A 55362-nucleotide genomic window follows, 5' to 3' on the forward strand; every position below is an offset into this window, starting at 1 on the left:
GCTGTCGTATGAAGAGCGGCATCGTCGAGTGCACGCTTTCATGCTACGGCTCTTTGCCGACTGGCGTGGCGATGTCGGCCACGAATGGCCGGCATTTGCCTATAGCGAACCCGTCTACGAAGGCATTCTGGAAAGGTGGCGTGAACCGGATGCCGATGTCCTGACGCCATGGCTGATAGCTGCCTGTGACCGGCATACGCACGAATCACAGCGCGACAGCGAAAGCAAGTTTTACGACTGTTCGGCGTTTCCACGCACGCCGCTCGAAATCCTTCTCCTGTTCCGGTTGCGCGAACTGGTCGGCTTGCAGAATCCCGACCTCTGTCACCCGTTAATGGAGTCGCCTTTTGATGCGTTGCCTGAGGCACAACCACCGTACGCTCCGGATGATCTGGTTCGCGGAACGCTTACCCGAGTGCGAGAAGATTGGACCGATTTTGACCGGTTCGTCTCCCTGGAAGCGCTAGGGGCGAGCTAGCTCACGCCGTCCAGAAAGCAAAAAGCCCGGTCACGAGGACCGGGCTAAGTGCTTGAATCGATTGGTGCCCCCTGTCTGATTCGAACAGACCACCTCATGATTACAAGTCAAGTGCTCTACCAAATGAGCTAAGGGGGCGAAAGCAGGGCGTCATTATATGACAAGCTTGGCCATTCGACTATACGTGGACTTGATTGGGCGTTTTTATGCTCGCGAGTTCCACGGCGCGACGGGCCCCGGCGATTCGTCACGTATCCATCCCAGCCGCACCCGGACGGACCCACATGGCGTGATGAAAAATGTTGTTCGGATCGTAGCGGTGCTTGACGTCCTGCAGGAACCCGTACAGTCCGCGGTCGCCCGCAGAACACGCCGCCAACGAACACCGCAGCCCGCACGCTGGACACAGGGGGTACTATTCGGGCATCAATCGGCGCCGCCGACGGTCGCACTGGCCACCCGCCGCCCATGACGCGATGTTTCGCCGCGTTATCCCGAGAAAACACTTCCTGGTTCACCATGCCTTTGCCTGCCACTCCCACAGTCCCCGCCACCATTACCTGGCCCGAAGCCGACGGCCCGCGCTCTGCCCTCTGGCGCTCGGAGGCGGCAGTGCCGCCGCCCAAACGGGTCGTCGTGGCCGATGACCGCACCACCGCGGACACCGCCTACCGCCTTGCCTGCGAAGGGACGGCGCTGCTGTGGCAAGGCGATTTCCAGAACGCCCGCCAACTGTTGCAAGCGGTGACGCGCCGCGTCGAACGCAAGCCGCGCAAGCCGGCCGAGACGTTGCTCGACGCCTTCAATTTCCACCGTCAGGCGCAGTCGCAGCGCGCCCGCACGCTGGGCATGCTGCTGATCCCGCTCGACGCCACTTACGCGATCCCCCTGCGCCGCGCGCCGGAAGTGCAGCAGGCCTGTGCGGAGACCTACGGGCCGCCGACCGACGAACCGTCCGTGGTGTCGTTGCGCGAACTGCTCGGTCTGATCGGCGCGCACGAATGGCGCAAGAAGGGCGTGGAGATTCCCGAGCTCGGCGAGCGCATTCATCCGCACTACGGCGTGTTCTCGCCGGTGCGCGGCGAGTATGTCGACCTCGTGGCGCGCACGCCGCTGCCGTCGCTGAACAAAGCGTTCGATATCGGCACCGGCACGGGCGTGCTCGCCGCCCTGCTGGCCAAACGCGGCGTGAAGAAGATCGTCGCCACCGATCAGGACCCGCGTGCGCTGGCCTGCGCGCGCGAGAATCTGACGCGCCTCGGCTATGCCCAGCAGGTCGAGGTGATCGAGGCGGATCTGTTCCCCGAGGGCCGCGCGCCGCTCGTGATCTGCAACCCGCCGTGGGTGCCGGCGCGGCCCGCGTCGCCGATCGAATACGCCGTCTACGATATGGAAAGCCGCATGCTGCTCGGCTTCCTGAACGGGCTGGCGGAACATCTGTCGCCCGGGGGCGAGGGCTGGCTGATTCTCTCGGACTTCGCCGAGCATCTCGGCCTGCGCAGCCGTGAGTTTCTGCTCGCGGCGATCGAAAAGGCGGGGCTCGTTGTGGTCGGCCGGGAAGATATCCGGCCGCGGCATCCGAAGTCGTCGGACGAGACCGATCCGTTGCATGCCGCACGCGTGGCGGAAGTGACGTCGCTGTGGCGCTTGAAGGCGCGCTAGGACGCCAAGCGTCCGCCGGTTTTTCGACGGCGGGCGCGAACCCGGCGCGTGAACCCGACGCGCGAACACCGCGTCAGCCCTGGCGGCCTCAGCTTCCTGCGCCTGCCAGATAAGCCAGCGCGCCGCGCCCCGCCACGAGCCCGCTCGCGAAGCACGCGGTGAGCAGGTAACCCCCGGTCGGGGCCTCCCAGTCGAGCATTTCGCCGGCGCAGAACACGCCCGGCACCTGCCCGATCATCAACTGCGAATCCAGCGCCTCAAAGGGAATGCCGCCCGCGCTGCTGATGGCTTCTTCAATCGGGCGCGGACGCACGAGCTTCAACGGCAACGCCTTGATCGTCTGGGCGAGGCGCGTCGCATCGGTGAAGGCCTCCTTCGAGAGCGCCTCGTGCAGCAATCCGAGCTTGACCCCGGCGAGGCCAAGGCGGCTTTGCAGATGACTCGACATCGAACGCGAGCCGCGCGGCCGGGTGACTTCGTCCAGCACGCGTTGCGCGGTGTGTCCGGGCAGGAGATCGAGCGTGATCGTCACCTCGGCATCGGCCCGTAACCGCTCGCGGATCGGCGCCGACAGCGCGTACACCAGACTGCCCTCGATGCCCGTTTCGGTGACGATGAACTCGCCTTGCCGATGCTGCACGCCGCCATCGACGTCGGTCAGCGTGATGGCTACGGGCTTCACCGGCTGTCCCGCGTAGCGCTCGCGGAAGTAGTCGCTCCAGTTGGCGTCGAAGCCGCAGTTGGCCGGACGTAGCGGCTCGACCGGCACGTCGCGTTCGCTCATCAGCGGAACCCACGCCGCATCCGAGCCAAGGCGCGGCCAGCTTGCGCCGCCGAGCGCGAACACCACGGCGTCGGCACTCACCTGCTGCTCGCCCGATGGCGTCATGAAGCGCAGCGTGGGACGCGCGCCGGCCACGGTATCCGCGACATCGTCGCTGCTCCATCCCACCCACTTGTGCCGCATGTGAAAGCGCACGCCGGCCTCTTTCAGACGATGCAGCCAGGCGCGCAGCATCGGCGCCGCTTTCATGTCGGTGGGAAACACGCGGCCCGAACTGCCCACAAAAGTTTCGACGCCGAGCTCCTGCAGCCATGTGCGCAGCGCGTCCGGGCCGAACGCCGCGAGTAGCGGGGCGATCTGCGGCTGCCTCGCGCCGTAGCGCCCGAGGAACGGCTCGAGCGGCTCCGAGTGTGTGATGTTCATGCCGCCTTTGCCCGCCATCAGGAATTTGCGCCCGACCGACGGCATCGCGTCGTATACGTCGACGCGCACGCCGCCGAGCGCCAGGGCCTCGGCGGCCATCAGCCCGGCGGGGCCGCCGCCGACTACGGCGACACAAACGGATTCAGGCAAGGTGGGCATGCTGTGCATTCGGGTGAGGGGCGAGGCGGTGGGCACGAAGGTGTGAAAAAGGCGGGGTGCGCGGCCAGCTTGCCACGGCTGGCGACGCAAAGCCCGCTATTTTCACACTGCGTGCTGCCCGGGGGCAAACGCGGCACGCGGCCGCACGACTGCCCCGCGAGGACCAACTCAAGTCATGCCCGGCATTGGACGCTATCCTGCGACCTACCTGCAACGTGCCTGGTTCTTCAACCCGCACAACGAATCAAACCGGCGAGTGCATCGTCTCCGGCTCGTTGCGTCCGTCCGGCCTGGTCGGCAAGGGCTCGATCTTGCCCACAATCACGAGATAGCTGAACGCCCCCAGAAAGCAGAATCCGCCCGCGACGATCAGCGGAATCGTGAACGAGCCCTTGGTCAGCGCGACCATCACGCCGGTGAAGGTGGTGATGACGATGCCTGCCAGGTTCGACGCGAAGTTCTGGATCCCGCTGATCGACGCGACGTGGTGCGGAGTGGGGGCGACGTCGGCGGGCAGCGACCAGATGCTCGCCGCGGCGAACGCGAGGCTGCCGTAAGCGATGCCGAAGCACGCGAGCATCAGGTACACGTCCGACGTAAAGGCCGACAGGGTAATCACCGACGACATCAGCATCCCGCCCACCATGCAGGTCTTGCGCGATGCGGTGAGGCTCCAGCCGCGCCGGTACAGCGCATCGGAGACGAACCCGCCGAGCCAGCCGCCGGGAATCGAGATCAACGCCGGAATCATCCCGAGCGTGCCGAGCGATTTGAGCGAGAAGCCGCGCGTCTGCACCAGATAGCTCGGAAACCAGGTGATGAAGAAGTAGATCACGAAGTTCAGGCAGAAGAAGCCGAGCATCATGCCCCACAGCGTGCGGTGGCGAAACAGCGACACCCAGCTCGCGTGCGGCTCGCCGGCGGGTGCCTGGCGTGGCGGCACGATATCGTCGGGGCCGGTCATGTCGCCGTGGGCGGGGCTGCGGTAGATCGCCAGCCAGCCGACAATCCACACCGCGCCGAGCAGGCCGGTGACAATGAACGACGCCTTCCACCCCGCGCTGCTGATGATCAACGCAACGACCGGAATCGACAGCGCCGAGCCGACCCGCGAGCCGCTATCGAAGATGCTGGTGGCGATGGCCCGCTGCGCCGGCTTGAACCACTGCGCGACCAGTTTCGCGCACGACGGATAGGCGCCGGCCTCGCCGATGCCGAGCATCAGACGGCAGCCGAACATCGCGCCGACGCTCGTCGTGACGGCCGTGGCGGCCGTGAACAGCGACCACCAGCCCACCGCCAGCGGCAGTGCAATGCGGGCGCCGACCCGGTCGATAAACCAGCCGAACGGCATCTGCATGAACGCATAAGTCCAGAAAAAGCCGCTCAGGATGAGGCCCATTTCTGCCGGTCCGATACCGAGCGCCTTTTCGATCTGCGGTGCGGCGACCGCGAGATTGGCCCGGTCGACGTAGTTGACGGCAATGGCCAGAAAGCACAGAAAAATCACGACCCAACGCATTTTTCTCATGACAACGTCTCCTCCGTGGGCGGCATCCGGGGTGGGGATGGCGCGGTCCGCTTCGATGCCGGGCGGGTGGGGGTGGATCGGACCTGTGCGTCGCGCTCTAGCGGCGAGACTGTTTTGTGTGCGTACTGATATCGGCCTGACCCGTTGCCGATAATAGGAGGGCGCCGCTCACCTGGTCAAGCCGGTTTGCGGATACACCAGAGGGAAGTGTCTGCGGGGAAATGCGGCTCAAATGCCACTCAAATGCCGCTCACGGCCGCAGCGCTGCTGCGCATACGGCCGTATAGGGCGGGGCGGTTCACCGGTTCATCGCCTCAGGACGGTCCGAACCTCAGCCCGGATACTCTTCGTCGACCTTGAGTCCGGCGAGCTTGAAAATCACCCGCAGCGTTTGCGGCTTGATATCGCGCCGCGACGCGAGCGTGGTCATCACGAAATCGAGCACTTTCGCGTATTTGAGCATCGTCAGACAGGTTTCGAGGTCGACGCTGCCGTCGCGCATCAACTCGGCGAGGCGCAGCATCTCCACGGAGATGTCACGCGCCATTTCCAGTTCGAGCTGCTGTTTTTCTGTCCACGCAGGTGTTGCCATCAGCTTGGTCAACAGTTCCTGGAATTTCTGTTCGGCGTTGCCGTTGGGTATCGTATCCATTGCCGCCTCAATTATTCTGAGCGCGCTTCCGGTTGAGATCGCGGCGCACTGCAGGTTACGTAACGTTCGCACCCGTGTTCCGGGTCCGACCTCCCCACACGCATGCGGTTCGCCTGAACAGGCCGGCGGCCGGCTGCGTGTCTTTGTTCTTCATGCGGCCTGCCGAGGGGCTTCGGGCCGCATGCTTCGCTTGCTGCGCGTCTCGCGTCGTGTTTTGCCTACGTTCCGCACCCTTTTCAGAGCAGGAAGTGTTCCAGGAAAAACGCGCTTCGCGCATCGTTGGCGGCAATCAATCGGTGGGTGTGCCGCGCTTTGGGTAAACTGGCAGCAACTTTTCTCTTTTTCCGTCGCCTGTCGCACGTTCGCCGTGCAATCGATGGCGGTCCGTACGATGTCCAGCAAAACTCACGAAATTCGCCCCAACCAATCCGTCGAACTGCTCAAGGAACTGCATATCCTGACGCGCGACGGCAAAATGAATCAGGACAGCCGCCGCAAGCTGAAGCAGGTCTATCACCTGTTCCAGTTCATCGAGCCGCTGCTGAAAGATCTGAAAGAAACCCAGGGCGACCTGACCCTCGTCGATCACGGCGCGGGCAAGTCATACCTTGGTTTTATCCTGTATGACCTGTTTTTCAAGGAGCAACAGGATAATTCGCACATCTACGGCATCGAGACGCGCGAAGAACTGGTGACGAGTTCCGAGGCGCTGGCGGCCCGGCTCGGCTTCAAGGGGATGTCGTTTCTGAATCTGTCGGTGGCGGAGTCGATTGGCTCGGAGCGCCTGCCGGCCACGATCGATATCGTCACGGCGCTGCACGCATGCAATACCGCGACGGACGACGCGATTCGCTTCGCCTTGCAGAAACACGCGAAGTACATCGTGGTGGTGCCCTGCTGTCAGGCCGAAGTCGCCGGCGTGCTGCGTCAGAACAAGGGCAAGTCGCTCGGCAACGCGCTGACGGAAATCTGGCGCCATCCCCTGCACACGCGGGAATTCGGCAGCCAGATCACCAACGTGCTGCGCTGTCTGCAGCTCGAGGCGCATGGCTATCAGGTGAGCGTGACCGAACTGGTGGGCTGGGAGCATTCGATGAAGAACGAACTCATCATTGCCCAGTACAAGGACTTGCCGCGCCGCCGCCCGTCGGAGCGGCTCAATGAGGTGATGGAGACGCTCGGGCTGGCGGAGCTGCGCGAGCGGTTTTTCGTCGAGGCTTGAGGCGGCCTGACGAAGACTGAGGACGGTTGGGGGGGCCTTAGGGGGCCTGACGAAGCCTCAGGAGGCCTGAAGATATTCGAGGCGGCAAGGCGAGGTGAGGTGGACCCTGTTCGCCGCCTGGAACGCGGCCGCTTACTCGTCGGCGGGCTCGTTCATCCACTTTTCCCAGCCGGCCAGTCCCAACCGCCTCAGCGTTTCCTGATTGCGTTCGTAGATGTCCGCGGCGTCGGGAAACGCCTCTACCGCGCGCTCGATGCTCGCCTCCCGCAGCAGGTGCAGGATCGGATACGGGGCCCGGTTCGTGTAGTTCTCGATATCGTCCGCCTCGCTGCCTTCGAACTGGTATTGCGGATGAAAACTCGCGATCTGCAGTTCGCCTTCGAGGCGCAATTGCCTGAGCATCCGCTCCGCAAAAAACAGACAGTCGTTGTATTCGATGAAGTCGGCGAGTGCGTGCGGGAGAATCAGCAGCGTGGTATCCACTTCGGCTGGATCGGCCTGCGCGAGCGCTTGCAACTCGGCTTCGAGATCCATCAGGACGCCTTCCAGATCGGTTGCTTCGCTGATCGCGTAGTGGATCTGGTTCTTCACGTGCACGGCCTTGGCGAACGGACACAGGTTCAGGCCGATGACCGCGCGGGTCAGCCAGTGGCGAGTCGCGGCAAGGATGGTGGCGGGGGAGTCGGTGGACGGCGGCATGGTGGGGCAACGTGCTTGAAAACGCCATTTTACCGGCGCCGCTCATTGCAACCCGCCGCCCCGGGTTGACGAGCTAGTTCGCGCCCGCTGTCTTCGAACAGGCCGCGGCGATCAACTGCGCCGCCACGCGCGGCGCGGCCAGAATCGGCCCGCAGCCCGGTCCATAGGTCTGGCTCGCGGCATACACGCCTTCGATCAGCAGCCCGAGCCCGTTGGCCAGCGCCACGGGGTCGTCGGCGCCGGCTTCGGTGGCCAGCGCGGTGATGCGCGCCATCAGACGCGCCTTGTTGCCGGCGACAAAGCGCCGTGCGGCATGGGAGGCGTCCGGAAATTCGACGGCGACGTTCACAAACGGGCACCCGCGATAGCCTTCGTTCGACGCCCGCACGGCCAGGTCGTCGAAGTACTGCACAAGCTGTCTGGCCGGCTCGCCCGGATGCTTCGCGACGCTCGCTTCGACATAGCCGAAAAACTGCGTGTCCTTGCGCTCCAGGTAAGCGAGCACCAGGTCGTCCTTCGACGAAAACTGGCGGTACAGGCTCATCTTGTTGACGCCGGCCCGCTCGACCACCGCATCGACACCCACCGCCCGCACCCCTTCCTCATAAAACAGCTCGCCCGCGGCCTGCAGCAGATGCTCCTGCGCCTGCGGCCCGGCGGTCTGGGTGCGGGCACGGCGGGTTGCCCTGGCCGGCGTAGCGGTTTCACGCTCTGACATGGTGGTCGCACACTGGGTTGTTGATGCCTTGACATGTTACCGAGCGGTAACTAAGATCGCAACACCATTGTGACTGATCTGTCACAAGTCCTTTACGAAAGCAGTAACAATAGGCGAGGCAGCGGCGTCAGGAAGACGGCGCGCCAACTGGAGATCCGATGAACTGGGCAGCGAGAATGATTGGTGGGCGCTTCCACTACGGTTGGCTGACCGTGGCGGTGGTGTTTCTGGTGTTGCTGGCCGCGGCGGGCACGCGCGCGACGCCCAGCGTGATGATGGTGCCGCTCGAGCATCAGTTCGGCTGGAGCCGGGCGACGATCTCGCTTGCGATTTCGGTGAATATCGCGCTGTACGGCTTGATGGGACCGTTCGCGGCGGCGGCGATGCAGCGCTTCGGCGTACGCCCGACGGTGCTGATCGCGCTCGCGACGATGGCGGCCGGCGTGGCGCTGTCGTCGCTGATGACGCATCCGTGGCAGATGATCCTGATCTGGGGCGTGATGGTCGGCGGTTCGACGGGTGTCGCGGCGCTGTCGCTGTCGGCGACGGTCGTGAACCGCTGGTTCACCACGCATCGCGGGTTGGTAATGGGTATCCTCACAGCCAGTTCGGCGACCGGTCAGCTGGTGTTCCTGCCCCTGCTCGCGGCGATTGCCGAGCATCACGGCTGGCGTCCGGTGGTCTGGGTGGTCGCCGGCGCGGCGGCGATCGTGTTGCCGCTGGTCGCGTTCCTGCTGCCCGAGCGCCCCGCCGACCTGACGCTGCGCCCGTTCGGCGAACCGGCCGACGCGCCGCTCAACACCCAGGTCACGAAACAGAACCCGCTGGCAATCGCCTTCGGCACGCTGGGAATGGCTAGCAAGACGCGCGATTTCTGGCTGCTGTTTTTCAGCTTCTTCATTTGCGGCGCGAGCACGAACGGCTATGTCGGCACGCATCTGATCGCGATGTGCAGCGACCACGGCTTGACCGAAGTGCAGGGCGCGTCGCTGCTGGCCGCCATGGGCATCTTCGATCTGTTCGGCACGACGCTGTCGGGTTGGCTGTCGGACCGCTTCAACAGCCGCGTGCTGCTGTTCTGGTACTACGGTCTGCGCGGCCTCTCGCTCATGTATCTGCCGCACGCGTTCGGCATCGACTTCTTCGGCCTGCCGATCTTCGCGGTGTTCTACGGTCTCGACTGGATCGCCACCGTCCCGCCTACCGTGCGTCTTGCGACCGATGTCTACGGCAAGGAAGCGGCGCCGGTCGTGTTCGGCTGGGTGGTGGCGGGACACCAGCTCGGCGCGGCCTTCGCGGCGCTCGGCGCCGGCATGCTGCGCGCGAGCCTCGGTACTTACACGGTGGCGTCGATGATCTCGGGCGGTCTGTGCCTCGTCGCATCGGTGATCGTGCTGCGTATCAACCGCGGCGAGCGTCCGGTTGTACCGCAGCCGGTGTAGGACGCGTGTAGGGCGCTAGGGGGCCGCCGGGCATTGGCGGCTCGGCTCGCGCCCTACGCAGCGCTCGAATGCGCTTTATCAGTCCGTTCTGAAGCACGCGTCGGAAAGGCCGGTTATGCTATGTGGCCCCGGGCAGCCGCCCGTCGATCATGAATTTCGACTGAGAGAAACGCATGGCCAACAAACCCGCCCCAACCGCAGTTCCCATTCATGAACTGATTGCAGGCCGCTGGAGCCCGCGCGCGTATTCGAGCGAGCCGGTCAGCCGCGAGCATCTGCATGCGGTTCTTGAAGCGGCCCGCTGGGCGCCTTCGTCGTACAACTCGCAGCCGTGGCGTTTCGTCGTGTTCGATCGCAGCACCGACGAAGTCTCGTTCAAGCGCGCCTTCGCCACCCTGGTGCCGTTCAACCAGGGCTGGAATGCACCGGCGCCGGTGCTGATCGCCGTCACCACGCACACGCTGACCAGCAAAGGTGAAGTGAACCGCTGTGCCGCCTACGATGCAGGTGCGGCGGCGATGTCGCTGGTGCTGCAAGCCCACGCGCTGGGCCTCGCGGCCCACCAGATGAGCGGCTTCGACGTCCCGGCATTCCGCAAGGCGTTTGCGATCCCCGACGATGTCGAAGTGATCGCGATGATTTCGCTTGGCCATTTCGGCGAAGTCGAGAAGCTCGACCCGGTGCTGCGCGAGCGCGAGAAGTCGGTGCGAACGCGCTTCCCGCTGGGCGAGATCGCTTATAACGGCGTGTGGAAGAAGGCATTCTGAGAGGTTGGCCGGCATGGCCCCGCTAAGCCGGTTTTAACGGCGTAGCCGGTCAGATGAGAAACGCGTGGTCCATCGGGCCGCGCGTTTTTTTATTTACTCGTCATCCGCCAGCGCGGATAACGGAGTGGCGACGCTCTCGAGCGATTTGCGCTCCGCATCGACGCCCCAGATCGCGGCTACCACCGCCGCGCCAACCATCAGCGCCGAGCCGACCAGATAGCCCGTAAAGACCGCGCTGCGCTGATGCGTATCGATCAGTCGTCCGAAGAATGCCGGCCCGGCAATGCCGCCGAGCGCGGTGCCGAACGCGTAGAACACCGCAATCGCCAGGGCGCGGATCTCTAGGGGGAACGATTCGCTCACCGTCAGATAGGCGGAACTGGCCGCTGCCGACGCGAAGAAGAAAATCACCATCCACGCGATGGTTTGCGTGGTGACGGTGAGCAGATTCTGTTCGAACAGGTAGCCGCTGATGGTGAGCAAAATGCCGGACAGCGCGTACGTGGTCGCGATCATCGCGCGGCGGCCGATCACGTCGAAGAGGCGTCCCAATACCAGCGGTCCGAGAAAATTGCCGAGTGCGAACGGCAGCAAATACCAGCCAATATGATCGCCCGGCACATGATAAAAATCCGTCAGCACCAGCGCGTAGGTGAAGAAGATCGCGTTGTAGAAGAACGCCTGCGCGGTCATCATCGACAGACCGACCAGCGCGCGACGCCGATGCAGCGTGAAGATCGCGTGGAGCACTTCGCCGGGCGGCGTGTGGTCGCGCGTGCGCAAGCGCAGACGGTGGAGGGGCTCATCCGCTAACCGATTCCCCGCCCGGCGAAAGCGCGTTTCGATCTGCTCGACGATCGTCGTGGCTTCGCGCGCCTCGTTGTGCGTGAGCAGCCAGCGCGGGCTTTCGGGCACCCAGGCGCGCATTGGCAGGATGGCGAGCGCCAGTACCGCGCCGATAAAGAAGCACGCGCGCCAGCCCCAGTCGGCGGGCAGCAGGTGCGGGTCGAGCAGCACCAGCGAACCGGCCGCGCCAATTGCAGCGCCCACCCAGAAGGTCCCGTTGATGCCGAGGTCGGTCCAGCCGCGCACGCGCGCCGGCGTGAATTCCTGGATCGTCGAGTTGATCGCCGTATACTCGCCGCCAATACCCGCCCCCGTGAGGAAGCGAAACAGCAGGAAGCTCGCCAGATTCCACGATAGCGCCGTGGCTGCGGTGGCGGCCAGATAGAGCGTCAGCGTGATGAAGAACAGCTTGCGGCGGCCGAGGCGATCGGTGAGCCAGCCGAAGCCGAGCGCGCCGAGCACGGCGCCGGCGATATAGGCGCTGCCGGTCAGGCCGACGTCGCTATTGGTAAAGTGCAGCGTCGGGCTGGCCTTCAGGGCGCTCGCCACCGCACCGGCCAGCGTGACCTCCAGGCCGTCGAGCAGCCACGTCACCCCGAGGGCGACTACGATCAGCGAATGAAACTGGCCCCACGGCAAGCGGTCGAGCCGCGAGGGCAGATCGGTTTCGATCACGGTGCTGCGTTTTTCCTGCATCGTTGCGATGGGCGGCTCGCTCATTGCGACAAGTCTCCTCATGGCGGGAAATTTGAATGGCGTATCCTGTGGAAATGAGCAATTTCCGTTCCCCCGACTTAGTTGATGCTCGCCGCGCTTTCGTGATACAAAGCCCGTCCCCTTTCTGTCCGCGCCAGCCGTGAGCGGCGATTTCCTGCCATGACCTATTGCGCGATTGACTTTGGCACCTCGAATTCGGCAGTTGCCGTGCCTGACGGCACAGCGCTACGGCTTGCGCCGGTCGAAGGTGCATACACCACGCTGCCCACCGCCGTCTTCTTCAATACCGACGAGAACACTACCGGCTACGGCCGCGCGGCGCTCGAAGCGTATATCGACGGCTTCGACGGCCGGCTGATGCGCTCGATGAAGAGCATCCTCGGCTCGCCGCTGGCGGAAAACTCGACCGACCTCGGCGACGGCTCGGCCATCAAGTACACCGACGTGATCGCGATTTTCGTCGATCACCTGAAGCGTTCCGCCGAAGCCAGCGCCGGCAGTCCGATCAGCCGTGCGGTGCTGGGCCGCCCGGTATTCTTCGTTGACGATGATCCACGCGCCGACCAGCTTGCGCAACAGCAACTGGAAGCTGCCGCGCGTTCGGTGGGCCTGAAGGAGATTCACTTCCAGTACGAGCCGATTGCCGCAGCGTTCGACTACGAGTCGCATCTGACGGCAGAAGGGCTGGTGCTGGTGGCCGACATCGGCGGCGGCACGTCGGACTTCTCGCTGGTGCGAGTCGGGCCGGAGCGCGTAAAGCGCGCCGAGCGCAAGGACGACGTGCTGGCGCATCACGGCGTGCACGTCGCCGGTACGGACTTCGACCGCCGGGTCGAGCTCGCCACCATCCTGCGGGAACTGGGCTATCAGACGCTGGATCCGGAAGGGCGCGAGATTCCGAACCGGGTCTATTTCGACCTCGCCACATGGCACCTGATCAACACGGTCTACGCCCCCAAGCGGGTCAGCGAACTGGTGCTGATGCGGCATCTGTTTACCGAGACCCGCCACCACGACCGCCTGATGCGGGTGGTCGACCGCCGTTTGGGGCACGCGCTGGCGGCGCATGCCGAAGAGGCGAAGATCGGCGTCGCCGCGGGCGGCGAGACCATGATCGATCTGGAGCTGGTGGAAGAAGATTTGCGGCTCGCCTTCGACGAGGCGCAACTGATCAAGGCGGGGCACGACGAGACGCTGCGCATCGTGCAGGCGGCGCGGGATACCGTGCAGGCGGCCGGCGTGGCGCCCCGCGACGTGGGCGCGATTTACTTCACCGGCGGTTCGACCGGCCTCGCGTTTCTTTCCGGGGCGCTGTCCGCTGCGTTTCCGGATGCGCGGCCGGTGTTCGGCGATCGCCTCGCCAGCGTCGCCACGGGCCTCGGCATTCACGCGCGGCGGCTGTTCGGTTAATCCGCAACTGCCGCTTTTCAGCCCACGCGTGTCCGCACGCGTTCGTTTTCACCAGGCATAAAAAAACCCCGCGGCGAGGCGGGGTTTTTCGCGTCCAGAAGGAAGCGCGCGCTTACACCGGCTTGATGTTAGCTGCTTGCTTGCCCTTCGGGCCCGTCTTCACTTCAAACGTAACCTTTTGGTTTTCTTGCAGCGTCTTGAAGCCTTCCGTGCGGATTTCCGAGAAATGCGCGAACAGATCTTCGCCGCCGCCGTCGGGAGTGATGAAGCCAAAGCCCTTTGCGTCATTGAACCACTTGACGGTACCGGTTTCCATATTACTTGTTCCTAAAGATGGTAAATAAGGCCGAAGCCCAGAGGGTGCATGAAAATCAAGGAAGGGGGTAATGGGACCAACCGGAGTACCGTTGATGGGCGAACTACGAAAGACCAATTCACTCGCCGCTTGAAATCCTGCCCGAACGTTATACGGCGATTTTGAGAGAAGGTCAACAGTATCCACACATCTTTACAAGGTTTTTAGGGCCAGGCGCAGGGGTCCGACAAAACTTGCCGTCCCTTTAATTTTTTGCTAGGGATAACCCTAGCTTCGCTGCAATCTGGCGGTGCAACCGTTAAACTACGCGCCGCGCCAGGGTTGCACCTGATTCTCGGTATAAGCCCTCGCCCATCATGGCCGTCACCCCGTCTTCAGCGTCACAAGCAATGCCGCGGTGCCGACATGTTTCAGACCGCAACTGCATGGGACCGGAGTAAGCGTTGAGGCGCTAACTCTGGTCGACATAGGAGAAGACGTGAAAGGTTCTATTCAACGGAACATTGGCCCGTTCGCGCTGTTGCTGACCGGCCTGGGTTCGATCATCGGATCGGGCTGGCTGTTCGGCGCGTGGAAAGCGGCAAAAATTGCAGGCCCGGCAGCCATTTGCGCCTGGATCATCGGCGCCGTGGTGATTCTGGCGATTGCACTGACCTACGCCGAGCTTGGCGCCATGTTCCCCGAGTCGGGCGGCATGGTGCGCTACGCGCGCTATTCGCACGGCGCGCTTGTCGGCTTCATCAGCGCATGGGCCAACTGGATCGCCATCGTCTCGGTGATTCCGATTGAAGCAGAAGCGTCGATTCAATACATGAGTACCTGGCCGTATCCATGGGCGCATGCATTGTTCGTCAATGGGTCATTAACCACTAATGGGTTATTACTCTCGGCGATCCTCGTCATTATCTATTTCATGCTGAACTATTGGGGTGTGAAGCTGTTTGCGCGCGCCAATACGACAATCACGATCTTCAAGTTTCTGATTCCCGCCGCAACGATTGCCGGCCTGATGGCCACGGGTTTCCATCACGAGAACTTCGGCGAGGCGAGCACCTTCGCTCCGTACGGCTGGTCGGCGGTGTTCACGGCGGTGGCGACGAGCGGTATCGTGTTCGCGTTCAACGGTTTCCAGAGCCCGATCAACCTGGCTGGCGAAGCGCGTAACCCGTCGCGCAGCGTGCCGTTCGCGGTGATTGGCTCGATCCTGCTGGCGCTGGTGATCTACGTGCTGCTGCAGATTGCGTATATCGGCGCGGTGAATCCGGCTGACGTGCTGAAGGGCTGGAGCCACTTCAGCTTTGCGTCGCCGTTCGCCGAACTGGCGCTTGCACTGAACCTGAACTGGCTGGCGTTCCTGCTGTACGTCGACGCGTTCGTCAGCCCGAGCGGCACGGGCACGACCTACATGGCGACGACGAGCCGCATGATCTACGCCATGGAACGCAACAACACCATGCCGAAGATGTTCGGCAACGTGCACCCGATCTACGGCGTGCCGCGTCAGGCGATGTGGTTCAACCTGCTGGTTTCGTTCATCTTCCTGTTCTTCTTCCGCGGCTGGAGCTCGCTGGCGGCCGTGATTTCGGTGGCGACGGTGATTTCGTACCTGACGGGTCCGATCAGCCTGATGGCGCTGCGCCGCGCGGCAACCGATCTGGACCGTCCGCTGCATATCCCCGGCATGAAGATCATTGCGCCGTTCGCTTTCGTCTGCGCGTCGATGGTGCTGTTCTGGGCGAAGTGGCCGCTGACGGGCGAAATCATCCTGCTGATGATCGTCGCGCTGCCGGTGTACTTCTACTTCCAGGCGAAGTCGGGCTTTGCCGGCTATCAGCGCGACCTGAAGGCCGCGTGGTGGCTGGTGGCTTACTTGCCGGTGATGGCGATCCTGTCGCTGATCGGCAGCAAGCAGTTCGGCGGCCATAACATCCTGCCGTACGGCTGGGACATGCTGGTTGTGGCCGTGGTTGCGCTGGGTTTCTATTACTGGGGCGTGAACGCGGGCTATCGCAGCGACTACCTCGATGAGCGTCAGGTCCATGACGAAGTACTCGAAGGGATGGGCGCGCATTAAGCGCTCGCGCTGTCCAAGCTTCGCCCCGGACGCGGTTCCGGGATGCAGAAAGCCCGCCTGTTAAATCAGGCGGGTTTTTTTTATGGCTTTGCGGGGCGCCCTGCGGCGCTGGGCGGTACAGGTACCGATGGCGCGCCCCGTGCGCCGCCGGTCGCCGCTTACGCCGTGCCGAACACGTAGTTCGTCATCGCCAGCGCCTTCTGATACGTCCCGAGCGACTGGATCCCGAGCGTGTAGTCGTCGTCCGCAGCGCCGAGCGCGGCGAACACCGGCAGCAGATGCTCGTCGGTCGGGTGCATCAGCGCCGCGTGCGGCGCCTGGAGCCGATAGTCGAGCAGCGCGTCGGTATCGTGCGCGGCCAGCTTCGTTTCGAACCAGTCGGTGAATTCCAAGACGCGCGGGTCGGCGTCTTCCGGCCGGGCGGAGAAGTCGGCGGCGCGCAGATTGTGCGTGATCTGGCCGGAGCCGATCACCATCACGCCGTCATCCTTCAGCGCCCGCAAGGCACGACCGACGCGAAAGTGATGAGCGGCGTCCCTATGCGGCTGGATCGACAACTGAGCCACCGGCACATCCGCGTGCGGAAACATCAGCAGCATGGGCACCCACGCGCCGTGATCGAGACCGTGCGACTGGGTGTCGGCCACCAGCCCGTGCTCGTTGAGCAGCACGGCGGCCCGTCGCGCGACATCCGGCGCACCCGGCGCCGGGTACTGGATCTCATACAGCTGGCGGGGAAAGCCGTAAAAGTCGTGAATCGTCTCCGGCCGGTCGGCCGTGCTCGCCAGCGGCTGGGCGGTGCCCCAATGAGCCGACAGCATCAGGATGGCTTCAGGACGCGGCACCTGGGTGGAGAGCGCGGCGAATTCGGCTCGTGGCATGGACGGATCGATCGGCAGCGTGGGAGCGCCGTGAGACAGGAACAGCGACGGCAAGCGGGTCATGGCAGCGAAGTCCGCAGCGGGTGCGGCTCGTAAGTTGGGTTGCTACCAATATACGGGCGTACTGCCGTTTGATAAACGGCTGAAACCGGATTTGATTGTGTCGCCAGCATTGTTAATCCGCGGTTTGCGGCGGCCGGCGCCAGGCCTTATTCGGCTGACGCGTCGCGCAGTCCCGGCCATGCTGCCGCGAGCGCCGGTCCCAGCGCGAACAGGTCCAGCACGCGCTCGACGGTGTGATCGACCATTTCGTCGATCGAGGCCGGCTGGTTGTAGAAGGCGGGCAGCGGCGGAAAGACGATGCCGCCCATTTCGGTGACGGCGGTCATGTTGCGCAGATGCGCGAGGTTAAACGGTGTTTCGCGCACCATCAGCACGAGGCGGCGGCGCTCCTTGAGCGTGACGTCGGCGGCGCGGGTGATCAGATTGTCCGACAGGCCGTGTGCGACGCTGGCCAAGGTTTTCATCGAGCAGGGCGCGACGATCATGCCGTCGGTCGTAAACGAGCCGGATGCGATGCTCGCGCCCACGTCGCGCACCGAATGGACGACATCCGCGAGCGCATGCAGGTCTTCTTTGCTGAGCTGGAGTTCGTGCTGGATGTTGAGCCAGCCGGCGCTGGAGATCAGCAGGTGGCTTTCCACTCCGCCCAGTTTGCGCAGCGTTTCAAGCAAACGGACGCCGTAGATGGCGCCCGTTGCGCCGGTGATCGCGATGATCAGCCGGCGAGGCGCCGCAGCGCGTGTTTCCATGGCTCGCGGCACCGGGTTGCGTCTACTGAACGGGCTGAACGATCAGGCTGCAGCAAACAGTTGCTGCAGTTCGCCGTTCTGATACATCTCCATCATGATGTCCGAGCCGCCGATGAACTCGCCCTTCACGTAGAGCTGCGGAATGGTCGGCCAGTTGGAGAATTCCTTGATGCCCTGGCGGACTTCGTCGTCTTCGAGGACGTTGACGGTCTTGATCGTGTCGACGCCGCACGCCTTCAGGATCTGAATGGCGCGGCCCGAAAAGCCGCACATCGGAAACTGCGCAGTACCCTTCATGAAGAGGACGACGGCATTTTCGTCGACGATTTGCTTGATGCGTTGTTGCGTATCCATGACTGACCTTGCGGTTCCGGAATAAGGGGGAGATAGATTGAAATGATAGCGGATTTCGCCCGGACAGGCGGGCGGCGCTCCGGCGTCACACGTTCGCGTGCCACGAACCGCCGCTGATCCGTTCGATGCCGGCAAGATCGCGCTCCGAGCGCACGTCGGAGAAGCCTGCCTGGTCGAGCAGGGTGCGTACCGCGGCGGCCTGATCGTAGCCGTGTTCGAGCCAGAGCACGCCGCCGCGCTCCGCGAAGCGCGCGGGCGCATCGGCGACGATGGCGCGGATCGCGCTTAAGCCGTCGGCTTCGTCGGTCAACGCGCCGCGCGGTTCGAAGCGCAGATCGCCTTCGGACAGATGCGGGTCGCCACTGGCGATATACGGCGGATTGCTGACGATCACGTCAAAGTGCAGGGCGGGATCGAGCGCGTCGTACCAGTCGCTGCGCGCCAACTGCAGCGGGCCGCCGTGACGTGTCGCATCCAGTAGCCGCGCGGCGTTGCGGGTCGCGACGGCCAGCGCGTCGGCCGAGCGGTCTACGGCCCAGACCTGCGCGTCGGGCCTGACCGAGGCAAGGGCGACCGCAATCGCGCCGGTGCCGGTGCCGAGGTCGAGTACCCGCGGCCGCGTCAGGCCCTCGAGCGCGGCGAGCGCGGTCTCGACCAGCAATTCGGTTTCTGGCCGCGGGATCAGCACATCCGGCGTGACTTCGAACTCGAGCCCGAAGAACTCCCGCGCGCCGACCAGTTGCGCGACGGGCTCGCCTGCCAGACGCCGCGCTGCCAGCGCCTGATAGCGGGCCACGAGCGCGGCGTCGAGCGGCTCGTCGCTGCGCGTGATCAGCTCCGTGCGGCGCCAGCCCAGCACGTGCCCGAGCAGGATGCGCGCTTCGAGCGGCGGCAAAGCGGAGGCGCGTAACAGGGCGGCGGCGTTGTCCATGGCGGCGTGATGGGTGCGTGCGAGCGGCGTACGGTGGCGCTTAGTCCGCGTCGCCGAGCGAGGCCAGCAGCTCGGCCTGATGCTCGCTGACCAGGGCGGCGATCAGTTCGTCGAGATCGCCGTCCATGATCGATTCGAGGCGATACAGCGTCAGGTTGATACGGTGATCCGTGAGCCGCCCTTGCGGGAAGTTATAGGTGCGAATGCGCTCGGAGCGGTCGCCCGAGCCGATCAGGCTCTTGCGGGTCGCGGCTTCCTTGGCGTGCTGCTCGTGGTACTGCTTGTCCTTGATGCGCGCGGCGAGGACCTTCAGCGCGCGGTCCTTGTTCTTGTGCTGCGAGCGGTCGTCCTGACATTCGACGACGATGCCGGTGGGCAAGTGCGTGACCCGCACGGCCGAATCGGTCTTGTTGATGTGCTGGCCGCCCGCGCCGGAGGCGCGGAACGTATCGATGCGCAAGTCGGCGGGATTGATCTCGACCTCGCCGATTTCATCCGCTTCGGGCATCACCGCAACCGTGCAGGCGGACGTGTGAATCCGGCCCTGGGTTTCAGTGGCCGGCACGCGCTGCACGCGGTGGCCGCCGGACTCGAACTTGAGCTTCGAATACGCCGCTTCGCCGGCGATTCGCACGATTGCTTCCTTGTAGCCGCCCAGATCCGATTCGCTCGCCGACATCATTTCGACCGTCCAGCGGTTGCGTTCGGCGAAGCGCAGATACATCCGCAGCAGATCGCCCGCGAACAGCGCCGATTCGTCGCCGCCGGTGCCCGCGCGGATTTCGAGGAAGATGTTGCGGTCGTCGTTGGGGTCTTTCGGCAGCAGCATTTTCTGCAGTTCGGCGCCGAGCTTGTCCATCCGTTCGCGTGCCGCGCGGATCTCGTCTTCGGCGAAGTCGCGCATCGACGCGTCGGCCAGCAGTTCCTGCGCGGTGAGCGCGTCGTTGCTGGCCTGGCGCCATAGCGCGTAATGTTCGACCACCGGCCCCAGCTCCGCGTGCTCACGCGTGAGCTTGCGGTATTGGTCGAGATTCGCGGTGATGTCTTCGCGGCTCAACAGGTCGTTCAGTTCGGCCAGCCGGGTAGTGAGCTGGTCGAGCTTGCTTTGCATGCTCGTTTTCATCGGACGGTACGGAGCGGGCTCCGGAAAGGACGGCGTAACTGGGGAGGCGGGCGCAGGCCCTGGAAGTCGGCGCCGGCCTGCCGAAACCACCTGGCAAGGCTGCGCGCAGCGGCAGCGCCGCTAACGTTCCGAAGAGTCGGAGTGTTTGTAGAAACCGCCCATCAGTTCGATGAGCTTATCGCGATTCTCACTGCTGGCGCGATTGAGTGCGTGCGTCGGACCATGGATCAGCTTGTTGGTCAGCGCTTGCGAAAGGGCTTCGATCACGGCGGCCGGATCGTCGCCGCGGGCGAGCGCCTTTTGCGCGCGTTCGACTTCGGCGCGGCGCAGCAGGTCGGCCTGGGTGTGCATATGGCGGATCACCGGCACGATGCTGCGCGCGTCGAGCCACTGCATGAAGTTCTGCACGCGCGTTTCGATGATCGCTTCGGCCTGGGCGACGGCCGCCTGGCGCGAGGCATTGCCTTCGCGCACGATGGCGCCGAGGTCGTCGACGGTATAGAGAAACACGTCTTCGAGCTTGCCGACTTCGGGTTCAATGTCGCGCGGCACGGCCAGATCGACCATGAAAATGGGCCGGTGGCGGCGCGCTTTCACAGCACGTTCGACTGCGCCGAGGCCGATGATCGGCAAGGTGGACGCCGTGCACGAGACGATGATGTCGAACTCGTGCATGCGTGCCGGCAAATCCGCCAGGGGGATGGCCCGGCCGTTGAAGCGTTCGGCGAGCCGCGCGCCGCGCTCGGCGGTGCGGTTTGCCACCACCAGCTCGCGCGGCTGCTGGGCCGCGAAGTGGGTCGCGCACAGCTCGATCATCTCGCCCGCGCCGATGAACAGCACGCGCTGGTTGGCCACCTTGTCGAAAATGCGCTGCGCGAGCCGCACGGCCGCGGCGGCCATGGAAACCGATTGGGCCCCGATCTCCGTGGTACTGCGCACTTCCTTCGCCACCGCGAAGGTGCGCTGGAACAACTGGTTCAGATAGGTGCCGAGCGCGCCGGCTTCGGACGCGGTACGCACCGCATCCTTCATTTGTCCGACGATCTGCGTCTCGCCGAGCACCATGGAATCGAGCCCCGACGCAACCCGAAACGCGTGGCGCACCGCTTCCGACTGCGGCAAGGCGTACACATGCGGCGCGAGTTCGCTGACCGGCAGGTTGTGATAGCGCGAGAACCACTGGATGGCCGCTTCGCGGACCGCATGGTCGTCGGTGGCGCAGTAGAGCTCGGTGCGGTTGCAGGTGGAGAGGATTGCCGCTTCAGGCGCGGTCCGGGCGGTGGCGCCGAGCCAGATGTCCTTGAAGGTCGCGAGCGCTGGCTTGATCTGTTCGAGCGGAAACGCCACGCGTTCGCGCAAGGCGACGGGCGCGGTGTGGTGATTGATTCCGATCGTTAGAAGCTGCATATGCGGGGCTATGGTTTAGCCCAATATTATAGCGTTTTCGCAATTTCTTCATTCTGCCTACCACTTTAGCCGCCCGCGCCGCCCTCCGGCGGGACCGCGTCAAGCTGGTAGCCGTAGCCGTAGAGCGGCGTCAGGCAATAGCCGTGCTCGGGTCGCAACTGCAATTTGGTCCGCACCCGCGACGCGTGCGTGTCGAGCGTGCGCGACCTTACGTCGCGCTGACGCGTCCATATTGTCTCGAGGATGTGGACGCGCGACACCGGCCGCGACACATTATTGAATAGTAGCAGCGCGAAACGGAATTCCTTGGGGGTTAGTGCCACTGTCTGTCCGTGGAATGTAACGGTAAAGTGCGCGGCGTCGAATACGTAGCCGCCGAACACGTCGCGCCTGCGGTTGGGCGGGCGGCGCAGACCGGCGCGGCGCAGCAGGGCCTCGACGCGGGCCAGCATTTCCGGACCGCGTACCGGTTTCGTCAGACAATCGTCGGCACCGGCGTGCAATGCTGCGACAATCTCGCTTTCGCGTGGCGACGACATCAGCATGATGACGGGAAGGCTGGGGAGAATGCCGCGGGCGCGGGGAATGACGTCTTCGGCGGGGCGGTCGCCTGCCCAACTATCGGTCAGCAGGAGATCGAAGAAGTGGCTGGACGCGCTGGCGAGAAACGGCGTGCTGGCAATGAAATGCTGACAGGTATGGCCGCCGGCGAAGATGAGCCGGTCGACCAGTTCCGCGTGCCGCACGTCCGGCTCGATGAGGGCGATTCGCATAGAACGCGCTTTCAGCGTGGCGGGCGAGGGTGGCAAACCTTACGGCTTGCCTAAATGTGACCCCGGCCCCTAAACTCAACCGCTACGCGGAAAGCGCCGTGCTGACCTTTATAGTTAACGAGACAAAAATGCTAGCTGCCCGAACGCTTGAAGCCTATGAGAAGAGTCCGAAAGTGAGTGAGGTTCCCCACTGATGGGATGGCCAGGTATCGTGTTATTGGGTGTGGTGATCGGCCTCGCGGGCTGGTGGCTGCATCCGCTGCGGCGGACAAGCCGCGCACGTGTCTGGGTGGCGCTGCTGGCCGGTGTGCTGGGCGCAGCGTTGGCCCGCCTGGCCGGCAACGTAGTGGGTCTCTTCCATGATGGTGATACGCTCGAATGGCCGGTATGTACGGCTGTTGCGCTGATTGCCGTTGCCGTGACGGTCGGCTTGTTCTCCCGTCGATGAACATATGCAGGTGAATCCGATGAATGCCCGACTTCCCGAAACCTCCTCTATTCCTGAGCGTATTGCTCACCTGCGCGGCGCGATGGCGCGCGAAGGCCTCGCGGCCTATCTGGTTCCGTCCGCCGATCCGCACCTGTCCGAATATTTGCCCGGACGCTGGCAAGGCCGGCAATGGTTATCGGGTTTTACCGGCTCGGCCGGCACGCTGGTCGTTACGGACGGCTTTGCCGGCGTCTGGACCGACAGCCGTTATTGGGAGCAGGCCGACGCGCAATTGGCCGGCACCGGCGTCGAATTGATGAAAATGATGGCCGGACAGCAGTCGCAACCGCACTTCGAATGGCTGGCGCAGAACCTGCCGGCCGGCAGCACCGTCGGTGTCGACGGCGCGGTGCTGGGTCTCGCCGCGGCCCGCGCGCTGACCTCGGCGTTGAGCGCGCGCGGCGTGAAGCTGCGCACGGATGTCGATCTGTTCGACGCAATCTGGCTCCAGCGTCCGACGCTGCCCACCGAAACGGTGTTCGAGCACGCTGCGCCGCATGCGACGGTCGCGCGCTCGGACAAGCTCGAGCAGATTCGCCGCGCGATGCAGGAAAAAGGCGCGCAATGGCACTTCGTTTCGACGCTCGACGACCTCGCGTGGCTGTTCAACCTGCGCGGCGCCGACGTCAGCTACAACCCGGTGTTCGTCGCGCATGCGCTGATCGGGCTGGAGCGCGTCTCGCTGTTCGTCGCCGAAGGCAAGGTGCCGCGCGCGCTGGCTGAAGCGCTCGCGCGCGACGGTATCCATGTCGAATCGTATGACAAGACGGCCGATGCGCTCGCCGCGCTGCCGGGCGGCACCACGCTGCTGATCGACCCGCGCCGGATCACGTTCGGTCTGCTGCAATCGGTGCCTTCCACGGTGAAGATCGTCGAGTCGGTGAATCCGTCCACCTTCCTCAAGTCGCGCAAGACCGAGGCGGACGCCGAACACGTGCGCGCCACCATGGACCAGGACGGCGCGGCGCTGGCCGAATTCTTCGCCTGGTTCGAAGGCGCACTGGGCCGCGAGACGATGACCGAACTCACCGTCGACGAACGCCTCACGGCGGCACGCGCGCGGCGTCCGGACTACATCTCGCTGAGCTTTGCGACCATCGCCGGCTTCAACGCGAACGGCGCGATGCCGCACTATCGCGCCACCGCCGCGTCGCACTCGATCCTCGAAGGCAACGGTCTGCTGCTGATCGATTCGGGCGCCCAATATTTGAGCGGCACGACCGACATCACGCGCGTCCTGCCTATCGGCACGCTGAGCGACGCGCAGCGGCGCGATTGCACGCTGGTGCTGAAAGGCATGATGGCGCTCTCGCGGGCGCGGTTTCCGCGCGGCATCCGCTCGCCGATGCTGGACTCGATCGCGCGTGCGCCGATCTGGGAAGCGGGCGCGGACTACGGTCACGGCACGGGGCATGGCGTCGGCTATTTCCTGAACGTGCACGAAGGCCCGCAGATCATTTCTCACTACGCGCCGGCTGAACCGTGGACGGCCATGGAAGAGGGCATGATCACCTCGGTCGAGCCGGGCATTTACCGGCCGGGTAAATGGGGCGTGCGGATCGAGAACCTGGTGCTCAACCGCGCGGCGGAAAAGACCGAGTTCGGCGATTTCCTGAAGTTCGAGACGCTCACGATGTGCCCGATCGATACGCGCTGCTTCGACCTGTCGATGCTGCGCGAGGACGAGCGCGCGTGGCTCAACGCGTATCACGAGACGGTGCGCGCACGCATTGCGCCGCATGTGTCGGGCGAGGCGAAGGCCTGGCTCGAAACGCGGACGCAAGCGATTTAAGCCGAGGAGGGCGAGCGATGCCAGGCGTGGCGGTGGTGGTGATCGATGTGCAAGAGGCATTCTTCTCCGGGCCGAACGCAGCGTATCGCGGCGCGGAGGTGATCGACGGGATCAACCGTCTGACCGCCGCGGCGCGCGCCGCCGGGGCGCCGGTTTTCATCGTCCAGCACGACGAAGAGGGTGACCCGGAAGTCGAGCACGGCAGCGCGGGCTGGCAACTGCCCGCCTCCCTCGTGCGTACCGGTGACGATATCCTCGTGCGCAAATCGGTCGGCGATTCGTTTCACGAAACGCCGCTCAAGGCGCATCTCGATCGGCTGGGCGTCGACCGTCTGCTGATCTGCGGGTATGCGACCGAATTTTGCGTCAATACCGGCGCGCGCCGAGCCGCCCTGCTGGGGTATCGGACTACGATCGTCTCCGATCTCCATACCACCCAGCACACCTCCGAACTCACCCCTGAACAGGTCGTCGCGCACTACAACCTCGTGTGGACGCATTCCTCCCTGTCGGGCAACCGGGTTTCGGTGAGGCCGCTCGCCGAGGTCCTGGCAACGGAGCTCGCATGAGCATCAAAGCCGTGGTGTTCGATTTCGGCGGCGTGCTGATCGACTGGAGCCCGGAATATCTGTTTCGCGAACTGATTCCGGACGAGACGGAGCGTCGCTGGTTTCTGACGCACGTCTGCTCGATGGAGTGGGTGATCCGTCAGGATGGGGGCCAGCCGATTGCGGAAGGTACCGCCGAACTGGTTGCCCGGTTTCCCGATCACGAGCCGCTGATTCGCGCCTTTTATGAGCGCTGGCACGAGATGATCGGCGGTGTGCTCGAGGGCGGCGTGGCGACGCTCGACAAGCTCGACGCGGCAGGCGTGCCGCTGTTCGGTCTCACCAACTGGTCGGACGAGACGTTTCCCTATGCGTGGGAGCATTTCCCGGTGCTGCGACGGTTTCGCGACATCGTGGTGTCCGGCCGCGTGAAGCTCGTGAAGCCGGATCCGGCGATCTTCGCTGAGATGCGCCGGCGTATCGAGGCGCAACTGCCCGGCATCGAAGCGCACGAACTCGTGTTCATCGACGATAACCTCAAGAACGCCGAGGCCGCGACCGCGCTCGGCTGGCACGGCGTGCATCACACGTCCGCGGCGCAGACCGAAGCGAAGCTGCGCGAACTGGGTCTGCCGGTCTGATTCTGGTTGGATTCCGCTAGTCCGGGCCGGTCGGCCCGGACCATCGCACCCTCACGCCAGCGTGGCGGCCGCGGCGCTGTCCGGGCGTTCGGCGATCGGCGCGCGCACCACGAAGATGTAGACAAGCGCCGCCGCGAACGACACGCCCGCGCTGATCAGGAAGGCGTCCACGAACGAGTGCGTCTGCTCGACCACCACACCCGTGATGAACGGCGCGAACGACCCGCCGAAATACCCACCGAAGTTCTGGATGCTCCCGAGCGACGCCACCAGGTGCCGCGGCGCCGCCACACTGACGAGCGCCCACGCGCCGCCGCTTGCCGTGTTGATGAAGTACATCGCCAGCGACAGATAGACGATCGCGAGCGTGGTATTCGGCGTGTAGGCGGCGGGCACCGTGAACACCGCCGCGAAAATCAGGCCGGTGCAGATCGGCCACTTACGGCTGCGGATCGGGGCGATGCCGCGCGCCATCAGTCCGTCGGCGACGAAGCCGCTCGACAGCATGCCGAGCGTGCCGAACAGATACGGAATCGAAACGACCCAGCCGGTCTTCGCGATTGACAGATGCCGTTCGTGTTCGAGATACGCCGGCAGCCAGGTGAGATACAGCCAGACCATGTAGATCACGCCCATGAAGCCGAAGATCATGCCCCACGTGGTCCGCGAGGCAAACAGGCCGCGCCATTCGGCGCCGGTCATGCGGCGCTCGGCGCGCGCGTGCGGCTCCTCTTCGGTCAGATGCGCGACCTCTGCGGGGGCGAGCGTGACTTCGCGCCGGTTGCGATACACGAGGTACCAACTGACCGCCACCGCAATCCCCATCACGCCCATCACGATGAACATCCAGCGCCAGCCGAACGCGAGCAGCAGCCCCGTCAGAATGGGCGGCGCGAGGGCGGGGCCGATAGTCGAAGAGGTGATGAAGATGCCGGTGGGCCGTCCGCGCTCGCGCAGCGAATACCACTCGCTGACGACTTTCGCACCCGCGGGAAACTGCGGTGCTTCGCCGATGCCGAGAAAGATCCGCGCAACCAGGAATTGCTGCAAGGTCTGCACGAAGCCGCCGAACAACTGCGCCACCGACCAGACGAACATCCCCACGCCGAGCATCAGCCGTGCGCCGAAGCGGTCGAGCAGCGCGCCCATCGGCAATTGCGCGAACGCGTACGAAAACGAGAACGCGGACAGCAGCAGGCCCATCTGCGAGGCAGAGAGGCCCAGGTCGCCGCTGACCGAGTGATTGGCGATGGACAGCGTGCTGCGGTCGAGATAATTGACGATGCCCGCGAGCGTCAGGAACGTGATGGCGACCCACTGGATGCGCCGTAGGCGCGGTGTCTTTGCCTGCATGGTTGTCTCCTCCAATGTTCTTAGGTTACCGCAGCGGCGTCTGCGCGCCGCCATGCCGCTACTGCCCGAGCAGGTTTTTTAGCGCGTTGCCCAAGCCCTTGACGGTTTCGCCGGCGCCCTTGGCGACGCCTTCGACGCTTACGCCCATCACTTGCGCGAAGCCGGTGCCGAGTTTGTTCAGCAGGTTTTCGTTCACCGAGAATTTCGGATCGCGCAGATTGCCGTCCAGCACGAAGTGCACGGTGATGTCGCCGTTGCGGCTCTTCAGTGCCGCGACGGCGGCTTTGGTCGGAATCGACAGGAACGTGTCGAGCGGATTGCCGCTATCGGCCAGTTGCAGTTGATGCAGCGTCAGCGTGCCCGGCGCATGCAGGTGATAGTTGCTCACCGTCGATTCGACCGTCATATCGACCGTCCCGCCCGTGACCTGGGCTTTGGCGCCGGCCTTCTTCAGGAGGTACGGGTCGAGCATCACCACGTCGACGCCGTGCAGCGTACTGGTGGTCTGCGAATCCTTGCTGGCGATCTTGATCCAGCCGCCGAACGACACCGTGCCGGTATGCGACGGACCGACGATGGCGCCATTGACGGCGACGGTGGTCGGGTCGCTGAGCGCGGGCAGATGCAGGTTGTCGACGGTTGCACTGGCCTGCGTGACAGCCACCTTATATGCCGGCTTGCGCACCGTGTAATCGTAGAACTCGAAGGTGCCTTGCTCAAAAGCAATGTGATCGACGCGCTTCTCTCGCGGCAGCGTCGGTTCGCTAGCGCCGGCGCTCGCACCGGCATCCGGTCGGTTCAGCGATTCCCGCAGATTGGGGAGCAGATTGAGCGTGCCGTCCGCCTCGCGCACCACCGAAAGATCGAACCCGCTCACCACCACCGAACGGATATGCACGCGCTTCTGCAGCAGTTCGCGCACATCGGGGGTAATCGTGATCTGGTCGGCGCGCAGCGCGTCGGTGGCGGGCCAGCCGGGCGGTCCTTTGAGGCGAACGTGCGTGAGGCGCACGGAGGTCAGGCCGACGTCGATGCTTTCCGCGCTGCCGAGCGGCCCGAGTGCGGCGATCACGCGTTGCTTGGCTTCGTATTGCGCGAAGTAGAGACCGCCGAGGGCGACGACGATCAGCACCAGCACAATGCCGGCGACGGCAATGACCACACGTCTTCCCGTCGACATCGCCATGCTTGCCTCCTCGTGGCCGCGCGAAGCGCGGCTGGCCGTTGGTAGCTGAGCAAACGCCGTGCCGCGCAAGCGGCGGCCGGGCGCGCCGCGTCACAGGCGGCGCGGCCCGTCCGGTAAACGCGCTTAACGCGCGATCGGCTTGTAGCGCAGACGCTTCGGCCGGGCGGCTTCTTCGCCGAGGCGGTTGCGCTTGTCCGCTTCGTATTCCTGGTAGTTGCCGTCGAAGAACGTCACTTGCGAGTCGCCTTCGAACGCGAGGATGTGCGTGGCGATACGGTCGAGGAACCAGCGATCGTGCGAGATCACCATCACCGAGCCGGCGAATTCGAGCAGGGCGTCTTCGAGCGCGCGCAGCGTTTCGACGTCGAGGTCGTTCGACGGTTCGTCGAGCAGCAGGACGTTGCCGCCGGCGATCAGCGTCTTGGCCAGATGCAGACGGCCGCGTTCACCGCCCGAGAGGTTCGAGACGATCTTCTGCTGGTCGCCGCCCTTGAAGTTGAAGCGGCCAATGTACGCCCGCGACGGCGTCTCGTAGCGGCCCACGGTCAGCACGTCGGCGCCGCCCGAAATTTCTTCGAACACGGTCTTCGAACCGTCGAGCGCGTCGCGGCTCTGGTCCACGTAGGCGAGCTTGACCGTCGGTCCTTGCACGATTTCGCCCGAGTCCGGCTGTTCCTTGCCGGTCAGCATGCGGAACAGCGTGGACTTACCCGCGCCGTTCGGCCCGATGATGCCGACGATCGCGCCCGCCGGAATCTTGAAGCTGACGTTGTCGAGCAGCAGACGGTCGCCATACGCCTTCGAAACGTTCTTGAACTCGATCACTTCATTGCCGAGGCGGTCGCCGACCGGGATGAAGATTTCCGAGGTTTCGTTACGCTTCTGGTAGTCCTGGCTGTTCAGCTCCTCGAAGCGGGCGATACGCGCCTTCGACTTGGCCTGGCGGCCCTTCGGGTTCTGGCGTACCCACTCCAGTTCCTTCTTGATCGCCTTCTGGCGTGCCGATTCCGACGCCTCTTCCTGCTTCAGGCGCTCTTCCTTCTGGTCGAGCCAGCTGCTGTAGTTGCCCTTCCACGGAATGCCGTGGCCGCGGTCGAGTTCGAGAATCCACTCGGCGGCGTTGTCGAGGAAGTAGCGATCGTGGGTGACGGCGACGACGGTGCCCGGGAAGCGCGTCAGGAACTGCTCGAGCCAGTCGACCGATTCGGCGTCCAGGTGGTTGGTCGGTTCGTCGAGCAGCAGCATGTCCGGCTTTTCGAGCAGCAGCTTGCACAGCGCCACGCGGCGCTTTTCGCCGCCCGACAGGTGCTCGATCTTCGCGTCCCATGCCGGCAGGCGCAGGGCGTCGGCGGCGATTTCAATCTGCTGTTCCGCGCTGCCGTCGGCGGTGGCGAGGATCGCTTCGTACTTGGCCTGCTCGGCGGCAAGCGCGTCGAAATCCGCGTCCGGCTCGGCGTAGGCGGCGTAGATCTCGTCGAGCTTTTTCTGCGCGCCGAACACTTCGCCCAAGCCTTCTTCGACTGCTTCACGCACCGTCTTGTTCGGGTCGAGTTGCGGTTCCTGCGGCAGGTAGCCGATGTTCAGGTTCGGCATTGGCGTGGCTTCGCCTTCGATGTCCTTGTCGACGCCCGCCATGATGCGGATCAGCGTGGACTTGCCCGAGCCGTTCAGGCCGAGCAGGCCGATCTTCGCGCCGGGGAAGAACGACAGGGAGATGTCTTTGAGAATCTGACGCTTGGGCGGCACGATCTTGCCGACCCGGTTCATGGTGAAGACGTATTGGGCCATTTTGCTTGCAATAGGGTGTTGACGCCGCCGGCCGCGCTGGGGGCGGGCGGTCGTGGGGTGGATGGGAATTCGGTGTTGCCGGTTTCCGGCCGGCGCGGGCGTGAGGCCGAAGTGGCTTAAGCGCTCGACGCGACGCCGCGCATGGCGGAAGAGGTGTCATTGTACTTCGGGGCGCGGCGCGGGAGTCACTCAGCCGAATGGCATAGGCACGTGGCGTCGCCGCAGGCTTGATTGCGCGGGAAGCGTGAGGCTCAAAGCCACCCGGCCACGCCACCGTGCCGTGAGCAGGTGCCGCTGTGGTGGCGGCTGAAACTGTACGTACCGTCGCGGCAGCGCGCGGTAGCGCCTTTGGGCGCCTGGCCGGACAGCGAGCGGGCAGGCGAATGCACCGTCTGGCCGTCGCGGTTCGTATACGTGTTGTGATTGCTGAGGTTCGCTTCGTCGGGCGCCGAGGCGGCCCCGACGTAAGCGAAGGCGGGTGTGAGCCCGAACAGGAAGGTCGCGGCGAGACTCGCGACCACTGCGGTAGCGGAACGAAGGCGGCGGTTCGAGGCGATGCCTGTCATGGTGCGGGAGAGATCCGTTCTGGCTTGACCCGCTCAGTTGGCCCGCTTGCCGCTAGCCGGGTCGAAGAAATGCAGATGCGCCGCAGGCAAGGCCACCTGCAACGCTTCGCCGTTGCCGGGACGGTGCGTGTGCGGCAGCCGCACCGTTACATCGTGCTTGCCCCAGCGCCCGTGAACCAGGTTGTCCGCGCCGAGCAGTTCGCACGAATCGACCGTAAGGGTCGCATGGGCGGCCTCGGGTTGCCCCGGCGACATATGTTCCGGCCGGATGCCGAGGACCCACTCGCGCCCGGCCGCCACTTCGCGACCGACGCACGCCACGCCCGCGAGCGGCAGCTTCGGGCCGTTGCCGGCGACTTCGAACGCGGCGCCGTCATCGGAGACGCGGCCTTCCAGCAGGTTCATCCCGGGCGAGCCGATAAAGCTGGCGACGAACACCGTAGCCGGCCGCTCGTAGACCTCGGTGGGCGCGCCGATCTGCTCGGCGTGGCCGCGGTTCATCACGATGACGCGCTGCGCCAGCGTCATCGCTTCGATCTGGTCGTGGGTGACGTAGAGGCTCGTCGTCGCCAGACGCGCATGAAGGCGCTGGATTTCGAGGCGCATCTGCACGCGCAGCCGGGCGTCGAGGTTCGACAGCGGTTCGTCGAACAGAAACACGGCCGGTTCGCGCACAATCGCGCGGCCCATCGCCACCCGTTGCCGTTGCCCGCCGGACAGCTCGCGCGGCTTGCGCTGGAGCAGCGCTTCGAGTTCGAGAATCTGCGCGGCGGCCTGCACGCGCCGGTCGATCGCGGCACGGTCCACGCCGCTGATCTTCAGCGCGTAGCCCATGTTTTCCGCGACGCTCATGTGCGGATACAGCGCGTAGTTCTGGAACACCATCGCGATGTTGCGGTCTTTCGGCTCGAGGCGGTTGACCACCGTGTCGTTGATCGAGATCGTGCCTTCGGAGATGCTCTCGAGTCCTGCCACCATCCGCAGCAAGGTCGACTTGCCGCAGCCCGACGGGCCGACCATCACGACGAATTCGCCGTCGGCAACGTCCACGTCGATGCCGTGCAGTACGAACTGTTTGCTGTCGTAGCTTTTCTTTACGCCCTTTAGCGTCAATGCAGCCATTCCATCCACCTTTGTTTGCTTCTGCGCTCACGCCTGGCCTGAAGGCCGCGTGTCGTCGCGAGGTTGTTCAGTTCATCGGCCGGTTGTCTGGCCGGGTTACTTTTCGGAGTCCACGAGACCGCGCACGAACCAGCGCTGCATCGTCAGTACGACGGCGAGCGGCGGCAGCATGGCGAGCAGCGTCGCGGTCATCACGAGATGCCATTCGGTGGCCGTGTCGCCCGACGCGATCATGCTCTTGATGCCCACCACGGCGGTGGTCAGCGATTGCTGGCTGGTGATCAGGATCGGCCACAGATACTGGTTCCAGCCGTAGATGAAGGTGATCACGAAGAGCGCGGCAATATTGGTCTTCGACAGCGGCAATACGATGTCCCAGAAGAACCGCAGCGCGCCGGCGCCGTCGATGCGCGCAGCCTCCATCAGCTCATCGGGCAGCGTCATGAAGAACTGCCGGAACAGGAACGTGGCGGTGGCCGACGCAATCAGCGGCAGCGTGAGGCCGGCGTACGTGTTGGACAGATGCATCGACGACACGACCTGCACGGTCGGGAAGATACGCACTTCGACAGGCAGCATCAGCGTGACGAAGATCAGCCAGAACGCGAGGTTCCTGAACGGGAAGCGGAAGAACACGATCGCGTAGGCGGAGATCATTGAAATGGCGATCTTGCCGATGGAAATCACCAGCGCCATCACGAGGCTATTCAGCAACATGCTGCCGAACGGCGCTGCGGCATTGCCGCTGCCGTGGGCCCACACGTTCGCGATGTTTTCGAACAGATGGGTGCTCGGCACCAGCGACAGCGGCACGGTGAAGACTTCGTGCTCGCTCATGGTGGCCGCGCAGAACGCGACGTACACCGGAAACACCACCAGCACGACGCCGAGAATCAGCACGGCGTGGCAGAACAGGTCGAAACCGCGGCGATTTTCGATCATGAGTATTGAACCCTCCGCTCGACGAAACGGAATTGCACCACCGTCAGCCCAACGACGATCAGCATGAGCACGACCGATTGCGCGCCCGAACTGCCGATGTCGAGGCCCTGGAAGCCCTCGGCGAAGATCCGGTAGATCAGCGTGCGCGTCGCCTGGCCGGGGCCGCCGCCGGTGGCCGCATCGATAATCGGAAAGGTGTCGAAGAACGCGTAGACCAGATTGATGACGAGCAGGAAGAAGCTCGTCGGCGACAGCAGCGGCAAGGCAATGCCGAAGAAGCGCCGCACCGGCCCGGCGCCGTCGATGGCGGCCGCCTCGATCAGCGAGCGCGGAATTGCCTGCAAGCCGGCGTAGAAAAACAGGAAGTTGTAGCTGACCTGTTTCCAGACGGACGCGAGCACGACGAGGAACATGGCCTGGCCCGGGTTGAGCGCGTGATTCCAGACGATGCCGCATTTGGCGAGCGCGTAGGTCACGAGCCCGATGCTCGGATTGAAAAGGAACGACCACAGCACGGCCGCAATCGCGGGCGCGACCGCATACGGCCAGATCAGCAGCGTTTGATAGGCCTTGGCGCCGCGCGTCACGCGGTCGGCGCAGACGGCGAGCAGCAGCGAAATCACGAGTCCGCTGACGGTGACGAGCGCGCTAAAGATCAGCGTGGTCTCGAACGACGCCAGATACAGCGGATCGGCGAAGATTTGCTTGAAGTTGGCGAGGCCGACGAATTCGCTCGACGTACCGAACGCGTCCTGGCTTTGCGTGGACTGCCACAGCGCCACGCCGGCCGGCCACAGAAAGAACACGAACGTGATCGCGAGTTGCGGGCCGACCAGCAGATACGGCAGCACGCCTGTGCCGAAGCGGGAGCGCTTTTCCATTAGGACATCTCTCTTAAAAAAGCGGCGGGCGGCCCCCAGAACGTCGCGTCCCCTTGGGGACCTGGCGCGTCGCGCCAGGTTGGGCCGCCCGATATGCTTAACTACCGGCTTTCTCGAAACGCCGCAGCAATTCGTCACCGCGCGAGACCGCGGAGTCGAGGGCTTCCTTAGGCGTCTTCTTCTCCGCCCAGACCTGCTCGAGTTCCTCGTCGATGATCGTGCGGATCTGCGGCATGTTGCCCAGACGCAGACCCTTGGTGAACGGCAGCGGCGGTTTGTTGAGCATCTGCTTGATGGCGGTGTCGCTGCCCGGATTCTTCGCGTAGAAGCCCTGCTGCTGCGTCAACTGATAGGCTGCGGTGGTGATGGGCAGATAGCCGGTGTCCTGATGCCATTTGGCCGCCACTTGCGGCGTGGCCAGGTAGGCGAGGAATTTCGCTACGCCCTTGTAGACTTCCGGATCTTTACCGGACAGCACCCACAGGCTCGCGCCACCGATGATGGCGTTCTGCGGCGCGCCTTTCACGCTGGCGTCGTAGGGCATCATGCCGGTGCCGAAGTCGAACTTGGCGTACTTCTTGATGTTGGCAAGCGAACCCGACGAGTTCGTGATGATGCCGCAGTCGCCGCTATAGAACTTCGACACCGGTTCGTCCTTGCGGCCGACATAGCTGAACGTGCCTTCCTTCGCCATGTCCTGCAGGAACTGGATGTGCGCGATCTGCTGCGGCTTGTTGAATTCGAGTTGGGCGTCGGCGCCGTCGAAACCGTTGTTCTCCGTCGCGAACGGCAGGCCATGCCAGGCACTGTAGTTCTCGAGCTGGATCCAGCTCTGCCAGCCCGACGAATAGCCGCACGACATGCCCGACGCCTTCAGCTTCTGCGCATCCTTGCGCAGTTCGTCCCACGTGCGCGGCGGCTGGTTCGGATCGAGCCCGGCCTTCTTGAACGCGTCCTTGTTGTAGTACAGGACCGGCGTCGAGCTGTTGAACGGCATGGAGATCAGCGCGTCCGTTTTGGAGTCGCTGTAGTAGCTCGCGATGGTCGGCACGAAGGCCTTTTCGTCGAGCGGCACGCCGGCCTGCTTGAATACCTCAGACACCGGAATGACCGCCTTCTTGGCCTGGATCATCGTGGCGGTGCCCACTTCGTACACCTGCAGGATTGCCGGCGCGTTGCCGCTGCGATAGGCGGCAATGCCGGCCGCGAGCGTCTGGTCGTACGAGCCTTTGAAGACCGGCACGATCTTGTAGTCGCTCTGCGAGGCGTTGAAATCATTGGCAATGACGTTCAGGCGCTCGCCGAGGGCGGCTTCCATGGCGTGCCAGAACTGGATTTCCGTCGCGGCCTGGGCGGCCTGATTGGCGCCGACGGCGAAAACTGCCGCCACGGCGAGCGTACGGAACAGGGGTTTGCAACTCATCTATGGTCTCCTTGGTCGGAAGGCACTTAGCCTAGGGTTGCGCGATTCTAGTTGGGCTCGATGACAGCCAGAAGTAGTGTTTTGTTCTCTTCGCACCGTGCCTGACGTTTCGTGCAGGACGGTCGCGCCGGATTGGCCGCGGCCGGCTGCAGCGGCGCTGGAAGCCGCAATGTAACACTGGCCAATTTGAAACAGAAGCGAGCCGGTGGAGGACGCCGCCGAAGCTGTGCGGATGCGGGTGCCGTCTTGTTTTGAGATGGGTGAACCTTAAGATGGATGTCCGAGTCCCACCCGTTCTAGTCAGGAGTCCAGATGCCACGTTCAATTTGCGTTGGGTTAGTTTTTGCTTTCTGTTCCGCATTGCTGAGCGGTTGCGCAGCGCCGTCTGCCGCGTCCAGAGGCGCAGTGGTGACCTCATTGCCGGAGATCGTCGCCCATCGCGCCGGCACGGGCGATGCGCCCGAGAACACGCTGGAGGCGATTCGCCTTGCGCTCGGGCATCACGCCGACGCGATGTGGTTGAGCGTACAACTAACTAAGGATGGCGTGCCGGTGCTGTACCGGCCGGCGGATCTGTCGGCGCTGACAAATGCCAGCGGACCGGTGTCCGCCCATACCGCGGCGGAGCTTGCCCACGTCAACGCCGGGTGGAGTTTCAGTCAGACTGGCGCCGACGGGGTCCAGGTCTATCCGTATCGCGACCGGCCAGTTGGCATTCCTACATTGCGTGAAGCGTTGCGCGCCATTCCGGTGACGATGCCGGTCATCCTCGATATGAAGGCGCTGCCCGCCGAGCCACAGGCGCAGGCGGTCGCGCGAGTGTTGAGCGAGGAAAACGCGTGGTCGCGCGTGAGGCTTTATTCGACTGAGGCCGAGTATCAGCGCAGCTTTGCGGCTTATCCGCAGGCGCAGTTGTTCGAATCGCGCGACGCCACGCGCACCCGTCTGGTGCGTGTGCTGCTCAACGAGGGCTGTGTCGACGCGCCGGCTGAACATGCAAGGGCCGCGTTCGAGTTGCATCGAACAGTGACAGTGGTGGAGGCATTCACGCTGGGCGAGGGGCGCTCGGAGGTGAACGCGACGCTTTGGACGCCCGCGACTGTGGCGTGCTTCCGGCAGCGGCCGGATGTGCATCTCGTCGCGATTGCGGTGAACAACGCGGACGACTATCGCGCGGCGGCGTGTCTCGGGATGGACGCGGTGCTGGCGGATTCGCCGGCGAAGATGACGGCGATTCGGGCGGGGATCAGGTTGCCGTTGCGGTGTGCCACCGACTGACACTCAAGGAGTACCGATGACGCGCACTATTCGCTTGCTAGCGTGCGCCTTCAAAGAAAAACCCCGTAAGTGCGCAAGGCACTACGGGGTTTTCTACGCCATGGCGTGACGAATCAGCCCGGGCTGGCCGTTAAACGTTGAACAGGAAATTCATCACGTCCCCGTCGTGCACGACGTACTCCTTACCTTCCGCGCGCATCTTGCCGGCTTCCTTCGCACCCTGTTCGCCCTTGTAGGTCACGAAGTCATTGAACGCAATGGTTTGCGCACGGATGAAGCCGCGCTCGAAGTCGGTGTGAATCGCGCCCGCAGCCTGCGGTGCCGTGTCGCCAATATGGATCGTCCACGCGCGCACTTCCTTCACCCCTGCCGTGAAGTACGTCTGCAGGCCGAGCAGCTTGAAGCCCGCGCGGATCACGCGGTTCAGGCCCGGCTCTTCCATGCCGAGGTCGGCGAGGAACACCTGCTTGTCTTCGTCGTCCAGATCGGCGATTTCCGCTTCGATAGCCGCGCACACCGCGACGACCGGCGCCTTCTCGGCGTCCGCGAACTTGCGCACCGCATCCAGATGGGGGTTGTTCTCGAAGCCGCTTTCCTTCACGTTGGCGACGTACATGGTCGGCTTGGCGGTGATCAGACAGAACGGCTTCAGCAGCACCTTCTCTTCATCGGACAGGTCGAGCGCACGCACCGGCTTCGCCTGGTCGAGCTGCGCACGGACCTTTTCCAGCACGGCGGCGAGCTTGATGGCTTCCTTGTCGTTGCCCGACTTGGCGGCCTTCGAGTAACGCGTGAGCGACTTTTCGACCGTGGCCAGGTCGGCGAGCGCCAGTTCGGTGTTGATGACTTCGATGTCCGACAGCGGATCGACCTTGCCGGCGACGTGAATCACGTTGTCGTCTTCGAAGCAGCGCACCACGTGCGTGATGGCGTCGGTTTCGCGGATGTTGGCGAGAAACTGGTTACCGAGGCCTTCGCCCTTGCTGGCGCCGGCCACGAGGCCGGCGATATCGACGAATTCCACCACGGCCGGCAGGATGCGCTCGGGCTTGACGATGTCCGCGAGCGCCTTCAGGCGCGCGTCCGGCACTTCGACGATGCCGACGTTCGGTTCGATGGTGCAGAACGGATAGTTCTCGGCGGCAATGCCCGCCTTGGTCAGCGCGTTGAACAGGGTGGACTTGCCGACGTTAGGCAGGCCGACGATGCCGCATTTGAGGCTCATGGAGTTTCTCTAGAAATCAGTGGGTTGCGTCGTGTGTCGGGTCGTCAGGTGAGGGTGCCGGGGGCAGTCATCAAGACGCTGCCGCGCAGCGCAACGGGACGAGACAGCGCAGCAAATCGGGGCGTTGGCTCAACGATTCTGTGCGGGTTTTGTCACGGAAGCCGCAATTGTAACTCTTTCAGGCGGCCCGCCCACCGGCGGAGCGTGGAAGACGGGCGCCGGCATGAGCCCCCAGCCGGCCCAAATGCCGCATTTCCCGATCCGGCCCCGCCACCCCCCACGGCTATAATGCGTGCATGACTGCACACCTTCAGACCTTTGACGTCGCCGTGATCGGCGGCGGGCTCGTCGGCAAGACTGCGGCGCTTGCGTTGACGCAAGGCGGCTTGCGCGTGGCGCTCCTCGCGCAGCCCTGCGCGCCGCTGCCGGCCGGCGCGGCTTTCGACGCGCGGGTCTACGCCCTGTCCGCCAGTTCGCAGGCCCTGTTGGAACGCTTGCGGGTCTGGCAGGCGCTCGACACCTCGCGCCTCGGCCCCGTCTACGACATGCGCGTCTATGGCGACGCCCACGCCGAGCTTCATTTCTCGGCGTTCCAGGCATCCGTGCCGCAGTTGGCGTGGATTGCGGAGTCGTCGCTGATCGAGCGCGCACTTGATGCCGCGCTGCGCTTCCAACCCAATCTGGAATGGATCGACACGCGTGCCCAAGGGCTCGACGTCAAGCCTGACGGCGCGACCATCGGCCTTGCCAACGGCAAGGTGCTGGAAGCGGATCTGGTGGTCGGCGCGGATGGCGCCCATTCGTGGGTGCGGGCGCAGATCGGCTCCAAGGTCATCCGGCGCGACTACAAGCAGACCGGCGTGGTCGCCAATTTCAAAGCTGAAAAGCCGCACGGCGAGACGGCGTACCAATGGTTCAAGGACGGCGAGATCGTTGCCTTGCTGCCGCTGCCTGACGGACACGTTTCGCTTGTCTGGTCGGCGCGCACCGAGCATGCGGACGAACTGCTCGCGCTCGATCCGGCGCAACTGGCTGCGGAAGTGGAGCGCGTGACCGGCGGCCAGGTCGGTGCGCTCGACTGCGTGACGCCCGCGAAGGGCTTTCCGCTTGCGCTGCAAACCGTCGACCGGCTCGTGGCGCCGCGCGTCGCGCTGGTGGGCGACGCGGCGCATCTGATTCATCCGCTCGCCGGCCAGGGCATGAACCTTGGACTGCGCGACGTCGCGGCGCTGGCCGACACGGTCGCCGGCAAGGAAGCGTTCCGGGATCTCGGCGACACCGTATTGCTGCGCCGTTACGAACGGGCGCGCCGTGAGGACATCCGCGCGCTGATGGTCGCTACCGACGGCCTGCAAAAGCTCTTTTCGGTGCCCGGCCCGGTGGCTCGCGTGCTGCGTAACACCGGTATGGCTTTCGTGGGGGCGCAGCCGCTGCTCAAGCGCTGGCTGGTTTCGGCGGCGCTGGGGTAGGGGTTGTAGCCTGTTCGGTCCGCCACATTAGGCCGGCGGCGCGCGAGTATGATGAACGGATGGGCCGCACGCCTGTCCGAGACGTACAGATCGAAGACGCGTGACGCGTGTTCGAATGAACCAGGGAATTCAGTATGAAAAAGCACTTCCGTATCGCCGCGCTTGCATTGACCGTGGCCATTGCGACGCTCGGTTGCTCCGCGCAGGCCGACCAGGTTACCGACAAGCTCAAGACCACCTTGCAGGCGCGCCTCGGTGACGACGCAACCATCAAGAGCATCGCGAAGTCGCCGATCGCCGGCTTGTACGAGGTCAACCTCGGCACGCAGATCGTGTATAGCGACGCCAACGGCGACTATCTGGTACTGGGCGATATCGTCGACGCGAAAACCCGCAAGAACCTGACCGAGGCGCGTCTGTCCGAAACCAACCGGATCGACTTCGCCAGCCTGCCGTTTGCGAACGCGGTGAAAGTCGTGAAGGGCAACGGCAGCCGCAAGATCGCCGTGTTCTCGGACCCGAACTGCCCGTATTGCAAGCAGCTCGAAACCACCCTCAAGTCGGTCGACAACATCACGGTGTACACCTTCCTGTATCCGGTGCTGTCGCCGGATTCGGCGGTGAAATCGAAGTCGATCTGGTGTTCCACCGACCGCGCCAAGGCCTGGGAAGCGTGGATGCAGGACCGTCAGGCGCCGACCGCCGCCGGCACGTGCGACACCGCCGCCATCGACAAGAATCTCGCCCTCGGCCACGCCATGAACGTGGACGGCACGCCTACCGTATTCCTCGCCGACGGCCGCCGCCTGCCGGGCGCGGTGCCGGCCGACCGGCTGGACAAGGAACTCGCCGCGGTGCATTGAGCATCGCGCATCGTCAGACAGGAGGCGCACTTTGCGCCTCCTGCCGTTTCAGGCCCCCTCATTCTTCTAACCACCCTCGCAGATGAAGCCGATCCGCTACAGCATCGTTCCGAAGCAACCCGCCGCCCACCTCTTCGAAGTCACCGTCACGGTCACCGATCCCGATCCGTCCGGTCAGCGTTTCATGCTGCCGGTGTGGATCCCCGGCAGCTACATGGTGCGCGAGTTCGCCCGCAACATCGTGACGCTGCGCGCCTTCAACGAGGCTGGCCGCAAGGTGCGCGTCGAAAAGACCGACAAGCACACGTGGCAGGCGGCGCCGGTCAGCGGCGCGCTGACGCTGCGCTACGAGGTCTACGCCTGGGACCTGTCGGTGCGGGCGGCGCATCTGGACGATACGACCGGCTTTTTCAACGGCACCAGCGTGTTCCTTGCGGCGGTCGGCCACGAAGATGCCCCGTGTCTCGTGGATATCCAGAAGCCCGCCGGTCCGGCTTACCGGAGCTGGCGCGTCGCGACGGCGCTGCCGGAGGCGCGCGGTACCAGGCGCTATGGCTTCGGCGAGTACAGCGCGCAGAACTACGACGAACTGGTGGACCACCCGGTCACGCTCGGCGAGTTCGCGCTCACCACCTTCAAGGCGCACGGCGTGCCGCACGACATCGTGATTGCCGGCCGCGTCGTGGCGCTCGACATGGCGCGCCTCGCCGCGGACCTGAAGCGCATCTGCGAAGCCCAGATCGCGCTGTTCGAACCGAAGTCGAAGAAAGCGCCGGTGGAGCGCTATGTGTTCATGACCCAGGCCGTGAGCGACGGCTACGGCGGTCTCGAACACCGGGCTTCGACCGCGCTGATCTGCAATCGCACCGATTTGCCGGTGGAAGGCCGCCCGCAGACCACCGAGGGTTACCGGACCTACCTCGGCCTGTGCAGCCACGAGTACTTCCACACCTGGAACGTCAAGCGCATCAAGCCGGCCGCCTTCGCGCCGTACGACCTGACGCGCGAGAACTACACCTCGCTGCTGTGGCTGTTCGAGGGGTTCACGTCCTACTACGACGATCTGATCCTCGTGCGCAGCGGCCTCATCAAGCCCGAAGAGTATTTCTCGCTGCTCGGCAAGGTAGTGGGCGGGGTGCTGCGCGGCAGCGGCCGCCTGAAGCAGACCGTCGCCGAAAGCTCGTTCGATTCCTGGATCAAATACTACCGGCAGGACGAGAACGCGCCGAACGCCGTCGTCAGCTACTACACCAAGGGCTCGCTGGTCGCGCTGGCGTTCGATCTGTCGATTCGTGCCCAGACCGGCAACCGCAAGTCGCTCGACGACGTGATGCGCCTCTTGTGGCAGCGCTTCGGTCGTGATTTCTATCGCGGCAAGCCCGTCGGCGTGACCGAGAACGAAGTCGAGGCGCTGTTCGCCGAGGCAACCGGCGCCGAGCTGGGTGCGCTGTTCGAGCAGGCGGTGCGCAGCACGCGCGACCTGCCGCTCGACACGTTGCTCGAACCGTTCGGCATTTCACTCGCACCGGAGGCGGACAGGAACGCCAGGCCGTCGCTGGGCGCACGCCTGCGGGGCGGGGCGGATTGCACGCTGGCCGCCGTGCATGACGGCAGCGCGGCGCAGAAAGCCGGCCTGTCGGCGGGCGACGTGCTGGTGGCGATCGACGGCCTGCGCGTCACTGGCGCGAATCTTGACGCGCTGCTCTCGCGCTACCTGCCGGGCGCGAAAGTGGAGGTTCACGCGTTCCGCCGCGACGAGCTGCGCACCGCGCAAGTCAAGCTGGACGGGCCTGAGGTGTCGCGCTACACGCTTGCCGTCACCGACAAGCGCACGGCGGCGCGCAACTGGCGCGAGCGCTGGCTGGCGGGCTGAGCGCGGCGAAATCCGGTTGGGGCCTGCTTAAATCCCGGAATTCGGCGGCGGATTGTTCTACCCCTGCAACAATCCGTCGCTGCGGAATGGCTTTTTCGCGGACCAGTAAAAAAACACAATGGCTCCACTCGCGCAACACTGCGCGCCCCAACTGGAGTCAACCATGACCACGATCCTGCAAATCAACTCGGCAGCCCGCTCGCAAGGCGCGAACTCGACGCTGCTCGTCAACGAACTGACGGAAAAGCTGCAACAATCGAATCCGGGCGCGAAAGTCGTCGTCCGCAACCTGCAAGCCGAACCGCTGCCGCATCTGGACGACGCCGTCCTTGGCGCGTTCTTCACGCCCGCTGACCAGCGCACGCCGGAACAAGCCGCCATCGCTGCACGTAGCGAAGCGCTGATCGCCGAACTGCAAGCCGCCGACGTCGTCGTGATCGGCGCACCGATGTACAACTTCGGTATCTCGTCGCAACTGAAGACGTACTTCGACTTCATCGCACGCGCCGGCATTACGTTCCAGTACACGGCGAACGGTCCGGAAGGCCTCGTGAAGGGCAAGAAGGTGTTCGTGGTATCGGCACGCGGCGGCAAGTACCTCGGCACGCCGAACGACAGCCAGACGCCTTACCTGAAGAGCTTCCTCGGTTTCCTCGGCATGACGGACGTGAACTTCATCTACGCTGAAGGCCTGAACATGGGCCCGGACGCCGCTTCCGCCGCGCTGGCTGGAGCACGCGAAGCGATTGCTGCTGCGTAAGCATGGCGGAACGGTCGAGGTCCGCGTCGCGGATCTGGGCTGTTGACCGTTGACCGTGGCGATGCGGCTGCTTTTAGTAAGCGGCGCGCGCTGCGGGGCATAAAGAAACGCCACGGAAGTCATGGGCTTCCGTGGCGTTTTTGTTTCTGCGGCTGTTTCGTCGTTGCCGGTTTGGGTCGCGCGGCGTTGCCGCGTCCGGTGCGCGCGGGCGTGCTTAAGCGAGCATCTGCGCTTCGTCGGGCAAGCGCCAATCGATCGGCTGACGGTGGTGCTCGCTGAGATACGCATTGGCAAGCGCAAAGTGCCCGCAGCCGAGAAAGCCGCGGTGTGCCGAGAGCGGTGAGGGATGCGGCGCCTCCAGCACGTAATGCGATTTGCCGCCGAGCAGCGCCCGCTTGGCCTGCGCGTGCGCACCCCACAGCATGAACACCAGTCCATCGTGGCGCGTTGCCAGTTCGTGGATCAGCGTGTCGGTGCATTTCTCCCAGCCGCGTTTCGCGTGGCTGGCCGCTGCGTCGCGTTCGACCGTCAGCACGGTGTTCAGCAGCAGCACGCCCTGTTTCGCCCAGGCATCGAGGCAGCCGTGACGCGGCGGCTCGTGGCCCAGACTCGCGGCGATCTCCTTGAAGATGTTGCGCAGCGACGGTGGCGGCCGCACGGCCGGCGGCACGGAAAACGCCAGCCCGTGAGCCTGCGGTGTGCCGCGGTCCTCGCCGTGGTACGGGTCCTGGCCGAGGATCACTACTTTGACTTCGTCCGGGCTGGTGAGTCGTAGAGCGCGGAACACGTCGGCAGGATAGACCGTCTTGCCGGCGACACGCTCGCCATCGACGAAACGGCACAGCGGCGCGTAAGCGTCGCTGTCCGTGAACGGTCGCAGATGCGCGCGCCATGCGGGGGGCAATGCGTCGAACTGGGCTTCGAGCAAGAGCGGCGGAGCCGATTGCGCGGAGGGCGGTAACGGCGTTTGCGGTGCAGCAACCGGATTAGACGGTTCGTCGCCAAACAGCGAGGTTTGCGACGACGGAGAACGGGTGCGGGAGGCAGAGGTCATGACGCGCAAGTGTCGCAGCAAACGGGGCGTAGCTCAAGACGCACATGGGGATGCGCGGTTGTGGTCGCGATGGCACCCATGGCAAACCAACAGCGCGCCAGCCGTCGTCCGCAAGCGTGGAGGCGGTGCCTACTGTTGTTCGCGCAGTCGATACCCGCGCTGAGCCTTGCTGATATTGTCCGGGGCAAGACCGGGCACGTGTGCGCGGAGCTCATCGGCCAACGCATGCAACGCCGCCTCGTCACCGCTCTTCAACTCCAGCTCGACTTCGAGAATCGGCGCGCGCCGCGTCTCACCGTTGACCTTGGCGATCACTTCGCCCTGATCGATCGCGGCTTCGATCGTCGTGTCATGGCTGGTCACTTGCCACAGCGTCCGGGTGAAGTTGGTGCGGAACAACTCGATCAGATCCGGCGCGGCCCCGCGCAGCGCCGCCGCGACTGTGGGTTCGTCGCAGGCCTGCAGCAGGGTCTCGATTTCCAGCGCTTCGCCCGCGATCGGCATTTCCCACTCGTGCCGGCTATGCATGCCGGCGCTTGCCTCGCCTGCAGTCTTGAAGGTCTGCAGCCAGCCGTCCGGCGTGTGGCGCAGGCGCAGCGCGCTTTTCGAGCGTGCCAGCGTCAAAACCGGCGTGTCGAAGTAGATGTTCGCCAGCGCGACCGGATGCCCTGCGGCGCCGGTGCGCGCGACGAACCAGCGCGTCGCCGCGCTCAACTGCTCAGCAGGCAGTGCCAGCTTGATTTCACGTTCGATGCCCATGGCGGTGGTTTCCAGGCAGGTCAGATCAGAAAAACATCCGCGCAAGTTCCGAACCCGGCTCGTCGGCGCGCATGAACGCTTCGCCGACGAGGAACGTGTGCACGTCCATCTCGCGTAAGCGGTCCACGTCCATGCGCGACAGGATGCCCGACTCGGTGACGACGATGCGATCGTCGGGGATCGATTCGAGCATGCCGATCGTGGTTTCAATCGACGTCTCGAACGTGCGCAGGTTGCGGTTGTTGATGCCGATCAGCGGAGTCTTCAGCGTCAGCGCTTCCATCAGCTCGTCCTTGTCGTGCACTTCCACGAGCACTGCGAGCCCCAGCGAATGTGCAAACGCTTCGAGGTCCTGCATTTGCGCGGTTTCGAGTGCGGCGGCGATCAGCAGGATCGCATCGGCGCCCATCGCGCGCGCTTCGACGATCTGATACGGATCGATGATGAAGTCTTTGCGCAGCACCGGCAGGTCGCAGGCGGCGCGCGCCTCTTCCAGATAGGCGGTGCTGCCCTGGAAAAACTGCACGTCGGTGAGGACGGACAGGCAGGCCGCGCCATGTTTCGCGTACGAACGGGCGATGTCAGCCGGCACGAAATGCTCGCGCAGCACGCCTTTGGACGGGCTCGCTTTCTTCACTTCGGCGATCACCGCGGCGTGACCGGCGGCATGTTTGGCGCGCAACGCGCCGACGAAGTCGCGCTTGTCGCGCGCCGAGGCTTCGAGGCGCAGTGCTTCGAACGGTGCGCTCAGTTCGGCCGCACGGACCTCTTGGCGCTTGACGTCGATGATGCGTTCCAGAATGTCGCTCATAGGTCTCTCGATACGGAATTTAGTGCTTGAATTGCTGGGTGAAGCGAACCAGATCGTCGACTTTCGAACGAGCCTTGCCGCTTGCTATCGCTTCGCGGGCCAGTTCGATGCCGTCGGCAATCGACGCCGCCACGTTCGCCGCATAGAGCGCCGTGCCCGCGTTGAGCGTGACGATTTCACGCGCGACGCCGGGCTTGTTGTCGAGCGCTTCGAGCAGCATCAGCTTGGACTCGGCGGCGTCCGCCACTTTCAGCGTGCGGTTCGACACCATCTGCATGCCGAAATCCTCGGGGTGAATCTCGTACTCGTGCACTTCGCCGTCGCGCAACTCGCCGACCTGCGTCGCCGCACCGAGCGAGACCTCGTCCATGCCGTCCATGCCGTAGACGACCAGCACGTGTTTGGCGCCGAGGCGCTGCATCACGCGCACCTGGATGCCGACGAGGTCCGCATGGAACACGCCCATCAACTGGTTGGGCGCGCCGGCCGGGTTGGTGAGCGGGCCGAGGATGTTGAAGATGGTCCGTACGCCGAGTTCGCGGCGCACCGGCGCGATGTTCTTCATGGCCGGGTGATGGTTCGGCGCGAACATGAAGCCCATGCCGGTTTCAGCAATGGATGCCGCCACCTGTTCGGGCTGCAGATCGATATTGACGCCTAGCGCTTCGAGCACATCCGCGCTGCCCGACTTGCTCGATACGCTGCGCCCGCCGTGCTTGGCGACCTTGGCGCCGGCTGCGGCGGTGACGAACATCGTCGCCGTGGAGATGTTGAAGGTGTGCGCACCGTCGCCGCCGGTACCGACGATATCGACAAAGTTCGAGTTGTCCTGCACCTCCACGTGCCGGGCAAATTCACGCATCACCGTGGCGGCCGCGGTGATCTCGCCGATGGTCTCTTTTTTGACGCGCAGGCCCGTAATGATGGCGGCTGCCATCACCGGCGACAGTTCGCCGCGCATGAGGAGCCGCATCAGATGCAGCATTTCGTCGTGGAAAATCTCGCGGTGCTCGATCGTGCGCTGCAACGCTTCCTGAGGGGTAATCGTCATGATGTCGCCTCGGGTGATCAAGCGTTGCGTTGGGCCGACGCGGCCTTCGACTGCTTCACGAAGTTCTCGAGCAGTGCGTGACCGTGTTCCGACAGAATGGATTCCGGGTGGAACTGCACGCCTTCGACGGCCAGTTCCTTGTGACGCACGCCCATGATCTCGCCGTCGTCGGTCCATGCGGACACTTCGAGGCAATCGGGCAGCGACTCGCGTTCGATCGCGAGCGAGTGATAGCGCGTCACGACGAAGTGCTTCGGCAGGTCGGCGAAGACGCCTTTGCAGTCGGTTTCGATCGTGCTGACCTTGCCGTGCATGATGGTCTGCGCGCGCACCACGCGGCCGCCGAATGCTTCGCCGATGGCCTGATGGCCGAGGCACACGCCGAGAATCGGCGTCTTGCCGGAGAATTCGCGCAGCACGTCGAGCGTGATGCCGGCGTGTTGCGGATTGCTCGGTCCCGGCGACAGGCAAATGCGCTCCGGGTTGAGCTTCGCGATTTCGTCCAGCGTGATTTCGTCGTTGCGATAGGTCCGTACGTCTTCGCCGAGTTCGCCGAAGTACTGGACCAGGTTGTAGGTGAATGAGTCGTAGTTGTCGATCATCAGCAGCATGGTCTGTCTCCGGTCAGAAGTCGCTATCGAGGCCGTCTTGCACCTGCTCGGCGGCGCGCAGCACCGCGCGTGCCTTGTTCTCGGTCTCTTGCCATTCGGATTCGGGCACCGAATCCGCGACGACACCCGCTGCCGCCTGCACATACAGATTACCGTTGCTGATCACGCCGGTGCGGATCGTGATGGCCAGATCCATCTCACCGGTGAACGACAGGTAGCCGACCGCGCCGCCGTACAGGCCGCGCTTCACCGGCTCGAGCTCGTCGATCAGTTCCATCGCGCGGACCTTCGGCGCGCCGGACAGCGTGCCGGCCGGGAAGGTGGCGCGCAGCACGTCGAAATTGGTGGTGCCGGGCTTCAGCTTGCCTTCGACCGAACTCACGATGTGCTGCACGTGCGAGTACTTTTCGATCACCATCTTGTCGGTCACGATCACTGAGCCGATCTGCGCGATGCGGCCCACGTCGTTGCGCGCGAGGTCGATCAGCATGACGTGTTCGGCGATTTCCTTCGGATCGTTCAGCAGTTCGGTGGCGAGTTCGGCGTCGCGCTCCGGCGTGTTGCCGCGCGGACGGGTACCGGCGAGCGGACGGATGGTGACGATGCGATCTTCGCCGCGCTTTTCCTGACGCACCAGAATTTCCGGCGACGCGCCGACCACGTGGAAGTCGCCGAAGTTGTAGTAGTACATGTACGGCGACGGGTTCAGCGAACGCAGCGCGCGGTACAGGGAGAGGGGATTGTCGCGATACGGTTTCGTCAGACGTTGGCCGACTTGCACCTGCATCAGCTCGCCGGCGGCGATGTATTCCTTCGCCTTGCGCACGGCGGCCAGATAGTCGTCTTTGGCGAATTCGCGGTAGGTCTCGGTGCGCACGCTGGCGGACGTCACCGGCGGCTGCACGGTCGTGCGCAGGCGCTGGCGCAGATCGCGCAGACGCTGCTTGGCGCGGGTATAAGCCTCGGGCGTGGTCGGATCCGCGTAGACCACCAGATATAGCTTGCCCGCGAGGTTGTCGATCACCGCGACTTCTTCGGTCAGCAGGAGCTGGATGTCGGGCAGGTTCAGATCGTCCGGCGGCGCCGTGTGCGCGAGCTTTTTCTCGATGTAGCGCACCGCGTCATAGCCGAAGTAGCCGGCCAGACCGCCTGCGAAACGCGGCAGTCCCGGCCGTTGCGCCACTTTGAAGCGGCCCTGGAACTGCTGGATGAATTCGAGCGGATCGCCTTCGTGCGTTTCGACGACCGCGCCGTCCCGCACCACTTCCGACACGCCATTGCGCGTGCGCAGCAGGGTGCGAGCCGGCAAGCCGATGAACGAATAGCGGCCGAACCGCTCGCCGCCCACCACCGATTCGAGCAGGAACGAGTTGGCGCCGTTGCGCTCGGGTTGCGCGAGCTTCAGGTACAGCGAGAGCGGCGTTTCGAGGTCGGCGAGCGCTTCGGCGATCAGCGGGATGCGGTTGTAGCCCTCGTTCGCGAGGGACTGGAATTCGAGTTCGGTCATGTTCCGATCCTGTTTCATAGGTCCGGGCGCGGCGTGCGTCGGACAAAGCGGGGCGATGCGCTGTCGGCGTGGCCGGCTGGGCGAAACCTGGTCTTGTCTCGTGGTGCTAAGGACAAGGTTAGGCCAACCGGCGCGAGCTTTCCCGCGAAGCATCCAGGTTACAGGCGTGCCACGGTACCCGGGGTACAGACGGCCGCATGAACCGATGCGACGAAAGCTGATGGGAAAGGCGCGTGAGCGCAGCGAAGCAAAAAACGGTGCCGAAGACGAGCTTCAGCGTACCTCAGGAGAGGTTAGCGCGACCAGCGACGCCAGGGCCAGGCTCCCCGGTCGATGCTGCTCAGACTCCGTTTTTTGTTCAGAAACATGAGGATGAAGGACTTGTTAAGTCGATGTAGGGTGTACTGCTTGGTGCGCTGCGATCGCCTTGGCGGCGTCCAGCAGCGAGGCAACTATACCATCCGATTTTATTGTTTGTATAGCCTGGCCATGGTTGTAGCCGTAGGGGACGGTGAGCGTTGCCATGCCCGCCGCGCGGCCGGCCAGCGCGTCGTTTTCCGAGTCGCCGATCGCCACTGTGGCCTCGGGCGCGACGTGCAACTGGGCGCAGGCGGTCAGCATGGGCAGCGGATCGGGCTTCTTTTTCGCCAGGCTGTCGCCGCCGAGCACGACGCTGAAATAGCCGATCAGCCCGTATTGCTGCAGCAGTTCCACGGCGAAGCGGTGCGGCTTGTTCGTGACGCACGCGAGTTCGAGGCCGGCGTCGCGCATGGCGATCAGCCCCGCCTCGACGTCCGGGTACAGACGCGTGTGGCGGCCATTGATCCGGGCGTACTCTTCCTGATAGATCGCGAGCGCCTCGTCGAAGCGGTCCTGCGCGTGGGCCGCCTCGAAGCGCGGCGCGAGCACGCTGCGGATCAGGTGCTCGGAACCCTTGCCGACATAGCCCACCACTTCCTCACGCGACGTTTCCGCTGCGTCGAGCTGGGCCAGCATGCCGTTCAGGCCGGCGGTGAAGTCGTCCGCGGTATCGATCATCGTGCCGTCGAGGTCGATGATCGCCGCGCGGATACGCGGTCCGGTGAACACCGGCGCGGGAAATTGCGACGCGGCGCTGGTGGTCATGCCTGTTGCCCGACTTTTGCCAGTTCGGCGCGCATCTCGGCGATCACCGTCTTGTAGTCGTGATGGCCGAAGATCGCCGAGCCGGCCACGAAAGTGTCCGCGCCCGCTGCCGCGATTTCGGCGATGTTGTCGATCTTCACGCCGCCGTCCACTTCCAGATGGATCTCGCGGCCGGTCTTCTCGTTGTACGCGTCGATGCGCTTGCGGGCTTCGCGCAGCTTGACGAGCGCCTCGGGGATGAACGACTGGCCGCCGAAACCCGGATTCACCGACATGATCAGCACCAGATCGACCTTGTCCATCACGTAATCGAGGTAGCTGAGCGAGGTGGCGGGATTGAACACGAGACCGGCCTTGCAGCCGTGGTCGCGGATCAGCGACAGCGTGCGGTCGATGTGGTCCGAGCCTTCAGGGTGAAAGCTGATCACGTTGGCGCCGGCTTTGGCGAAGTCGGGCACGATCCGGTCGACGGGGCGCACCATCAGATGCACGTCGATCGGCACGTCCACGTGCGGGCGCAGCGCTTCGCACACCAGCGGGCCGATGGTCAGGTTCGGCACATAATGGTTGTCCATCACGTCGAAGTGAATCCAGTCGGCGCCGGCGGCGACGACATTGCGAACTTCTTCGCCGAGCCGCGAGAAGTCGGCCGACAGAATGCTGGGAGAGATGCGGAATTGCGTCATGGCAGGGGGCGGGCGGTAGGCGGAAAACGCTATTTTACCGTCTTGTGGGCCTCGAAGCCTTGTCCAGATGGGATTGCCCGGTTGCGGGCATGCCCTGCATGGGCCAGAATGCGGAACCATCGTAGTGGGCTTTGCCGGCGTGCCTGAAAGCATTGGCGCCCGGGCCTCTCGCAGACTTTCACGAGATTGTTTCACCAGACCGGAATCAGGATGAGCCAGTACGAATTCAGCGTAGCGGCGCAGGTACAGTACCTGCCCGACGAGTCGGACCCGGAGCGCCGCCAGTATGCGTTCGCCTATACGCTGACCATCCGCAATAGCGGTCAGGTTCCGGCACAACTGATTGCGCGCCATTGGGTGATCACCGATAGCGACAAACACGAGCAGGAAGTGAAAGGGCTTGGCGTGGTCGGCCATCAGCCGCTGCTCAAACCCGGCGAGCAATTCGAATATACGAGCTGGGCGGTGATCGCGACGCCGGTCGGCACCATGCGCGGGGAGTATTTCTGCGTGGCCGAAGACGGCGAGCGTTTCGAAGCGCCGGTGCCCGAGTTCGTGCTGCGCATGCCGCGCACGCTGCATTGAACCGGCGGCGTCGCACGCGGTCTTTAAACTGCTTTAGCGTTGTTTGTCGCGGTTTGCTTTGTTCTTGCCGGACGACATATAGACAATGATGAACACCAGCAGGAAGAGCGCAACCAGCAATTCCGGCACGAACATGAGCATCGGGTATTCGTCGAACAGATCAGACATGGCGGTTTCCATCAAGAACGAACATTGTATGCGTCTGGCCGGCAAGGCCGCCGGCTGGCTGGGGGCGCTTTCCATCGCGGTGTTGCTGGCTTCGTGCGGCGGTAGCGGTGTTGTGCGGACTTCAGCGCCGCCCACCGGCGCCGCGATCATCCCAGGGCAGATCGCCTCGGCGCGGCTTACGCAGGTAGCGTGGCAACAGGTGCCGGGCTGGCAAGACGACTCGCTGATCGGCGCGACGGCCGCACTACGGCAGAATTGCCTGCGGCTCGCCCGTCAGCCGAACTGGCAGCGCGCTTGCGCGGCGGCCGAGCAGATCGACGATCTGGATCTGACCAGCGCCCGTGCCTTTTTTGAAGCCTATTTCACTCCGTATCAGTTTGCCAATACCGACGGCACGCTCGACGGTCTCGTGACCGGCTATTACGAGCCGTTGCTGCGCGGCTCGCGCACCCGGCATGGGGTTTATCAGACGGCGCTGTATCGCTGGCCGGCGGGTTATCGCACGGGCGGCGAGTTGCCGAGCCGCGCGCAACTCGAGCGCTCAGGCGTGCTCAATGGCAACGAACTCGTGTGGGTCGACGATCCCATCGAAGCTTTTTTCCTGCAGGTACAAGGCTCGGGGCGAGTGGTGATGGAAGACGGCAGCGTGATGCGGCTCGGTTTCGGCGGCACCAATAACCAGCCGTATAAGTCGATTGGGCGCTGGCTGCTGGATCGCGGCGAACTGACGCCCGCCCAGGCGACGATGCAGGGCATCAAGGCGTGGGCTCGCGCCAATCCGACGCGCGTCGACGGCTTGCTGGATACCAATCCGCGCTTCGTGTTCTTCCGCGAGATGCCTTCGGGCGAGAGCGTTCCGGGCGGTGGTGCTGATGGTCCGATCGGTGCGTTAGGCGTGCCGTTGACGCCGGAGCGCTCGATCGCGGTCGACCCGTCGTCGATCCCGTTGGGAACGCCGGTCTTTCTGCAGACGACCCGTCCGCTGACTAATTCGCCGATGAACCGCCTGGTGTTTGCGCAGGACACCGGCTCTGCGATCAAGGGTGGTGTGCGTGCCGACTATTTCTGGGGTTTGGGCGACGACGCGGGCGATCTGGCCGGCAAGATGAAGCAGGCCGGGCGGATGTGGTTGTTGTTGCCGAATTCGTGATGCACCCGCACCCGCACCCGCACCCGCACCGCACCGCACCGCACCGCACTTGCAGCCGCGGCAGGTCCAACGCCGCCAGCGAGCGCAGATAATGAGCGGTGCTTGAGCCGGAACCGGCTCAAGCACCGCCGGCACTCTCAGGCGCTCACCTTCCGCTTGTCGACCACTCGCCGCGCCTTCCCCACCGACCGCTCAATACCGTTCACCGCCAACACGTTCACAACAGCACTAATTCCGATCAGGGCCTTGATGTCGTAAGTCAGCGCCTGCTTTGCCGTGCTCAGCGCGGCAGTGTCGGGCGCCGTCTCGGGGCAGGGTTCGACGTTGAGGGTCAGCACATCCAACGGACCCTCTTTCGTCAGAACGATCTGGTAGTGCGGTGCAAGCGCATGCTGCTTCAGCAGTAGTTCTTCGATCTGTGTCGGGAAGACGTTCACGCCGCGCACGATCATCATGTCGTCCGAACGGCCGGTGATTTTCTCCATCCGGCGCATCGTGCGCGCAGTGCCGGGCAGCAAACGTGTGAGGTCACGCGTGCGGTAGCGGATGATGGGCAGCGCTTCTTTCGTGAGCGACGTGAACACCAGTTCGCCCAGTTCGCCGTCCGGCAGCACCTCGCCGGTTTCCGGGTCGATGATCTCCGGGTAAAAGTGATCTTCCCAGATAGTCGGACCGTCCTTGGTTTCGGCGCATTCCGAGGCCACGCCCGGGCCCATCACTTCGGACAGGCCATAGATATCCACCGCATCGATGCCCATGCGTTTTTCGATGGCGCTGCGCATGTCGTTGGTCCAGGGCTCGGCCCCGAAGATGCCGATGCGCAGCGAAGACTGAGCCGGATCGGTGCCCTGTCTTTCCATTTCATCGGCGATCGACAGCATGTAGCTCGGCGTCACCATGATGATATCGGGCCGGAAGTCCTGGATGAGCTGGACCTGCTTTTCGGTCTGGCCGCCGCCGAACGGGATCACGGTCAGACCCGCGCGTTCCGCGCCGTAGTGGGCACCCAGTCCGCCCGTGAAGAGGCCATAGCCGTAGCTCACATGCACCTTGTCGCCACGCCGTGCGCCGGCGGCGCGGATCGAACGGGCGACCACGTTGGCCCACGTGTCGATATCCCGCGCCGTGTAGCCGACCACCGTCGGCTTGCCTGTCGTACCCGAAGAGGCATGGATCCGCGACACCTGTTCCTGCGGGACGGCGAACATGCCGAAAGGGTAGTTGTCGCGCAGATCCTTCTTGGTCGTGAAGGGGAAACGCGACAGGTCTGCGAGCGTTTTCACCTCACGTGGATGGACCCCGGCTTCATCGAACTTGCGCCGATAGACCGGCGAATTCTCGTAAGCGTGCGTGAGCGACCATTTCAGCCGCTCGAGCTGGAGGGCGGCGAGTTCGTCGCGGCTCGCCGTTTCTATCGGCTCGAGCGGGAGCGTGGTGTTCATCGAGTGTCTCCTTGCTTCTTCAGAATGGGGTGCAGTGCGCGCGGTTGGGTTGGGATGGGCGCGTGCGAGCTGCAGGGTTCAGCTTTCGGTCGGGATCAGGTTGCCTTTGATCTGCGCAGATTTGCCGCGAAACATCGCGACGGTTTCGCCTGCGCGATTCGTGACGCGAATGTCGTAGATGCCGGTGCGCCCGCTTAGCGTCTGCTCCACGGCCTCGGCGGTCAGCACGTCGCCGCCAGGCACCGGACGCAGAAATTCGATCGAGCAACCTGACGCCACCGTGTTGATGTTGTAGCTGTTGCACGCGAACGCGAAGGTGGAATCGGCAAGCGTAAAGATCAGGCCGCCGTGGCAGATCTGATGACCGTTGAGGAAGTCCGCGCGCACGGCCATGCGCAAGCGCGCGTAACCGGGCCGGACTTCCAGCAGTTCGAGTCCTAGCGCGCGGCTGCAGGCATCGGCCGCGTACATGGCCTCAGCCGTGGCGCGGGCCAGTTCGTCGGGCGACAGCGCTGCGCTGCGATCGGGTTGAGTCGACATGTCAGCGGCCCTCGAAACGCGGTGCACGTTTTTCGATGAAGGCTTGCACGCCTTCAGCGTAGTCGCGGGATGCGCCTAGCTCACGCTGCAGATCGCGCTCGAGGTCGAGCTGCTGATCGAGCGTTTGCGTAGCGCCGGCGCGCATGGCCTGCTTGATCGCGGCGATTGCGCGGGTTGGCTGTTGGGCGAGCTGGGCGGCAAGTTTGGCCGCTGTGGCGGCGAGGTCCGCGTCATCGACCACCTGCCAGACGAGTCCCCAGCTTTCGGCCTTCTCCGCGCCCAGCTTGTCGCCGGTAAGGGCGAGGCCGAGTGCGCGGGCCATACCGACGCGCTGCGGCAGGAACCATGTGCCGCCTGAATCGGGTACGAGGCCGATTTTCACGAACGCCTGAATGAAACTGGCCGAGCGCGCCGCGAGTACCAGGTCGCAGGCGAGTGCCAGATTGGCGCCCGCGCCTGCCGCCGTGCCGTTTACTGCGGCGATTACCGGCAGGGGCAACGCCTGAAGCCGGCGGATCAGCGGATTGAAATGCTCGTCGATCAACTCGCCGAGGTCCGTCATTGCGCCGGGCGTGAAGTCCAGGTCGGCGAGGTCCTGGCCCGCGCAAAAGCCGCGGCCGGCGCCCGTCAGCACGAGAGCACGCGCACCGGCGGCGACGACTTCGTCGAGCGCGGCGCTGAGCTCGCGATGCATCGACCGGGTGAAGCTGTTGAGCTTGTCGGGGCGGTTCAGCGTCACGGTGGCGACGCGGCTCGAAGCGTCGAAGTCGACGCGGATTGCTTCATATGACATCGGTTGTCTCCTCCTGGCTATTGGATAGCCTTGCAGCGAAATACGGTTTGCGTCAGACCCGCTCGATGGCCAGTGCAATGCCCTGGCCTACGCCAATGCACATCGTGCACAGCGCAAACCGGCCGTTGATGCGTTCGAGTTGATAGAGCGCGGTGGTGATAAGCCGCGCGCCCGAGGCGCCAAGCGGGTGACCGAGGGCAATGGCGCCGCCGTTCGGGTTGACGCGCGGATCGTCGTCGCGCAAGCCGAGCGTGCGCAGTACCGCCAGCCCTTGCGAGGCGAAGGCTTCGTTCAGTTCAATCACGTCGAATTGCTCGAACGACATGCCGAGTTGCTTCAGCAGCTTTTGCGTAGCCGGAGCGGGCCCGATGCCCATGATGCGCGGCTCGACCCCGGCCGTTGCCATACCGATGACGCGCGCCCGGCGGCGCAGCCCGTATTGATCGGCCGCAGCCTGATTGGCGAGCAACAGGGCGCAGGCGCCGTCGTTCACGCCCGACGCATTGCCGGCGGTTACGCTGCCGTCGGGCCGCACCACGCCTTTGAGCTTGCCAAGTGCTTCCAGCGAGGTCTCGCGGGGATGCTCATCCAGCGTGACTCGAATCGGCTCGCCTTTCTTCTGTGCGAGCTCGACCGCGACGATCTCTTGCGCGAGCGTGCCGTCGCGTTGTGCTTGCGCGGCCTTTTGCTGGCTACGCA

General features: G+C 64.3%; 53 protein-coding genes, 1 tRNA gene and 1 pseudogene (2 of these 55 running past the window's edge). 18 read left to right on the forward strand and 37 right to left on the reverse strand.

The window, feature by feature from the left end; translation table 11 throughout:
- Window positions 1-478, forward strand: the 3' end of a protein-coding gene (locus tag BUS12_RS33220; RefSeq protein ID WP_143788524.1) for a hypothetical protein. It extends 494 nt beyond the left edge of the window; 478 of the gene's 972 nt are visible here — the last part of the coding sequence; the start codon falls outside the window, past its left edge; its stop codon occupies window positions 476-478.
- Window positions 479-540: 62 nt separating this feature from the next.
- Here the strand turns inward: BUS12_RS33220 and BUS12_RS33225 are convergent.
- Both BUS12_RS33225 and BUS12_RS39855 read right to left on the reverse strand, forming a co-directional pair.
- Window positions 541-616, reverse strand: a tRNA-Thr gene (locus BUS12_RS33225).
- A gap of 109 nt (window positions 617-725) precedes the next feature.
- Window positions 726-839: pseudogene (locus BUS12_RS39855) on the reverse strand (BBE domain-containing protein); the annotation flags it as partial.
- Between the two features lie 158 nt (window positions 840-997).
- Here BUS12_RS39855 and BUS12_RS33230 point away from each other — a divergent pair.
- Complete coding sequence (locus BUS12_RS33230) at window positions 998-2140, forward strand: methyltransferase (RefSeq protein ID WP_074301490.1); 1143 nt, start codon at window positions 998-1000, stop codon at window positions 2138-2140.
- A gap of 88 nt (window positions 2141-2228) precedes the next feature.
- On the opposite strand, the gene BUS12_RS33235 is transcribed toward BUS12_RS33230, so the two are convergent.
- From BUS12_RS33235 to BUS12_RS33245, 3 genes are all read right to left on the reverse strand, one after another.
- Window positions 2229-3506, reverse strand: a complete 1278-nt coding sequence (locus tag BUS12_RS33235) for a TIGR03862 family flavoprotein (RefSeq protein WP_074301491.1) — start codon at window positions 3504-3506, stop codon at window positions 2229-2231.
- A 244-nt stretch (window positions 3507-3750) separates the two neighbouring features.
- Window positions 3751-5037, reverse strand: a complete 1287-nt coding sequence (locus tag BUS12_RS33240; RefSeq protein WP_074301492.1) for an MFS transporter — start codon at window positions 5035-5037, stop codon at window positions 3751-3753.
- Window positions 5038-5368: 331 nt separating this feature from the next.
- On the reverse strand, window positions 5369-5689 hold the full coding sequence (locus BUS12_RS33245) for a type II toxin-antitoxin system HicA family toxin (protein WP_074301493.1): 321 nt from the start codon (window positions 5687-5689) through the stop codon (window positions 5369-5371).
- 391 nt (window positions 5690-6080) lie between these two features.
- Here BUS12_RS33245 and BUS12_RS33250 point away from each other — a divergent pair, with 391 nt between their 5' ends.
- Window positions 6081-6911 carry a class I SAM-dependent methyltransferase gene (locus BUS12_RS33250; RefSeq protein ID WP_074301494.1) on the forward strand — a complete coding sequence of 277 codons (831 nt, stop codon included), beginning with the start codon at window positions 6081-6083 and terminating at the stop codon, window positions 6909-6911.
- A gap of 132 nt (window positions 6912-7043) precedes the next feature.
- On the opposite strand, the gene BUS12_RS33255 is transcribed toward BUS12_RS33250, so the two are convergent.
- Both BUS12_RS33255 and BUS12_RS33260 read right to left on the reverse strand, forming a co-directional pair.
- Window positions 7044-7610, reverse strand: a complete 567-nt coding sequence (locus BUS12_RS33255; protein WP_074301495.1) for a DUF1415 domain-containing protein — start codon at window positions 7608-7610, stop codon at window positions 7044-7046.
- A gap of 73 nt (window positions 7611-7683) precedes the next feature.
- Entirely contained in the window at window positions 7684-8328 is a 645-nt protein-coding gene (locus BUS12_RS33260; protein WP_074301496.1) for a TetR/AcrR family transcriptional regulator, read from the reverse strand.
- 158 nt (window positions 8329-8486) lie between these two features.
- Between BUS12_RS33260 and BUS12_RS33265 the strand changes: the two genes are divergently transcribed.
- Together BUS12_RS33265 and BUS12_RS33270 are read left to right on the forward strand one after the other, a co-directional pair.
- Complete coding sequence (locus BUS12_RS33265; RefSeq protein WP_074301497.1) at window positions 8487-9770, forward strand: MFS transporter; 1284 nt, start codon at window positions 8487-8489, stop codon at window positions 9768-9770.
- 173 nt (window positions 9771-9943) lie between these two features.
- Entirely contained in the window at window positions 9944-10537 is a 594-nt protein-coding gene (locus BUS12_RS33270; protein WP_074301498.1) for a nitroreductase family protein, read from the forward strand.
- Between the two features lie 93 nt (window positions 10538-10630).
- Here BUS12_RS33270 and BUS12_RS33275 read toward each other — a convergent pair whose 3' ends face one another.
- Complete coding sequence (locus tag BUS12_RS33275; RefSeq protein ID WP_074301499.1) at window positions 10631-12103, reverse strand: MFS transporter; 1473 nt, start codon at window positions 12101-12103, stop codon at window positions 10631-10633.
- A 156-nt stretch (window positions 12104-12259) separates the two neighbouring features.
- Here BUS12_RS33275 and BUS12_RS33280 point away from each other — a divergent pair, with 156 nt between their 5' ends.
- Entirely contained in the window at window positions 12260-13510 is a 1251-nt protein-coding gene (locus tag BUS12_RS33280; protein ID WP_074301500.1) for an Hsp70 family protein, read from the forward strand.
- A 112-nt stretch (window positions 13511-13622) separates the two neighbouring features.
- Here the strand turns inward: BUS12_RS33280 and BUS12_RS33285 are convergent, their stop codons facing one another.
- Window positions 13623-13826: a cold-shock protein gene (locus tag BUS12_RS33285; RefSeq protein WP_007180251.1), complete on the reverse strand. Its 204-nt coding sequence runs from the start codon at window positions 13824-13826 to the stop codon at window positions 13623-13625.
- 478 nt (window positions 13827-14304) lie between these two features.
- Between BUS12_RS33285 and BUS12_RS33290 the strand changes: the two genes are divergently transcribed.
- On the forward strand, window positions 14305-15900 hold the full coding sequence (locus BUS12_RS33290; protein ID WP_074301501.1) for an APC family permease: 1596 nt from the start codon (window positions 14305-14307) through the stop codon (window positions 15898-15900).
- 158 nt (window positions 15901-16058) lie between these two features.
- Here the strand turns inward: BUS12_RS33290 and BUS12_RS33295 are convergent, their stop codons facing one another.
- The 7 genes from BUS12_RS33295 to BUS12_RS33325 all read right to left on the reverse strand — a co-directional run bounded on the left by BUS12_RS33295 (window position 16059) and on the right by BUS12_RS33325 (window position 22181).
- Window positions 16059-16844 carry a DODA-type extradiol aromatic ring-opening family dioxygenase gene (locus tag BUS12_RS33295; protein WP_074301502.1) on the reverse strand — a complete coding sequence of 262 codons (786 nt, stop codon included), beginning with the start codon at window positions 16842-16844 and terminating at the stop codon, window positions 16059-16061.
- 146 nt (window positions 16845-16990) lie between these two features.
- Window positions 16991-17593, reverse strand: coding sequence for a UbiX family flavin prenyltransferase (locus BUS12_RS33300; protein ID WP_074301503.1), 603 nt, complete (start codon window positions 17591-17593; stop codon window positions 16991-16993).
- Window positions 17594-17635: 42 nt separating this feature from the next.
- Entirely contained in the window at window positions 17636-17947 is a 312-nt protein-coding gene (gene grxD, locus BUS12_RS33305; protein ID WP_074301504.1) for a Grx4 family monothiol glutaredoxin, read from the reverse strand.
- An 85-nt stretch (window positions 17948-18032) separates the two neighbouring features.
- Window positions 18033-18878 carry a peptide chain release factor N(5)-glutamine methyltransferase gene (prmC, locus tag BUS12_RS33310; RefSeq protein ID WP_074301505.1) on the reverse strand — a complete coding sequence of 282 codons (846 nt, stop codon included), beginning with the start codon at window positions 18876-18878 and terminating at the stop codon, window positions 18033-18035.
- Window positions 18879-18918: 40 nt separating this feature from the next.
- A complete protein-coding gene (gene prfA, locus BUS12_RS33315) occupies window positions 18919-20001 on the reverse strand; it encodes a peptide chain release factor 1 (RefSeq protein WP_074301506.1) in 1083 nt (360 codons plus the stop codon).
- Window positions 20002-20121: 120 nt separating this feature from the next.
- The gene (gene hemA / locus BUS12_RS33320; protein ID WP_074301507.1) at window positions 20122-21408 is read right to left on the reverse strand and encodes a glutamyl-tRNA reductase; all 1287 of its coding nucleotides are present in this window, start codon (window positions 21406-21408) and stop codon (window positions 20122-20124) included.
- A gap of 65 nt (window positions 21409-21473) precedes the next feature.
- Complete coding sequence (locus BUS12_RS33325) at window positions 21474-22181, reverse strand: response regulator transcription factor (protein ID WP_074301508.1); 708 nt, start codon at window positions 22179-22181, stop codon at window positions 21474-21476.
- A 193-nt stretch (window positions 22182-22374) separates the two neighbouring features.
- Between BUS12_RS33325 and BUS12_RS33330 the strand changes: the two genes are divergently transcribed.
- The 4 genes from BUS12_RS33330 to BUS12_RS33345 are packed head-to-tail and all read left to right on the forward strand — an operon-like array spanning window position 22375 to window position 25652.
- Window positions 22375-22629, forward strand: coding sequence for a hypothetical protein (locus tag BUS12_RS33330; RefSeq protein WP_074301509.1), 255 nt, complete (start codon window positions 22375-22377; stop codon window positions 22627-22629).
- 19 nt (window positions 22630-22648) lie between these two features.
- Window positions 22649-24463 carry an aminopeptidase P family protein gene (locus BUS12_RS33335; RefSeq protein ID WP_074301836.1) on the forward strand — a complete coding sequence of 605 codons (1815 nt, stop codon included), beginning with the start codon at window positions 22649-22651 and terminating at the stop codon, window positions 24461-24463.
- Window positions 24464-24480: 17 nt separating this feature from the next.
- Window positions 24481-25032 (forward strand): isochorismatase family protein, encoded by a 552-nt coding sequence (locus BUS12_RS33340; RefSeq protein ID WP_074301510.1) that lies wholly within the window; start codon window positions 24481-24483, stop codon window positions 25030-25032.
- A complete protein-coding gene (locus BUS12_RS33345; protein WP_074301511.1) occupies window positions 25029-25652 on the forward strand; it encodes an HAD family hydrolase in 624 nt (207 codons plus the stop codon). Before BUS12_RS33340 ends, BUS12_RS33345 begins: the two co-directional genes overlap by 4 nt.
- 51 nt (window positions 25653-25703) lie before the next feature.
- Here the strand turns inward: BUS12_RS33345 and BUS12_RS33350 are convergent, their stop codons facing one another.
- From BUS12_RS33350 to ugpB, 8 genes are all read right to left on the reverse strand, one after another.
- Window positions 25704-27005: an MFS transporter gene (locus BUS12_RS33350; protein ID WP_074301512.1), complete on the reverse strand. Its 1302-nt coding sequence runs from the start codon at window positions 27003-27005 to the stop codon at window positions 25704-25706.
- 58 nt (window positions 27006-27063) lie between these two features.
- Window positions 27064-28191 carry a DUF748 domain-containing protein gene (locus tag BUS12_RS33355; protein ID WP_074301513.1) on the reverse strand — a complete coding sequence of 376 codons (1128 nt, stop codon included), beginning with the start codon at window positions 28189-28191 and terminating at the stop codon, window positions 27064-27066.
- 123 nt (window positions 28192-28314) lie between these two features.
- Window positions 28315-29979, reverse strand: a complete 1665-nt coding sequence (ettA, locus tag BUS12_RS33360; protein WP_074301514.1) for an energy-dependent translational throttle protein EttA — start codon at window positions 29977-29979, stop codon at window positions 28315-28317.
- Window positions 29980-30230: 251 nt separating this feature from the next.
- Window positions 30231-30545 carry a DUF3761 domain-containing protein gene (locus tag BUS12_RS33365; RefSeq protein WP_074301515.1) on the reverse strand — a complete coding sequence of 105 codons (315 nt, stop codon included), beginning with the start codon at window positions 30543-30545 and terminating at the stop codon, window positions 30231-30233.
- Between the two features lie 33 nt (window positions 30546-30578).
- On the reverse strand, window positions 30579-31667 hold the full coding sequence (locus BUS12_RS33370; RefSeq protein ID WP_074301516.1) for a sn-glycerol-3-phosphate import ATP-binding protein UgpC: 1089 nt from the start codon (window positions 31665-31667) through the stop codon (window positions 30579-30581).
- A gap of 96 nt (window positions 31668-31763) precedes the next feature.
- Window positions 31764-32609 carry a sn-glycerol-3-phosphate ABC transporter permease UgpE gene (gene ugpE, locus BUS12_RS33375; protein WP_074301517.1) on the reverse strand — a complete coding sequence of 282 codons (846 nt, stop codon included), beginning with the start codon at window positions 32607-32609 and terminating at the stop codon, window positions 31764-31766.
- Window positions 32606-33490, reverse strand: a complete 885-nt coding sequence (gene ugpA / locus BUS12_RS33380) for a sn-glycerol-3-phosphate ABC transporter permease UgpA (protein WP_074301518.1) — start codon at window positions 33488-33490, stop codon at window positions 32606-32608. Before ugpA ends, ugpE begins: the two co-directional genes overlap by 4 nt.
- A gap of 97 nt (window positions 33491-33587) precedes the next feature.
- On the reverse strand, window positions 33588-34913 hold the full coding sequence (ugpB, locus tag BUS12_RS33385; protein WP_074301519.1) for a sn-glycerol-3-phosphate ABC transporter substrate-binding protein UgpB: 1326 nt from the start codon (window positions 34911-34913) through the stop codon (window positions 33588-33590).
- Between the two features lie 312 nt (window positions 34914-35225).
- Here ugpB and BUS12_RS33390 point away from each other — a divergent pair, with 312 nt between their 5' ends.
- On the forward strand, window positions 35226-36191 hold the full coding sequence (locus BUS12_RS33390) for a glycerophosphodiester phosphodiesterase family protein (RefSeq protein ID WP_074301520.1): 966 nt from the start codon (window positions 35226-35228) through the stop codon (window positions 36189-36191).
- A 130-nt stretch (window positions 36192-36321) separates the two neighbouring features.
- Here the strand turns inward: BUS12_RS33390 and ychF are convergent, their stop codons facing one another.
- On the reverse strand, window positions 36322-37416 hold the full coding sequence (gene ychF, locus BUS12_RS33395) for a redox-regulated ATPase YchF (RefSeq protein WP_074301521.1): 1095 nt from the start codon (window positions 37414-37416) through the stop codon (window positions 36322-36324).
- A 296-nt stretch (window positions 37417-37712) separates the two neighbouring features.
- Here ychF and BUS12_RS33400 point away from each other — a divergent pair, with 296 nt between their 5' ends.
- The 4 genes from BUS12_RS33400 (at window position 37713) to BUS12_RS33415 (ending at window position 42381) form a co-directional block, all read left to right on the forward strand.
- The gene (locus BUS12_RS33400; protein ID WP_074301522.1) at window positions 37713-38885 is read left to right on the forward strand and encodes a UbiH/UbiF family hydroxylase; all 1173 of its coding nucleotides are present in this window, start codon (window positions 37713-37715) and stop codon (window positions 38883-38885) included.
- A gap of 134 nt (window positions 38886-39019) precedes the next feature.
- Window positions 39020-39748: a DsbC family protein gene (locus BUS12_RS33405; RefSeq protein ID WP_074301523.1), complete on the forward strand. Its 729-nt coding sequence runs from the start codon at window positions 39020-39022 to the stop codon at window positions 39746-39748.
- Between the two features lie 82 nt (window positions 39749-39830).
- Window positions 39831-41621, forward strand: a complete 1791-nt coding sequence (locus BUS12_RS33410; RefSeq protein WP_074301524.1) for a M61 family metallopeptidase — start codon at window positions 39831-39833, stop codon at window positions 41619-41621.
- A 163-nt stretch (window positions 41622-41784) separates the two neighbouring features.
- On the forward strand, window positions 41785-42381 hold the full coding sequence (locus tag BUS12_RS33415) for an FMN-dependent NADH-azoreductase (protein ID WP_074301525.1): 597 nt from the start codon (window positions 41785-41787) through the stop codon (window positions 42379-42381).
- Window positions 42382-42595: 214 nt separating this feature from the next.
- Here BUS12_RS33415 and BUS12_RS33420 read toward each other — a convergent pair whose 3' ends face one another.
- From BUS12_RS33420 to rpe, 8 genes are all read right to left on the reverse strand, one after another.
- Window positions 42596-43435, reverse strand: a complete 840-nt coding sequence (locus BUS12_RS33420; RefSeq protein WP_074301526.1) for a uracil-DNA glycosylase — start codon at window positions 43433-43435, stop codon at window positions 42596-42598.
- Between the two features lie 129 nt (window positions 43436-43564).
- Window positions 43565-44194: a CYTH domain-containing protein gene (locus BUS12_RS33425; protein ID WP_074301527.1), complete on the reverse strand. Its 630-nt coding sequence runs from the start codon at window positions 44192-44194 to the stop codon at window positions 43565-43567.
- A 25-nt stretch (window positions 44195-44219) separates the two neighbouring features.
- A complete protein-coding gene (gene trpC / locus BUS12_RS33430; RefSeq protein WP_074301528.1) occupies window positions 44220-45005 on the reverse strand; it encodes an indole-3-glycerol phosphate synthase TrpC in 786 nt (261 codons plus the stop codon).
- A gap of 19 nt (window positions 45006-45024) precedes the next feature.
- Complete coding sequence (gene trpD, locus BUS12_RS33435) at window positions 45025-46056, reverse strand: anthranilate phosphoribosyltransferase (RefSeq protein WP_074301529.1); 1032 nt, start codon at window positions 46054-46056, stop codon at window positions 45025-45027.
- A gap of 17 nt (window positions 46057-46073) precedes the next feature.
- A complete protein-coding gene (locus BUS12_RS33440) occupies window positions 46074-46667 on the reverse strand; it encodes an aminodeoxychorismate/anthranilate synthase component II (protein ID WP_074301530.1) in 594 nt (197 codons plus the stop codon).
- A gap of 13 nt (window positions 46668-46680) precedes the next feature.
- Entirely contained in the window at window positions 46681-48174 is a 1494-nt protein-coding gene (trpE, locus tag BUS12_RS33445; protein ID WP_074301531.1) for an anthranilate synthase component I, read from the reverse strand.
- Window positions 48175-48558: 384 nt separating this feature from the next.
- The gene (locus tag BUS12_RS33450; RefSeq protein ID WP_074301532.1) at window positions 48559-49299 is read right to left on the reverse strand and encodes a phosphoglycolate phosphatase; all 741 of its coding nucleotides are present in this window, start codon (window positions 49297-49299) and stop codon (window positions 48559-48561) included.
- Complete coding sequence (gene rpe / locus BUS12_RS33455) at window positions 49296-49985, reverse strand: ribulose-phosphate 3-epimerase (protein WP_074301533.1); 690 nt, start codon at window positions 49983-49985, stop codon at window positions 49296-49298. The genes BUS12_RS33450 and rpe overlap by 4 nt, the downstream gene beginning before the upstream one ends.
- Window positions 49986-50195: 210 nt before the next feature.
- Between rpe and apaG the strand changes: the two genes are divergently transcribed.
- Complete coding sequence (gene apaG / locus BUS12_RS33460) at window positions 50196-50570, forward strand: Co2+/Mg2+ efflux protein ApaG (RefSeq protein WP_074262575.1); 375 nt, start codon at window positions 50196-50198, stop codon at window positions 50568-50570.
- 88 nt (window positions 50571-50658) lie between these two features.
- A complete protein-coding gene (gene mltA / locus BUS12_RS33465) occupies window positions 50659-51888 on the forward strand; it encodes a murein transglycosylase A (RefSeq protein WP_074301837.1) in 1230 nt (409 codons plus the stop codon).
- A gap of 137 nt (window positions 51889-52025) precedes the next feature.
- On the opposite strand, the gene paaK is transcribed toward mltA, so the two are convergent.
- The 4 genes from paaK to pcaF form a co-directional block, all read right to left on the reverse strand.
- A complete protein-coding gene (gene paaK / locus BUS12_RS33470) occupies window positions 52026-53330 on the reverse strand; it encodes a phenylacetate--CoA ligase PaaK (RefSeq protein WP_074301534.1) in 1305 nt (434 codons plus the stop codon).
- 78 nt (window positions 53331-53408) lie between these two features.
- Window positions 53409-53870: a hydroxyphenylacetyl-CoA thioesterase PaaI gene (paaI, locus tag BUS12_RS33475; RefSeq protein WP_074301535.1), complete on the reverse strand. Its 462-nt coding sequence runs from the start codon at window positions 53868-53870 to the stop codon at window positions 53409-53411.
- A 1-nt stretch (window position 53871) separates the two neighbouring features.
- Window positions 53872-54663, reverse strand: coding sequence for a 2-(1,2-epoxy-1,2-dihydrophenyl)acetyl-CoA isomerase PaaG (gene paaG / locus BUS12_RS33480; protein WP_074301536.1), 792 nt, complete (start codon window positions 54661-54663; stop codon window positions 53872-53874).
- 52 nt (window positions 54664-54715) lie between these two features.
- Window positions 54716-55362 carry the 3' portion of a 3-oxoadipyl-CoA thiolase gene (pcaF, locus tag BUS12_RS33485; RefSeq protein ID WP_074301537.1) on the reverse strand. 556 nt of this gene lie beyond the right edge of the window, so 647 of the gene's 1203 nt are visible here — the last part of the coding sequence; the start codon falls outside the window, past its right edge; it ends in the stop codon at window positions 54716-54718.

The sequence above is a fragment of the Paraburkholderia phenazinium genome (assembly GCF_900142845.1).
GTDB lineage: Bacteria > Pseudomonadota > Gammaproteobacteria > Burkholderiales > Burkholderiaceae > Paraburkholderia > Paraburkholderia phenazinium_A.

What these genes read in the sequence shown, in the direction of transcription:
- BUS12_RS33230 (WP_074301490.1), top strand. Translation starts at nt 998, where the DNA reads ATGCCTTTGCCTGCCACTCCCACAGTCCCCGCCACCATTACCTGGCCC.
- BUS12_RS33235 (WP_074301491.1), bottom strand. Translation starts at nt 3,506, where the DNA reads ATGCCCACCTTGCCTGAATCCGTTTGTGTCGCCGTAGTCGGCGGCGGC.
- BUS12_RS33240 (WP_074301492.1), bottom strand. Translation starts at nt 5,037, where the DNA reads ATGAGAAAAATGCGTTGGGTCGTGATTTTTCTGTGCTTTCTGGCCATT.
- BUS12_RS33245 (WP_074301493.1), bottom strand. Translation starts at nt 5,689, where the DNA reads ATGGATACGATACCCAACGGCAACGCCGAACAGAAATTCCAGGAACTG.
- BUS12_RS33250 (WP_074301494.1), top strand. Translation starts at nt 6,081, where the DNA reads ATGTCCAGCAAAACTCACGAAATTCGCCCCAACCAATCCGTCGAACTG.
- BUS12_RS33255 (WP_074301495.1), bottom strand. Translation starts at nt 7,610, where the DNA reads ATGCCGCCGTCCACCGACTCCCCCGCCACCATCCTTGCCGCGACTCGC.
- BUS12_RS33260 (WP_074301496.1), bottom strand. Translation starts at nt 8,328, where the DNA reads ATGTCAGAGCGTGAAACCGCTACGCCGGCCAGGGCAACCCGCCGTGCC.
- BUS12_RS33265 (WP_074301497.1), top strand. Translation starts at nt 8,487, where the DNA reads ATGAACTGGGCAGCGAGAATGATTGGTGGGCGCTTCCACTACGGTTGG.
- BUS12_RS33270 (WP_074301498.1), top strand. Translation starts at nt 9,944, where the DNA reads ATGGCCAACAAACCCGCCCCAACCGCAGTTCCCATTCATGAACTGATT.
- BUS12_RS33275 (WP_074301499.1), bottom strand. Translation starts at nt 12,103, where the DNA reads ATGAGCGAGCCGCCCATCGCAACGATGCAGGAAAAACGCAGCACCGTG.
- BUS12_RS33280 (WP_074301500.1), top strand. Translation starts at nt 12,260, where the DNA reads ATGACCTATTGCGCGATTGACTTTGGCACCTCGAATTCGGCAGTTGCC.
- BUS12_RS33285 (WP_007180251.1), bottom strand. Translation starts at nt 13,826, where the DNA reads ATGGAAACCGGTACCGTCAAGTGGTTCAATGACGCAAAGGGCTTTGGC.
- BUS12_RS33295 (WP_074301502.1), bottom strand. Translation starts at nt 16,844, where the DNA reads ATGACCCGCTTGCCGTCGCTGTTCCTGTCTCACGGCGCTCCCACGCTG.
- BUS12_RS33300 (WP_074301503.1), bottom strand. Translation starts at nt 17,593, where the DNA reads ATGGAAACACGCGCTGCGGCGCCTCGCCGGCTGATCATCGCGATCACC.
- grxD (WP_074301504.1), bottom strand. Translation starts at nt 17,947, where the DNA reads ATGGATACGCAACAACGCATCAAGCAAATCGTCGACGAAAATGCCGTC.
- prmC (WP_074301505.1), bottom strand. Translation starts at nt 18,878, where the DNA reads ATGGACAACGCCGCCGCCCTGTTACGCGCCTCCGCTTTGCCGCCGCTC.
- prfA (WP_074301506.1), bottom strand. Translation starts at nt 20,001, where the DNA reads ATGAAAACGAGCATGCAAAGCAAGCTCGACCAGCTCACTACCCGGCTG.
- hemA (WP_074301507.1), bottom strand. Translation starts at nt 21,408, where the DNA reads ATGCAGCTTCTAACGATCGGAATCAATCACCACACCGCGCCCGTCGCC.
- BUS12_RS33325 (WP_074301508.1), bottom strand. Translation starts at nt 22,181, where the DNA reads ATGCGAATCGCCCTCATCGAGCCGGACGTGCGGCACGCGGAACTGGTC.
- BUS12_RS33330 (WP_074301509.1), top strand. Translation starts at nt 22,375, where the DNA reads ATGGGATGGCCAGGTATCGTGTTATTGGGTGTGGTGATCGGCCTCGCG.
- BUS12_RS33335 (WP_074301836.1), top strand. Translation starts at nt 22,649, where the DNA reads ATGAATGCCCGACTTCCCGAAACCTCCTCTATTCCTGAGCGTATTGCT.
- BUS12_RS33340 (WP_074301510.1), top strand. Translation starts at nt 24,481, where the DNA reads ATGCCAGGCGTGGCGGTGGTGGTGATCGATGTGCAAGAGGCATTCTTC.
- BUS12_RS33345 (WP_074301511.1), top strand. Translation starts at nt 25,029, where the DNA reads ATGAGCATCAAAGCCGTGGTGTTCGATTTCGGCGGCGTGCTGATCGAC.
- BUS12_RS33350 (WP_074301512.1), bottom strand. Translation starts at nt 27,005, where the DNA reads ATGCAGGCAAAGACACCGCGCCTACGGCGCATCCAGTGGGTCGCCATC.
- BUS12_RS33355 (WP_074301513.1), bottom strand. Translation starts at nt 28,191, where the DNA reads ATGGCGATGTCGACGGGAAGACGTGTGGTCATTGCCGTCGCCGGCATT.
- ettA (WP_074301514.1), bottom strand. Translation starts at nt 29,979, where the DNA reads ATGGCCCAATACGTCTTCACCATGAACCGGGTCGGCAAGATCGTGCCG.
- BUS12_RS33365 (WP_074301515.1), bottom strand. Translation starts at nt 30,545, where the DNA reads ATGACAGGCATCGCCTCGAACCGCCGCCTTCGTTCCGCTACCGCAGTG.
- BUS12_RS33370 (WP_074301516.1), bottom strand. Translation starts at nt 31,667, where the DNA reads ATGGCTGCATTGACGCTAAAGGGCGTAAAGAAAAGCTACGACAGCAAA.
- ugpE (WP_074301517.1), bottom strand. Translation starts at nt 32,609, where the DNA reads ATGATCGAAAATCGCCGCGGTTTCGACCTGTTCTGCCACGCCGTGCTG.
- ugpA (WP_074301518.1), bottom strand. Translation starts at nt 33,490, where the DNA reads ATGGAAAAGCGCTCCCGCTTCGGCACAGGCGTGCTGCCGTATCTGCTG.
- ugpB (WP_074301519.1), bottom strand. Translation starts at nt 34,913, where the DNA reads ATGAGTTGCAAACCCCTGTTCCGTACGCTCGCCGTGGCGGCAGTTTTC.
- BUS12_RS33390 (WP_074301520.1), top strand. Translation starts at nt 35,226, where the DNA reads ATGCCACGTTCAATTTGCGTTGGGTTAGTTTTTGCTTTCTGTTCCGCA.
- ychF (WP_074301521.1), bottom strand. Translation starts at nt 37,416, where the DNA reads ATGAGCCTCAAATGCGGCATCGTCGGCCTGCCTAACGTCGGCAAGTCC.
- BUS12_RS33400 (WP_074301522.1), top strand. Translation starts at nt 37,713, where the DNA reads ATGACTGCACACCTTCAGACCTTTGACGTCGCCGTGATCGGCGGCGGG.
- BUS12_RS33405 (WP_074301523.1), top strand. Translation starts at nt 39,020, where the DNA reads ATGAAAAAGCACTTCCGTATCGCCGCGCTTGCATTGACCGTGGCCATT.
- BUS12_RS33410 (WP_074301524.1), top strand. Translation starts at nt 39,831, where the DNA reads ATGAAGCCGATCCGCTACAGCATCGTTCCGAAGCAACCCGCCGCCCAC.
- BUS12_RS33415 (WP_074301525.1), top strand. Translation starts at nt 41,785, where the DNA reads ATGACCACGATCCTGCAAATCAACTCGGCAGCCCGCTCGCAAGGCGCG.
- BUS12_RS33420 (WP_074301526.1), bottom strand. Translation starts at nt 43,435, where the DNA reads ATGACCTCTGCCTCCCGCACCCGTTCTCCGTCGTCGCAAACCTCGCTG.
- BUS12_RS33425 (WP_074301527.1), bottom strand. Translation starts at nt 44,194, where the DNA reads ATGGGCATCGAACGTGAAATCAAGCTGGCACTGCCTGCTGAGCAGTTG.
- trpC (WP_074301528.1), bottom strand. Translation starts at nt 45,005, where the DNA reads ATGAGCGACATTCTGGAACGCATCATCGACGTCAAGCGCCAAGAGGTC.
- trpD (WP_074301529.1), bottom strand. Translation starts at nt 46,056, where the DNA reads ATGACGATTACCCCTCAGGAAGCGTTGCAGCGCACGATCGAGCACCGC.
- BUS12_RS33440 (WP_074301530.1), bottom strand. Translation starts at nt 46,667, where the DNA reads ATGCTGCTGATGATCGACAACTACGACTCATTCACCTACAACCTGGTC.
- trpE (WP_074301531.1), bottom strand. Translation starts at nt 48,174, where the DNA reads ATGACCGAACTCGAATTCCAGTCCCTCGCGAACGAGGGCTACAACCGC.
- BUS12_RS33450 (WP_074301532.1), bottom strand. Translation starts at nt 49,299, where the DNA reads ATGACCACCAGCGCCGCGTCGCAATTTCCCGCGCCGGTGTTCACCGGA.
- rpe (WP_074301533.1), bottom strand. Translation starts at nt 49,985, where the DNA reads ATGACGCAATTCCGCATCTCTCCCAGCATTCTGTCGGCCGACTTCTCG.
- apaG (WP_074262575.1), top strand. Translation starts at nt 50,196, where the DNA reads ATGAGCCAGTACGAATTCAGCGTAGCGGCGCAGGTACAGTACCTGCCC.
- mltA (WP_074301837.1), top strand. Translation starts at nt 50,659, where the DNA reads ATGAACACCAGCAGGAAGAGCGCAACCAGCAATTCCGGCACGAACATG.
- paaK (WP_074301534.1), bottom strand. Translation starts at nt 53,330, where the DNA reads ATGAACACCACGCTCCCGCTCGAGCCGATAGAAACGGCGAGCCGCGAC.
- paaI (WP_074301535.1), bottom strand. Translation starts at nt 53,870, where the DNA reads ATGTCGACTCAACCCGATCGCAGCGCAGCGCTGTCGCCCGACGAACTG.
- paaG (WP_074301536.1), bottom strand. Translation starts at nt 54,663, where the DNA reads ATGTCATATGAAGCAATCCGCGTCGACTTCGACGCTTCGAGCCGCGTC.